Source organism: Yoonia sp. SS1-5, assembly GCF_038443705.2.
In the GTDB taxonomy this organism is placed as follows: Bacteria; Pseudomonadota; Alphaproteobacteria; order Rhodobacterales; family Rhodobacteraceae; genus Yoonia; species Yoonia rhodophyticola.
Genome location: NZ_CP151767.2, coordinates 1,199,033 through 1,255,377 on the forward strand (window position 1 = coordinate 1,199,033; position 56,345 = coordinate 1,255,377).

Annotated in this window: 59 protein-coding genes, 1 tRNA gene and 1 riboswitch (2 of these 61 running past the window's edge); of the genes, 24 read left to right on the forward strand and 36 right to left on the reverse strand. The window is 58.6% G+C overall.

The window, feature by feature from the left end; all coding sequences use genetic code 11:
* From folP to AABB31_RS07580, 7 genes are all read right to left on the reverse strand, one after another.
* Positions 1–541, reverse strand: partial view of a dihydropteroate synthase gene (gene folP / locus AABB31_RS07550; RefSeq protein ID WP_373635588.1) — the 5' portion only. It extends 473 nt beyond the left edge of the window; 541 of the gene's 1,014 nt are visible here — the first part of the coding sequence; its start codon is at positions 539–541; its stop codon lies beyond the left edge, outside the window.
* Entirely contained in the window at positions 538–1,458 is a 921-nt protein-coding gene (locus tag AABB31_RS07555; protein ID WP_373635589.1) for a dihydroneopterin aldolase, read from the reverse strand. Before AABB31_RS07555 ends, folP begins: the two co-directional genes overlap by 4 nt.
* A 96-nt stretch (positions 1,459–1,554) precedes the next feature.
* Positions 1,555–2,226 (reverse strand): cell wall hydrolase, encoded by a 672-nt coding sequence (locus AABB31_RS07560; protein ID WP_342078722.1) that lies wholly within the window; start codon positions 2,224–2,226, stop codon positions 1,555–1,557.
* 186 nt (positions 2,227–2,412) lie between these two features.
* Positions 2,413–4,911, reverse strand: coding sequence for a putative PEP-binding protein (locus tag AABB31_RS07565; RefSeq protein WP_342078721.1), 2,499 nt, complete (start codon positions 4,909–4,911; stop codon positions 2,413–2,415).
* A gap of 131 nt (positions 4,912–5,042) precedes the next feature.
* Positions 5,043–7,289, reverse strand: a complete 2,247-nt coding sequence (gene glyS / locus AABB31_RS07570) for a glycine--tRNA ligase subunit beta (RefSeq protein WP_373635590.1) — start codon at positions 7,287–7,289, stop codon at positions 5,043–5,045.
* Positions 7,289–7,810, reverse strand: a complete 522-nt coding sequence (locus AABB31_RS07575; RefSeq protein WP_342078720.1) for a DUF6446 family protein — start codon at positions 7,808–7,810, stop codon at positions 7,289–7,291. The genes glyS and AABB31_RS07575 overlap by 1 nt, the downstream gene beginning before the upstream one ends.
* Entirely contained in the window at positions 7,810–8,730 is a 921-nt protein-coding gene (locus AABB31_RS07580) for a glycine--tRNA ligase subunit alpha (RefSeq protein WP_342078719.1), read from the reverse strand. The genes AABB31_RS07575 and AABB31_RS07580 overlap by 1 nt, the downstream gene beginning before the upstream one ends.
* Positions 8,731–8,905: 175 nt before the next feature.
* On the opposite strand from AABB31_RS07580, the gene AABB31_RS07585 reads away from it, so the two are divergent.
* Complete coding sequence (locus AABB31_RS07585) at positions 8,906–10,624, forward strand: trypsin-like peptidase domain-containing protein (RefSeq protein WP_342078718.1); 1,719 nt, start codon at positions 8,906–8,908, stop codon at positions 10,622–10,624.
* On the opposite strand, the gene AABB31_RS07590 is transcribed toward AABB31_RS07585, so the two are convergent.
* Entirely contained in the window at positions 10,611–12,167 is a 1,557-nt protein-coding gene (locus AABB31_RS07590) for a 5-guanidino-2-oxopentanoate decarboxylase (RefSeq protein WP_373635792.1), read from the reverse strand. The two genes, AABB31_RS07585 and AABB31_RS07590, sit on opposite strands and share 14 nt — an antisense overlap.
* A 35-nt stretch (positions 12,168–12,202) precedes the next feature.
* A complete protein-coding gene (locus AABB31_RS07595; RefSeq protein WP_342078716.1) occupies positions 12,203–13,651 on the reverse strand; it encodes a TrkH family potassium uptake protein in 1,449 nt (482 codons plus the stop codon).
* A 156-nt stretch (positions 13,652–13,807) separates the two neighbouring features.
* Here AABB31_RS07595 and AABB31_RS07600 point away from each other — a divergent pair, with 156 nt between their 5' ends.
* Entirely contained in the window at positions 13,808–14,845 is a 1,038-nt protein-coding gene (locus AABB31_RS07600) for a GSCFA domain-containing protein (protein ID WP_342078715.1), read from the forward strand.
* Entirely contained in the window at positions 14,842–15,651 is an 810-nt protein-coding gene (locus AABB31_RS07605) for a hypothetical protein (protein WP_342078714.1), read from the forward strand. Before AABB31_RS07600 ends, AABB31_RS07605 begins: the two co-directional genes overlap by 4 nt.
* Here the strand turns inward: AABB31_RS07605 and folE2 are convergent.
* Together folE2 and metZ are read right to left on the reverse strand one after the other, a co-directional pair.
* On the reverse strand, positions 15,631–16,734 hold the full coding sequence (gene folE2, locus AABB31_RS07610; RefSeq protein ID WP_342078713.1) for a GTP cyclohydrolase FolE2: 1,104 nt from the start codon (positions 16,732–16,734) through the stop codon (positions 15,631–15,633). The two genes, AABB31_RS07605 and folE2, sit on opposite strands and share 21 nt — an antisense overlap.
* Before the next feature lie 217 nt (positions 16,735–16,951).
* The gene (gene metZ, locus AABB31_RS07615; protein ID WP_342078712.1) at positions 16,952–18,121 is read right to left on the reverse strand and encodes an O-succinylhomoserine sulfhydrylase; all 1,170 of its coding nucleotides are present in this window, start codon (positions 18,119–18,121) and stop codon (positions 16,952–16,954) included.
* A 60-nt stretch (positions 18,122–18,181) separates the two neighbouring features.
* A riboswitch (SAM riboswitch) is annotated at positions 18,182–18,259 on the reverse strand.
* Between the two features lie 94 nt (positions 18,260–18,353).
* On the opposite strand from metZ, the gene AABB31_RS07620 reads away from it, so the two are divergent.
* Complete coding sequence (locus tag AABB31_RS07620) at positions 18,354–19,061, forward strand: glutathione S-transferase N-terminal domain-containing protein (protein WP_342078711.1); 708 nt, start codon at positions 18,354–18,356, stop codon at positions 19,059–19,061.
* Positions 19,062–19,116: 55 nt separating this feature from the next.
* Positions 19,117–19,440, forward strand: coding sequence for a PilZ domain-containing protein (locus tag AABB31_RS07625; protein ID WP_342078710.1), 324 nt, complete (start codon positions 19,117–19,119; stop codon positions 19,438–19,440).
* 72 nt (positions 19,441–19,512) lie between these two features.
* Here the strand turns inward: AABB31_RS07625 and AABB31_RS07630 are convergent, their stop codons facing one another.
* From AABB31_RS07630 to ftsY, 3 genes are read right to left on the reverse strand one after another with little or no spacing between them, the layout of a single operon-like run.
* Positions 19,513–20,124, reverse strand: coding sequence for an inner membrane-spanning protein YciB (locus tag AABB31_RS07630; RefSeq protein ID WP_342078709.1), 612 nt, complete (start codon positions 20,122–20,124; stop codon positions 19,513–19,515).
* Positions 20,125–20,136: 12 nt separating this feature from the next.
* Complete coding sequence (locus tag AABB31_RS07635; protein WP_342078708.1) at positions 20,137–21,039, reverse strand: DMT family transporter; 903 nt, start codon at positions 21,037–21,039, stop codon at positions 20,137–20,139.
* 41 nt (positions 21,040–21,080) lie between these two features.
* A complete protein-coding gene (gene ftsY, locus AABB31_RS07640; protein WP_342078707.1) occupies positions 21,081–22,301 on the reverse strand; it encodes a signal recognition particle-docking protein FtsY in 1,221 nt (406 codons plus the stop codon).
* A gap of 72 nt (positions 22,302–22,373) precedes the next feature.
* Here ftsY and AABB31_RS07645 point away from each other — a divergent pair, with 72 nt between their 5' ends.
* Positions 22,374–23,477, forward strand: a complete 1,104-nt coding sequence (locus tag AABB31_RS07645) for a hypothetical protein (protein WP_373635591.1) — start codon at positions 22,374–22,376, stop codon at positions 23,475–23,477.
* On the opposite strand, the gene AABB31_RS07650 is transcribed toward AABB31_RS07645, so the two are convergent.
* On the reverse strand, positions 23,474–25,159 hold the full coding sequence (locus tag AABB31_RS07650; RefSeq protein ID WP_342078704.1) for an NAD(P)H-dependent oxidoreductase subunit E: 1,686 nt from the start codon (positions 25,157–25,159) through the stop codon (positions 23,474–23,476). The two genes, AABB31_RS07645 and AABB31_RS07650, sit on opposite strands and share 4 nt — an antisense overlap.
* A 143-nt stretch (positions 25,160–25,302) precedes the next feature.
* Between AABB31_RS07650 and AABB31_RS07655 the strand changes: the two genes are divergently transcribed.
* From AABB31_RS07655 to AABB31_RS07665, 3 genes are read left to right on the forward strand one after another with little or no spacing between them, the layout of a single operon-like run.
* Positions 25,303–26,319: an alkane 1-monooxygenase gene (locus AABB31_RS07655; protein ID WP_373635592.1), complete on the forward strand. Its 1,017-nt coding sequence runs from the start codon at positions 25,303–25,305 to the stop codon at positions 26,317–26,319.
* Positions 26,312–26,698, forward strand: coding sequence for a hypothetical protein (locus AABB31_RS07660; protein WP_342078702.1), 387 nt, complete (start codon positions 26,312–26,314; stop codon positions 26,696–26,698). The genes AABB31_RS07655 and AABB31_RS07660 overlap by 8 nt, the downstream gene beginning before the upstream one ends.
* The gene (locus AABB31_RS07665) at positions 26,682–27,527 is read left to right on the forward strand and encodes an aminoglycoside phosphotransferase family protein (RefSeq protein ID WP_342078701.1); all 846 of its coding nucleotides are present in this window, start codon (positions 26,682–26,684) and stop codon (positions 27,525–27,527) included. Before AABB31_RS07660 ends, AABB31_RS07665 begins: the two co-directional genes overlap by 17 nt.
* A 10-nt stretch (positions 27,528–27,537) precedes the next feature.
* Here AABB31_RS07665 and xseA read toward each other — a convergent pair whose 3' ends face one another.
* On the reverse strand, positions 27,538–29,040 hold the full coding sequence (xseA, locus tag AABB31_RS07670; protein ID WP_342078700.1) for an exodeoxyribonuclease VII large subunit: 1,503 nt from the start codon (positions 29,038–29,040) through the stop codon (positions 27,538–27,540).
* Positions 29,041–29,044: 4 nt separating this feature from the next.
* The gene (locus tag AABB31_RS07675; RefSeq protein ID WP_373635593.1) at positions 29,045–29,632 is read right to left on the reverse strand and encodes a hypothetical protein; all 588 of its coding nucleotides are present in this window, start codon (positions 29,630–29,632) and stop codon (positions 29,045–29,047) included.
* A 252-nt stretch (positions 29,633–29,884) separates the two neighbouring features.
* Between AABB31_RS07675 and purD the strand changes: the two genes are divergently transcribed.
* Positions 29,885–31,147: a phosphoribosylamine--glycine ligase gene (gene purD, locus AABB31_RS07680; RefSeq protein WP_342078698.1), complete on the forward strand. Its 1,263-nt coding sequence runs from the start codon at positions 29,885–29,887 to the stop codon at positions 31,145–31,147.
* An 86-nt stretch (positions 31,148–31,233) separates the two neighbouring features.
* Here purD and AABB31_RS07685 read toward each other — a convergent pair whose 3' ends face one another.
* Positions 31,234–31,626, reverse strand: coding sequence for a LuxR C-terminal-related transcriptional regulator (locus AABB31_RS07685; RefSeq protein WP_342078697.1), 393 nt, complete (start codon positions 31,624–31,626; stop codon positions 31,234–31,236).
* Positions 31,627–31,640: 14 nt separating this feature from the next.
* Between AABB31_RS07685 and AABB31_RS07690 the strand changes: the two genes are divergently transcribed.
* The gene (locus AABB31_RS07690) at positions 31,641–32,012 is read left to right on the forward strand and encodes a nuclear transport factor 2 family protein (protein ID WP_342078696.1); all 372 of its coding nucleotides are present in this window, start codon (positions 31,641–31,643) and stop codon (positions 32,010–32,012) included.
* Complete coding sequence (locus AABB31_RS07695) at positions 32,009–32,368, forward strand: DUF1801 domain-containing protein (protein WP_373635594.1); 360 nt, start codon at positions 32,009–32,011, stop codon at positions 32,366–32,368. Before AABB31_RS07690 ends, AABB31_RS07695 begins: the two co-directional genes overlap by 4 nt.
* A 64-nt stretch (positions 32,369–32,432) precedes the next feature.
* On the opposite strand, the gene AABB31_RS07700 is transcribed toward AABB31_RS07695, so the two are convergent.
* Positions 32,433–32,942, reverse strand: coding sequence for a CarD family transcriptional regulator (locus tag AABB31_RS07700; RefSeq protein ID WP_342078871.1), 510 nt, complete (start codon positions 32,940–32,942; stop codon positions 32,433–32,435).
* A gap of 203 nt (positions 32,943–33,145) precedes the next feature.
* Positions 33,146–33,481 carry a ferredoxin FdxA gene (fdxA, locus tag AABB31_RS07705; RefSeq protein ID WP_342078692.1) on the reverse strand — a complete coding sequence of 112 codons (336 nt, stop codon included), beginning with the start codon at positions 33,479–33,481 and terminating at the stop codon, positions 33,146–33,148.
* Between the two features lie 341 nt (positions 33,482–33,822).
* Between fdxA and AABB31_RS07710 the strand changes: the two genes are divergently transcribed.
* Entirely contained in the window at positions 33,823–35,112 is a 1,290-nt protein-coding gene (locus tag AABB31_RS07710) for an ammonium transporter (RefSeq protein ID WP_342078691.1), read from the forward strand.
* 121 nt (positions 35,113–35,233) lie between these two features.
* Positions 35,234–35,935, forward strand: coding sequence for a hypothetical protein (locus AABB31_RS07715; RefSeq protein WP_373635595.1), 702 nt, complete (start codon positions 35,234–35,236; stop codon positions 35,933–35,935).
* 124 nt (positions 35,936–36,059) lie between these two features.
* Here AABB31_RS07715 and AABB31_RS07720 read toward each other — a convergent pair whose 3' ends face one another.
* From AABB31_RS07720 to AABB31_RS07730, 3 genes are read right to left on the reverse strand one after another with little or no spacing between them, the layout of a single operon-like run.
* Positions 36,060–36,434: an RNA-binding S4 domain-containing protein gene (locus AABB31_RS07720; protein WP_342078688.1), complete on the reverse strand. Its 375-nt coding sequence runs from the start codon at positions 36,432–36,434 to the stop codon at positions 36,060–36,062.
* Positions 36,431–39,181 carry a helicase-related protein gene (locus AABB31_RS07725; protein ID WP_373635596.1) on the reverse strand — a complete coding sequence of 917 codons (2,751 nt, stop codon included), beginning with the start codon at positions 39,179–39,181 and terminating at the stop codon, positions 36,431–36,433. The genes AABB31_RS07720 and AABB31_RS07725 overlap by 4 nt, the downstream gene beginning before the upstream one ends.
* 27 nt (positions 39,182–39,208) lie before the next feature.
* Positions 39,209–39,769, reverse strand: coding sequence for a tetratricopeptide repeat protein (locus AABB31_RS07730; protein ID WP_373635597.1), 561 nt, complete (start codon positions 39,767–39,769; stop codon positions 39,209–39,211).
* Between the two features lie 78 nt (positions 39,770–39,847).
* Between AABB31_RS07730 and AABB31_RS07735 the strand changes: the two genes are divergently transcribed.
* The 6 genes from AABB31_RS07735 (at position 39,848) to AABB31_RS07760 (ending at position 46,145) form a co-directional block, all read left to right on the forward strand.
* Complete coding sequence (locus AABB31_RS07735) at positions 39,848–40,138, forward strand: SCP2 sterol-binding domain-containing protein (RefSeq protein ID WP_342078686.1); 291 nt, start codon at positions 39,848–39,850, stop codon at positions 40,136–40,138.
* A 2-nt stretch (positions 40,139–40,140) separates the two neighbouring features.
* On the forward strand, positions 40,141–41,076 hold the full coding sequence (locus AABB31_RS07740) for an alpha/beta hydrolase (RefSeq protein WP_342078685.1): 936 nt from the start codon (positions 40,141–40,143) through the stop codon (positions 41,074–41,076).
* 110 nt (positions 41,077–41,186) lie between these two features.
* Entirely contained in the window at positions 41,187–42,206 is a 1,020-nt protein-coding gene (locus AABB31_RS07745; RefSeq protein WP_373635598.1) for a ligase-associated DNA damage response exonuclease, read from the forward strand.
* Positions 42,203–43,792: an ATP-dependent DNA ligase gene (locus AABB31_RS07750; protein WP_373635599.1), complete on the forward strand. Its 1,590-nt coding sequence runs from the start codon at positions 42,203–42,205 to the stop codon at positions 43,790–43,792. The genes AABB31_RS07745 and AABB31_RS07750 overlap by 4 nt, the downstream gene beginning before the upstream one ends.
* A 62-nt stretch (positions 43,793–43,854) precedes the next feature.
* The gene (locus AABB31_RS07755) at positions 43,855–45,672 is read left to right on the forward strand and encodes a M3 family oligoendopeptidase (RefSeq protein ID WP_373635600.1); all 1,818 of its coding nucleotides are present in this window, start codon (positions 43,855–43,857) and stop codon (positions 45,670–45,672) included.
* Between the two features lie 14 nt (positions 45,673–45,686).
* Positions 45,687–46,145 (forward strand): GNAT family N-acetyltransferase, encoded by a 459-nt coding sequence (locus tag AABB31_RS07760; protein ID WP_373635601.1) that lies wholly within the window; start codon positions 45,687–45,689, stop codon positions 46,143–46,145.
* Between the two features lie 134 nt (positions 46,146–46,279).
* Here the strand turns inward: AABB31_RS07760 and AABB31_RS07765 are convergent, their stop codons facing one another.
* From AABB31_RS07765 to AABB31_RS07790, 6 genes are all read right to left on the reverse strand, one after another.
* Positions 46,280–46,567 (reverse strand): DUF4389 domain-containing protein, encoded by a 288-nt coding sequence (locus AABB31_RS07765; RefSeq protein ID WP_373635602.1) that lies wholly within the window; start codon positions 46,565–46,567, stop codon positions 46,280–46,282.
* Between the two features lie 9 nt (positions 46,568–46,576).
* Positions 46,577–47,554 carry a Gfo/Idh/MocA family oxidoreductase gene (locus AABB31_RS07770; RefSeq protein ID WP_342078680.1) on the reverse strand — a complete coding sequence of 326 codons (978 nt, stop codon included), beginning with the start codon at positions 47,552–47,554 and terminating at the stop codon, positions 46,577–46,579.
* Between the two features lie 127 nt (positions 47,555–47,681).
* Positions 47,682–48,578, reverse strand: a complete 897-nt coding sequence (gene rpoH, locus AABB31_RS07775; protein ID WP_342078679.1) for an RNA polymerase sigma factor RpoH — start codon at positions 48,576–48,578, stop codon at positions 47,682–47,684.
* Positions 48,579–48,741: 163 nt separating this feature from the next.
* Complete coding sequence (locus tag AABB31_RS07780; RefSeq protein WP_342078870.1) at positions 48,742–49,767, reverse strand: RluA family pseudouridine synthase; 1,026 nt, start codon at positions 49,765–49,767, stop codon at positions 48,742–48,744.
* A 96-nt stretch (positions 49,768–49,863) separates the two neighbouring features.
* Positions 49,864–49,940 (reverse strand) — tRNA-His (locus AABB31_RS07785).
* A gap of 156 nt (positions 49,941–50,096) precedes the next feature.
* Positions 50,097–50,576 (reverse strand): GNAT family N-acetyltransferase, encoded by a 480-nt coding sequence (locus AABB31_RS07790; protein ID WP_342078678.1) that lies wholly within the window; start codon positions 50,574–50,576, stop codon positions 50,097–50,099.
* Between the two features lie 80 nt (positions 50,577–50,656).
* On the opposite strand from AABB31_RS07790, the gene AABB31_RS07795 reads away from it, so the two are divergent.
* Positions 50,657–50,848 (forward strand): DUF6324 family protein, encoded by a 192-nt coding sequence (locus tag AABB31_RS07795; RefSeq protein ID WP_342078677.1) that lies wholly within the window; start codon positions 50,657–50,659, stop codon positions 50,846–50,848.
* 23 nt (positions 50,849–50,871) lie between these two features.
* Here the strand turns inward: AABB31_RS07795 and AABB31_RS07800 are convergent, their stop codons facing one another.
* The gene (locus AABB31_RS07800) at positions 50,872–51,333 is read right to left on the reverse strand and encodes an MmcB family DNA repair protein (RefSeq protein ID WP_342078676.1); all 462 of its coding nucleotides are present in this window, start codon (positions 51,331–51,333) and stop codon (positions 50,872–50,874) included.
* Positions 51,334–51,439: 106 nt separating this feature from the next.
* Here AABB31_RS07800 and AABB31_RS07805 point away from each other — a divergent pair, with 106 nt between their 5' ends.
* The 3 genes from AABB31_RS07805 to AABB31_RS07815 all read left to right on the forward strand — a co-directional run bounded on the left by AABB31_RS07805 (position 51,440) and on the right by AABB31_RS07815 (position 52,600).
* The gene (locus AABB31_RS07805) at positions 51,440–51,754 is read left to right on the forward strand and encodes a metalloregulator ArsR/SmtB family transcription factor (protein ID WP_342078675.1); all 315 of its coding nucleotides are present in this window, start codon (positions 51,440–51,442) and stop codon (positions 51,752–51,754) included.
* On the forward strand, positions 51,751–52,167 hold the full coding sequence (locus tag AABB31_RS07810) for an SRPBCC domain-containing protein (RefSeq protein ID WP_342078674.1): 417 nt from the start codon (positions 51,751–51,753) through the stop codon (positions 52,165–52,167). Before AABB31_RS07805 ends, AABB31_RS07810 begins: the two co-directional genes overlap by 4 nt.
* A gap of 286 nt (positions 52,168–52,453) precedes the next feature.
* The gene (locus tag AABB31_RS07815; protein WP_373635603.1) at positions 52,454–52,600 is read left to right on the forward strand and encodes a hypothetical protein; all 147 of its coding nucleotides are present in this window, start codon (positions 52,454–52,456) and stop codon (positions 52,598–52,600) included.
* 236 nt (positions 52,601–52,836) lie between these two features.
* Here AABB31_RS07815 and AABB31_RS07820 read toward each other — a convergent pair whose 3' ends face one another.
* From AABB31_RS07820 to AABB31_RS07845, 6 genes are all read right to left on the reverse strand, one after another.
* Positions 52,837–53,046: a hypothetical protein gene (locus AABB31_RS07820; RefSeq protein ID WP_342078673.1), complete on the reverse strand. Its 210-nt coding sequence runs from the start codon at positions 53,044–53,046 to the stop codon at positions 52,837–52,839.
* A 259-nt stretch (positions 53,047–53,305) separates the two neighbouring features.
* Positions 53,306–53,779, reverse strand: coding sequence for a transcription antitermination factor NusB (gene nusB, locus AABB31_RS07825; protein WP_342078672.1), 474 nt, complete (start codon positions 53,777–53,779; stop codon positions 53,306–53,308).
* Positions 53,776–54,315: a 6,7-dimethyl-8-ribityllumazine synthase gene (locus tag AABB31_RS07830; RefSeq protein ID WP_342078671.1), complete on the reverse strand. Its 540-nt coding sequence runs from the start codon at positions 54,313–54,315 to the stop codon at positions 53,776–53,778. The genes nusB and AABB31_RS07830 overlap by 4 nt, the downstream gene beginning before the upstream one ends.
* On the reverse strand, positions 54,315–55,445 hold the full coding sequence (gene ribB / locus AABB31_RS07835; RefSeq protein WP_342078670.1) for a 3,4-dihydroxy-2-butanone-4-phosphate synthase: 1,131 nt from the start codon (positions 55,443–55,445) through the stop codon (positions 54,315–54,317). Before ribB ends, AABB31_RS07830 begins: the two co-directional genes overlap by 1 nt.
* Before the next feature lie 98 nt (positions 55,446–55,543).
* Positions 55,544–56,131, reverse strand: coding sequence for a hypothetical protein (locus AABB31_RS07840; protein WP_342078669.1), 588 nt, complete (start codon positions 56,129–56,131; stop codon positions 55,544–55,546).
* 93 nt (positions 56,132–56,224) lie between these two features.
* A protein-coding gene (locus tag AABB31_RS07845; protein WP_342078668.1) for a riboflavin synthase crosses the window boundary here: on the reverse strand, positions 56,225–56,345 show its final stretch. 479 nt of this gene lie beyond the right edge of the window; 121 of the gene's 600 nt are visible here — the last part of the coding sequence; its start codon lies beyond the right edge, outside the window; its stop codon occupies positions 56,225–56,227.

The following is a 56,345-nucleotide window of genomic DNA, read 5'->3' on the forward strand; positions in this document are numbered from 1 at the left end:
GATCAAAGCTGAGTGCTGCGACATCGTTGATCATCGCCGCACCAGCGCTGACCGCCTGTGCTGCAACGGTAGATTTGCGGGTATCAATCGAGATGGGAATGTCCGCAGCACCGGTGATGCCAGCGATCACGGGGGCCGTTCGGGCAATTTCCTCTGCCGCGGGGACTTCATCCGCGCCCGGCCGGGTGCTTTCCCCGCCGATATCAATCAGCGTTGCGCCATCGCGGATCATGTCGCCCGCATGCCCGACCGCCAGGGCAGGATCCAGATAGCGCCCGCCGTCAGAAAAGCTGTCAGGCGTCACATTCAGGATACCCATCAATTGCGGCGCATCCATCTGCAATCCGGCAATCGGCCCCCTGGGCGTCGTAAGCCGTTCCAGCGCATCTGACGGAATATTGGACGCCGCGATCATCCGCTGGGCGGCCCCGCGTTGATGCACGGCCACATCCCGAAACCAACCCCAGCCCCCGGCGAGGGTTAGGGCGTCGGCAGGCCGATCCGGGCCAGATTGCACAATCGGCCGAAAATAGGTTTTCATCGCAGGTTCCGCGCGCTTTGGTCCAACACCCGCACGGGTACATCTGTCTGCGGTGCCTCGGCCCCGACAACAACAAGCTCCGTCGCGCTCAACTCGGCTGCAAACCAGGCCACAAGCGCGGCCGCGTCCCGCGGGCTGGCGGATGGGCCATCAACCGCATCAAGAACGATCTTCGAGGGCGCCCAGATGCAGAGTTGGCCGTTTTTCATCGCCCAGTCCAGCTCTGTCCGGGTGCCAACAACCTTGCAGCGCGGATCCCGGGCGGCCAGCGTCCAGGCATTTTGCTCGATCGCCAACAGATCAATCCGGCGCTGCGCCAAGGCATGCGCGGCCTGCGGAGCGGCGACATCTGCGGCCCCCACGCAGATGATGGCCGGGGTATCCATCTGGGACAACTGATCAACCCATTCCGTCAGATGGGGGGATGCAATCGCTTCATTTGACAGGAAAACAACACATGGATGGGGGTCAGCCACGTGATCCTGTGCCTGTCCGCCCGCGCCATCCTTGGTGCGGACAATCTCTACCCCAAGCGCAAACGGACCGCGATCCAGCTTTTCCACCCGCACAAAGACCCGCTCTGCCTGTGGTTCCAGCAAGATACGTTCGGCCACACGGGCGGCGAGTGTTTCAAGCAGGTTGATCCGCTCGGCGTCCAGCTCGATCCCGATGGCCTCAGTCACCTTGTCATAGGACAATATCCGGTCGACATCATCATCAATCGGACCTGTCAGCGGCGAAACCTCGACCACAATGTTAAAGCGCACCCGCTGCAACGTGCCACGTTCTTGCTGAAAGGCGCCGATCTCTACTTCGACAACGTAGTCGCGCACGGAAATCCGGTCACAGGGTATATCACTGCTGGCCTCTGCCCGCGCACTTGGATGGGCAAAGGCAAGGCGGATATCGTCAGTCATGATCCGGTCCCGTGACGGTTATCAATGCCCGCTCGATACATCCGCACAGGCAGGTGGACAAGGCCGCAGCGCGACCCCTGCCCCGCCAGACGCGACCTAGTTGGATGCGGTGCGCGTCGGCTTGCGATAAAAGTAATGCGATCCGATAGATGCGGTCCGGGGATATACCCGCGCCCATGACGGATTAACCGCCTTGGTATGGTAATGGGTCGCACCATCCGTCAGGTCACGTGGCGCGCCGTCAATCAGCATACGGGCCACTTTGCCGACCCGTTCCCACGCGCGGGGCTCGGCAATGGTTTCGGCCAGACCGTCACAGGTATAGGTGAACTGGCAGGCATATTTCCGGCCGGTACCCTGATTGATCACGCTGCAGAGCGTATCAGGGAAAATCCGGCTATCGACGCGGTTCAGGATAACCTCACCCACGGCAAACATACCGCGCACGGTCTCACCACGTGCTTCGAAATAGAGCGCCTCGGCCAGGCAACGCCATTGATCGCCGCCACGTGCGGCAGGCTGTTTGGCCAGAAAGGCGCGATCATAGGTCACGCCGCGCGGGCTTGTGGCAACACCACGCTCGGGCGCTGGCGGCACGTTGGTCAACGCAGCCAGCCGGCGATCAGGCACAACCGCCAAAGCCTGGCGTTCTTGTCCCAACAGGGCGCTCAACCGGCTTGCCAAAAGTTCATCGGCAGCTGCGTTGGACGCAAAAAAAGATGCAAGCGCCACAGCGAAAGTGGCGCGCAAGGCCGTCTTAAAGTTCATTTGTCCCACCCAGGAAACAACGCAGGAATGCCCCTGCGCAGGCGCCGGTGTCTTAGGCGAAGTTGACCCAAACGTCCACCCCGCCCACAGGACTGTCATATCTGGCGCAACAACGGCTGGCTAAGCTGCGGGGATTGTTACGGTATCTCGCGCGGTGTGACACATTCTTGCCACAATCAGCCGAATTCAGCGGCGTTCAAAACCCTCACGCAGCGCCAATTGCGCCGCGGTGAGTCGCGCCACAGGGACGCGGAAAGGCGAACAAGAGACATAGTCGAACCCATGCTCGCGGCAGAATTCAATCGCAACCCGGCTACCGCCATGTTCGCCGCAAATCGAAATGATCACATCCTTGCGGCCCTGTCGGCCACGTTCGGCCCCAAGGGCCACCAATTCGCCAACACCATCCACATCAAATGTATGAAACGGGTCTTCTGCATAGACGCCCTGCTGCACATAGGCAGACATGAACCGCCCCGCATCATCGCGGGACAACCCATATGTCATCTGGGTCAAGTCATTGGTACCGAAAGATAAAAACTGCGCATGCGCGGCAATATCATGCGCCCGCAGGGCCGCACGTGGGGTTTCGACCATCACACCCAAGCGGTATGTGAACCGGCTTTTTGTCTCGGCCATCACCGCATTGGCAACGCCGTCAACACGGGCTTTGACAAGCTCAACCTCGCGCATGGCGCTGACGAGGGGCACCATGATTTCAACCACAACGTCGATCCCCTTGGCCCGGACGGCGGCCAGGGCTTCGAAAATGGCCCGGGCCTGCATGTCGTAGATTTCGGGGATCGCGATTCCCAGGCGCACGCCGCGCATACCCAGCATGGGGTTATACTCGCGCAAGGCATTTACGCGGGCTGTGACCTCGGACAGCGGTTCGGCCAGCTGGGCGGCCAGATCGCGCAGCCCGGCCTTATCGGATGGCAGGAATTCATGCAGGGGCGGGTCGAAAAGTCGCACGCAGACAGGCTGCCCTTCCATGATCTCGAACAGGGCCCGAAAATCAGCCCGCTGCATCGGCAGAAGACGATCCAGCACAGCAGCCCTGTCATCGCCACCCTCGGCGAAAATCATCTCGCGCATAACGCCAAGCCTGTCGCCCTCAAAAAACATATGTTCGGTGCGGCACAAGCCGATGCCCTCGGCGGCAAAATTGCGGGCGGTCTGGGCGTCGGCAGGCGTGTCTGCATTTGCACGCACACCAATGTCGCGCGCATCATCTGCCCATTCCAGCAGCGTGCGAAAGGCATCGTCCAATGCAGCCTCGCGCATAGGCGGCTCGCCCACCAATATCTGCCCTGTTGTTCCATCAACCGTGATCACATCGCCCACGGAAAATATGCGCCCGTCCGGGGCGGTGATCTGCCCGGCCTTGCGATCAATGACCAGATCGGATGCGCCGACGACACACGGCACGCCCAGACCACGGCCGATCACGGCGGCATGACTGGTGACCCCGCCACGCATGGTCAAGACCGCCTGTGCGGCATGCATACCGCGAATATCTTCGGGAGTCGTTTCGCGGCGGACCAGAACGCAGGCCTCTCCACGGGCGGCGCTGGCCTGCGCCTCGGCAGCGGTCAAGACGATCCGGCCCGCTGCAGCACCGGGGCTTGCGGCAATGCCGCGCACGATCAGATCACGGGCGGCGCTGGGATCAATCTGGCGGTGCAACAATTCCGACAGGGCCGCGGGTTCGACCCGCATCACGGCCTCTTCACGCGGGATGATTTGATCCTGCGCGAGTGCTACGGCAATCTGAACCGACGCGCGCGAGGATCGCTGAATGCGCACCGCATCAAGAATATGCAGCGCGCCATTTTCCAATGTGAACTCGACCTGCATTTCCTCGCGCAGTTTGCGGCGGCACAGATCGCCACAGGCGACCAGTTCGGCAAAAACGGCGGGATAGGTCTCTTCCAGCGACGCGCCGCGGCTGTCCTTGGTCAGATAGATCGCGTCCTTCTGGGCGCGCAATGCCTCGCGGCCCTGACTTTGCCGCAGATAACGCCCGGTGATTTGCGGCAGTCCAGTCACGCTATCGGCGTATTGGATCACGCCCGATCCGCATTCGCCCACGCCAACGCCCATGGCCATCGCCTGCACAACCAGGCCCAGCCCCGCATCTTTGGGGGCGCCTTTCGCCTCGCGCAGCAGCCGGGCAGTTGTTCCGTCCCATGCCCGTGCCATGGATCGCAGCACATCGCCCAGCTGCTTGGCCGGGTCCTGCGGGAAGGGTTCGTCGGTTTCAACCTCGTAGGTTTCGCGCATCGCCTTCAGGCTGGCGGCGTCGGGCGTATCGGGCAGATAGAATTCGTCCGGGTCCAGCCGGGCGACATGGACCGCATAGGCCTGAATAAACCGCAGATAGATCGTCGTTGCGGCAGCCTCGCCAATCTGGTCGATCATTTCGGCGTGCCGGGCATCATTCATGCCGATATTCAGGATCGCGCCCGGGCCGCCCCAATCCGGGTCCTGACTAGAGGGGCGCACGGATAAAAGCTGCTTTTGATCAAAAGGGGCCATGACCTTGGCCATATCCGGCAAATGGCCACGGGCAATATCGCGGACCGTATCAAATGACAGCGCGATTGTGGTTGGCACAGGCAATTCCAGCCGCACCAACCGCTGCAGGCACTTGGCCCGCCCACCATAGACGGCGGCGGTCATTTGTGCGGTCGGCGTGATCCGGACCAAAGGTAGATATCGCGTCTGTTGCTGCACTGCGGCGCTTTCTTTGCTGTTTGTGCAGCATAGGCCAGAAAACCGCCATCTGTATACAAAAGTTTACAGTTTTATGACTAACCTTCAATTTTCGTCAGGTCGGCGACGCTTTGACAAATATTTCTGATGCGAGACAATAGGTTAAGCCTGTTTCGGCGCAGCAGCGCACTATCGGCGTTTACTTGCACATCGGTGAAAAATTGGTCAATTGGCCCGCGAAGTGCTGCCATGGCGGTCATCGCCGTGCTGAAATCCTCTGCCTTCATCGCCGGTCCGATCTTTGCATCTGCAGCATCGAGTGCCGCGAAAAGCGCCTTTTCGGCGGGCTCTTCGGCATATTTGATGTCGGCCCCGTATGAGTATTCAACCCCATCCGCCGCTTCGGCCTGCGTCAGGATGTTGTTGGCCCGTTTGAACCCCTGGATCAGGTTTTCGCCGTCATCCGTGGCGAGGGTCGCCGCCAGCGCCTCGGCCCGTTTGACGAGCAAGGTCAGATCGTCATTGCCGGGCATCGCGATGCAGGCGTCGATGATATCGTGACGGATGCCTTTGTCTTTGAGGAAGACTTTCAGACGGTCGTGGAAGAAGGAGAGGAGGTGGGCACTCGGATGCTGGACGTCGGACCAGTCAATATCGAGGTCGATCAAACTCGTATTGACGCGGCCTGCAGCCTTTCTGGCTTGGTAGACCTCCCAATAGACTTTGTCGGCTTCATTCGGAGATACGCCTAGCCATCGGGCAGCCGCAGCTTTTGCATCAAGTTCGTCTTTTTCAATTTCCCAACGGAGTGCGGCATCAAATGGCTCATAGCCGATCAGGATGAGATCGCTTAGTTTAATGCTCAAATCGTTAGAAAGTACCAGACGGATAGCGCCCAATGCTGCTCTCCTAAGGGCAAACGGGTCCTTGCTTCCGGTAGGTTTCTCATCAATCCACCAAAAACCGGTCAGCGTGTCGATCTTGTCGGCCAGTGCCACGGCCACAGAAACAGGTGCCGTTGGTACATCATCCGACGGCCCCAGCGGCGAATAGTGTTCCTCGCAGGCCGCGGCGACCTCGGCAGGCAGCCCTGCGGCCTTTGCATAGTACCGGCCCATCAGCCCTTGCAATTCGGGAAATTCATAGACCATTTCGGATGACAGATCGGCCTTGGCAACCTTCGCTGCCTTCTCTGCCAGATCAGGATCAGCGCCCACGCTCGGCGCAATCTCGCGCGCGAGTTCGGCAATCCGTTCAATCCGGTCTTTCTGACTGCCCAGCTTATTGTGGAAGGTCACATTGCCAAGGCTGTCCAACCAAGGCTGCATCCCTGCCTTGGCCACGCGCAGATCATTCTCCCAAAAGAACTTGGCGTCGGCCAACCTGGCCGACAGCACCTTTTGGTTCCCCGCCAGAATGGTCGCCCCGTTATCCGCCGTTTCCATATTGGCCACGGTGACAAAGCGTTCGATGCGGCCCGTCTTGGGATTGCGGACGGAAAAGAACTTCTGATGCTCTTTCATGGATGTCTGCAGCACCTCTGGCGGCAGTTCCAGAAAAGCGTCGTCAATCTTGCCCATCAGAACAACCGGCCATTCGACCAGCCCGGCAACCTCGGCCAGCAAACCGCGATCCTCGACCACCTCCAGCCCTTGGGCAAAGGCCTGATTTGTCGCCTCCTGCCAGATCAGTTCGGCCCGTTCATCGGCGCGCAAGATCACGTTCGCCCGTTTTAACTTTGCCTCGTAATCATCAAAAGAGGTGACAGAAAATGCATCCGGCGCCATGAACCGATGCCCGCGCGTGCCATTCCCGGCTGCGATCCCGTCAATATCAAGCGGCACGGTTACAGACCCGCTTTCATCACTCAGGATGCACAGAATGGAATGCAGCGGGCGCACCCATTTCAGGCCGCCTGCGCCCCAGCGCATGGATTTTGGCCAGGGGAAATTGCGGATCGTCTTTTCCAGCACCTCGGCAATGATGTCGGCGGCCATCCGCCCCGGCTTTTCGATCACGGCGAAATAGACCTGACCTTTTTTGTCGTCGCGTATCTCAAGATCTTCGCGGGCGACGCCTGCGCCGCGCAGAAATCCATCAATCGCCTTGTCAGGGGCGCCCACCTTGGGACCCTTGCGTTCCTCGCGCACAGGTTTGCTTTCGGCCAGCAGCCCATCCAGTGCCAGCGTCAACCGGCGGGGCGTGGCAAAAGCGGCAGCACCTGCATAGGTCAGTCCGGCCTCGACCAGCCCGTCCGTGACCAGCTTTTGCAGGTCCTCAGCCGCGCGTTTTTGCATCCGGGCGGGGATTTCCTCGGAAAAGAGTTCAATCAGAAGATCAGGCATCAATCAGCGCTTTCAGGTTGCGGACAGTCTTCGGGAACGGGATTGCCATCAAAGACAACCTCGCCACATTCATTGATCTGGTGCCAAGCAAAGGCCCGGCCATCGGGATAGACGGCAACCAGCCGGTCAATCCCGTAGACGATGTTTGCGACACCCAGAAACGCAATCGCATCGCCGGTTTCCAGGTCGGCCCCGATCTGGGCGGCATCAAAGCAGTCAAACCAGCCCGGCGCGTTCAGCGGCTCCGCATCATCGCGGATGATGAAGGTCTCGGTCAGGGTCGCCTGACTGATCGGCGTGGTAAAGCAGGCCCGATACCGGATCGGGCTGCTATCGGCGTCAATCGCGTCGAAATTGTCAAACAGGATCGGTTCCGGTTGTTCGGTGACCAGATTTGTCAGCTGCACCTCTGCCGCGTCGGCCTGAACCGGCGTGTAATAGGCATAGACCTGTTGGTAATACAGAAACGCCCCCGCGATGAATGCCGCCACAACCAGCCCCACAATTGCAATCCGTGCCATCAGGCCGCAGCCCCGCCCGCCTCGGTCTGGACAAACGCGTCGGCACACATCTTTGCCAGCGCCCGCACCCGCCCGATATAGGCCTGTCGTTCAGTGACCGAGATCACCCCCCGTGCGTCCAGCAGGTTGAACACGTGGCTGGCCTTGATGCATTGATCGTAGGCCGGGTGCGCCATGATGATTTTCATGTCCTTTTTGGGATCATCAGCGGGCATGTCCAGAATGCGCTGACATTCAGCCTCTGCATCCTTAAAATGCTGCAACAGCGTCGCTGTGTCAGCCACGTCGAAATTCCATCGCGCATATTCCTGCTCTGTCTGCCGGAAGATGTCCCCATATGTCAGGGCAATCGGTGTCTGCGGGTCGTTGAATGGCATGTCCATCACGTGGTCGACGCCCAGCACATACATGGCCAGCCGCTCTAACCCGTAGGTCAGTTCGCCCGAGACCGGCTTGCAATCATGCCCGCCGACCTGCTGAAAATAGGTAAACTGGCTGACTTCCATCCCGTCACACCAGACCTCCCATCCCAGCCCCCAGGCGCCAAGCGTCGGGCTTTCCCAGTCATCTTCGACAAAGCGGATATCATGCAGCGACGCGTCAATCCCGATCGCGGCGAGCGAGCCGAGATAGAGCTCCTGCAGGTCCGGCGGCGAGGGTTTGATGATGACCTGATACTGGTAGTAGTGCTGCAGCCGGTTGGGGTTTTCACCATAGCGCCCATCTGTCGGCCGCCGCGACGGCTGTACATAGGCCGCCGCCCAGGGTTTGTCGCCCAGCGCGCGCAATGTCGTGGCGGGGTGAAACGTGCCTGCGCCCACCTCCATATCATATGGCTGCAGGATCGCGCAGCCCCGCGCAGCCCAATATGTCTGCAAGCGCAGGATGATCTCCTGAAAACTGCGTGGTTTTTCCGCCATCTTAAGCCTCTTATGCGTTTGGTGGTTGCATAGGCCGCCGCGCGCTGGGGGTCAATTGGACAACGGGTTGCGGGCAATCGACAGTTTTGCAAAAAATCACGCGGGAGTTGCTTTGCATCTTGTGATGCTGGCAGCCCGTCGGCTAGCCAGCAGAAAACATGTGACCGGGGCCCTTATGATCAGACGACTGATAGTCATTCTTTTGACCTGCCTGCTGGCGGGCAAGGCCCTCGCGCAGGACAATTTCTGGGTTCAAATCGAGGCCCGTCAGACGTTGAGCAGCGCACAGGAACGGGCCAGCGCATATGCGCGCAGGCTTGAGAACGTGAATGGCTTTTATCTTGGCGATGGCTTTTACGGTATCGTCATCGGCCCCTTCACCGAAGCGGCGGCCACGGTCGCCCTGCGCAATCTGCTGGCCCAACGCGCCATTCCGCCGGACAGCTTTGTCAAAAACGGGCAGTTCTTCAAACAGCAATATTGGCCAATCGGCGGCGGCAACGCTCAGGCGATCCGCCCCCCGCAGGATCCGGTGCCTGCCTTGCCGGTTGATCCCGTGGCCGCACCCGATGAAACAGTTGCAGAGGCCCGCACCTCCGAAGCCACCCTGACCCGTCCAGAGCGGGAGGCGCTTCAGGTCGCCCTGAAATGGGCCGGTTTCTATGATGCGGCGATTGATGGATCATTCGGGCGCGGTACAAGACGTGCGATGGAGGCCTGGCAATTTGCAAACGCCCAAGAGGCCACCGGCATCCTGACGACCCGCCAGCGGGCCATATTGATGGATCAGTATAACAGCGTTCTGGATGGCATGAATATGCGGCTGGTCCGCGATGATGCATCCGGCATCCAGATGATCATTCCCACCGATGTGGTTGCGTTTGACGAATATCAGCCACCGTTCGTCAAATTCGGCCCCAGCGGCGACATCCCCCAGGCGCAGGTTCTGTTTATCAGCCAGGCGGGTGACGAAGGCAAAATGGTCGGCCTTTATGAAGTGTTCCAGATCCTTGATATCGTCCCCCCCGAAGGTCCGCGTAGCCGAAATCGCAACAGCTTTGTGATTGAAGGGATCGGTGATGGCATTCATTCCTACACCACCGCGACGTTGCGCGATGGTGCGATCAAGGGATTTACGCTGGTCTGGCCAGAAGGCGACGAAGGGCGCAGATCCCGCATTTTGGAAGAAATGCAGGCCAGTTTTGAGGTTCTGGACGGCACATTGGACCCGGCCATCGTTCCCCCGGGCGAGGATCAGGCGATTGATCTGGTGTCCGGCCTTGCGGTCAGGCAGCCGGAATTTTCGCAATCGGGCTTTTACGTCGCATCTGACGGCACTGTCGTGACCACTGCCAAGGCCGTCGCCGAATGCACCCGCATCACCTATGACCGCGACAACGAGGCAGCGCTACTGTTTGCCGATCCCGCGCTGGATATCGCGATCCTGCGCCCTGTCGATCCGATTGCCCCGATCAGCGTCGCGCAGTTCGATGTGAATGTGCCCCGCCTGCAAGACCGGGTCGCCGTGGCGGGTTATCCCTATAATGGCGCATTGGGCGCCCCGACCCTGACCTTTGGTCAGGTCGAGGATATCCGCAGCCTGACGGGCGATAACCGCTTCAAGCGCTTGTCCATTCTGCCCCAACCCGGTGATGTCGGCGGGCCCGTCTTTGACGATGCCGGTGCCGTTCTGGGCATGTTGGCGCCACGGGTGGATGGCGACGCGCAAGTGCTTCCGGCGGATGTGAATTTCTCGCTGGACGCGCAGCAGATCGTTGATGTCCTGGCAGCCCAAGGTGTCACCGCCGAGGTGACCGAGACCGGCAGCCCGATTTCGCCCGTTGCACTGACCCGCAAGGCCGCCGATATCACTGTTCTGGTCAGCTGCTGGTAAACGCGATATCGGATTTCACATGGATGATGGTCGGCCTGTTGGCCGCCAGCGCATCCTTGATCGCGTTTTGAAATGCGACCAGATCGCGCGGCGCGGTGGCCGCGGCCCCATATGCCTCTGCCAGCTTGCAAAAATCCGGATTGCGTTGGACGACCGCATTCGGCGCAATCTGGGCGCGCACCATGCTGTCCTCAATCTCGCCCAGCTTGCCATTGTCCCAGATGATAATGGGCAAGCTTAGCCCCAGCTCTACCGCCACAGCCAGTTCCTGCACCGTATATTGAAACCCATAGTCGCCCAGAATCGCGATCACAGGCGCGTCACCGACCCCGACCTTGCCGCCAATTGCTGCAGGCAGCGCATAGCCCAACGTGCCGAAGCCATAAGGATGATGCCAATGGCCGGGGCGATCCATCGGGTAGACCTCTTTCGCCGCATAGGCGAATTGGGTCATGTCGGAATAGATCATCGTCTCGGCAGGCAGCGCATTTTTCAAAGCATCGGCAACAGGAAGGATACCGGGGCGCTCGGCGTCGATTTCAGCACGCCATTTTGCGCGCTGGCTGGCAACCTCTGTGGCCGTCCAGGTGGTTTCGCCACCCTCGATCTGGGTCAGACATTCGGTCAAATGCGCCGATGCGTCTGCAAGGATGCGGATATCCGCATCGTGACGGTCTGTCAGGCATTCCGGGTCAATGTCGATCCGCACCAATGGGGCGGTGTGACCAAGATGTTCACGCCAAAGATCCACTTCTGACAGGCGCGTCCCGACCGCCACAACCAGATCGGCAGAGCCGATTACATCCGCACTTCCCGGGCGGGCGAGCGTTGCGCCAAAATGCAACGGGCTCTCATCCGGAATAATACCGCGCCCTGCATATGTCGTGAACGACGCCGCATTCAGGCGCAGAAAATGCGGGAGCCATTGGTCAACACCGTGCCGCGCCCCGCCGCCAAAAATGAACAAGGGTCGCCGCGAGGCCTTGATCCGATCAATCAGGGCAATCCGCTGCAGCGACGCGGCCTCCATGCGGTGGGGCCATTCATCCGCGCGGGCTGGCACAGCAGGGGCCTGCGCCTCCAGTTGCGCGATTGGCACTTGAATATGTTTCGGCAGCGGAACGCCTGTTTGCATTTCCGTCAACGCCCGATCAATCAGCCCATAGGCGGCCGCCGGTGTTTGCGCCGTCTCGGACCAGTCACAGACGGTCGTTGCCGCCCCCTCCTGATCCTTCATCTGATGCAACTGACCGCGTGTCGCTGCGGTCTCATCCAAGCAAGAAGATATCACCAGCATCGGCACACTGTCCGAATAGGCCTGCCCCATCGGTGTCATGATATTGCACAGCCCCGGCCCGGTGATCACATAAGCCACCCCCGGCTTACCCGTCGCACGGGCATAACCGTCGGCCATGAACCCCGCGCCCTGTTCGTGCCGTGCCAGCACATGGCGCAACCCGGCCTCTTCGATTCCGCGATACATCTCTTGGTTATGCACGCCGGGAATGCCAAAAATAACATCAACCCCGCGATCTTTCAGCATATGCGAGATTTGCGCACCCAAAGGCCGTGTCGTCATCAGGTTCTCCAGAATTTGACGGATAGAATGGTGATCACAACCATGATCTCAAGCCGCCCCACCAGCATTGCCAGCGCCAAAATCCATTTGGCCGTATCGTTGATATTGGCATAGTTGCCTGCTGGGCCGATCTCCAGCCCCAGTCCCGGCCCGATATTGGCCAATGCCGATGCAGCCCCCGAAATCGAGGTGATGAAATCGAGCCCGGTCAGACTTAACAGCACCGCCACGCCGCCCAATGAGAGCACGAAGGCCACAAAGAAGGCCACAACCGAGTTCAGAACATCGTCACCAATCGGCCGCCCCTCGTAGCGGGGGGTGAACAGGCCATGGGGCGAATGGATCTGGCGGATCTGGCTTTTGATCGAGGCAAACAGCAACTGATAGCGGAAAATCTTGACCGAACAGGCCGTTGACCCCGCGCAGCCACCGACCAGCCCGATAAAAAAGAACATCACAACAGGGAATGTACCCCAGGCCATATAATCGGCGTTGGCATATCCTGTGCCGGTGATGATTGACGTGACGTTGAACAATGTCCGCCGAAAGGCCTGTTCGGTAACTGCGCCGTCCCGTCCCCACAGCCATGATGCAATCAACAGAACGCAAAAACCGATCACGAGGAAAAAGACCCTGATCTGGCTGTCGCGCAAGAGCGGTTGCGCGGTGCCTGCCAAAAACTGGACGTAGCGCACAAATGGCAAAGCCGCGAGGATCATGAAAACCACGGCAGCGTAATGCACCCCCGGTCCGAACGCCCCAAAAGAGCTGTCGTAATTTGCCATGCCGCCAGTTGATACGGTGGTCATCGCATGGGTGATGGCATCAAAGGAGGACATCCCCAACGCCGAATAGGACAGCATGCAGGCGATGGTCAGACTGACATAGATCACCGAGATATTGCTGGCGATCTCACCCGCGCGCGGCAGAATTTTTCCCATTGTATCAAAGGCTTCTGACCTAAAAATCTGCATCCCCCCAACCCGCAATTCGGGTAGGAACACCATTGCGACAACGATAATGCCGACCCCGCCCAGCCATTGCAGGATCCCGCGCCACAGCTTCAGACCGTCGGGCAGCGCCTCCAGCCCGCTGATGGCCGTCGCACCGGTTGTGGTCAGGCCCGACATCGCCTCGAAAAAGGCATCCGTCAGCGTCGATTCCGTGGCGCCCAACACAAACGGGATCGCCCCGAAGAAAGGCAGCATAAGCCACACCAGCGAGGTCAGCAGGAATGTCTGTCGCAGTGACAGACCCGCAGATACCCCATTGGCGCAGGCAATCGCCATCAAGCCACCGATCAGGATCGTAATCACGGCGCTTTCAAAAAAGACGAACCAATGCCCGTTCTCTGCCATCAGGTCAGCAACCATCGGGGCAAACATGGTAATCCCAAGCGCCGCCACAAGCAGACCAATGACATATCCCACAGGGCGCAAATCAAGCATGGCGCAGGGTTGGCTTGCCTGTCGGGTCGTGTCAAGAACCGGTGCAACTGCAGTGATGTCCGTTTGTGTCCGAATAGGCCCTTATTGGGGCGCTTTACTTGGTGGCAAGGAATGTTTCCAATGGACGGGCACCACCGTCACCGGAGCTTGAGCCTGATGCCCCACCCCTACCAATCCATGCCACCCCGCGCCTTTTGGCGCAGCGGGACACGGCCCGATGATAGCGGGCTGCTGACAGGTCTCTATCAACCCCGGTTTACGATCACGCCCGAGACGGCCATTGCCACCGCAGGCAGTTGCTTTGCCCAGCATATCGGTCGCGCCCTGCGTGCCGCCGACTGCAACCTGCTTGATATAGAACCACCCATCCGCCGCATGCCCGCCGAGATTGCGCGCCAGTTCGGCTACGAGATGTTCAGCGCCCGTTACGGCAACATCTACACACCCCGCCAATTGCGCGAACTGCTGCAGGACGTGCAAAACGGGGCGGTTGATCCGGGCCTCGTATGGCAAAAGGATGGGCGATTTTTTGATGCATTGCGTCCGGGCGTCGAACCGATCGGGCTGGAAACGGCCGACGATGTGCTTGTACACCGCCACTACCATCTTGAAAGAGTGGGCCAGATGCTGCGGCAGGCCGACCTGTTCATCTTTACCCTTGGCCTGGCCGAGGCATGGGTTGATCAAGCAACAGGCCGCACCCTGCCCGTCTGTCCTGGCGTGATTGCGGGAACGTTTGACGACACACAGCACCGGCTGCATTGCTTTAAACATGCCGAGGTTCTGGCGGATCTCACGGCGATCCGGGACCTTTTGCACCACTTCCAGCCAACCATGAAAATCCTGCTGACCTTGTCACCCGTGCCGCTGACCGCGACCGCCCGCGCCGCACATGTTTTGACGGCCACCAGCGCCGCCAAGTCCACATTGCGCGCGGCTGTTGATGAAAACGTGCAGGAACACGCGGACGCGGACTATTTTCCAGCCTATGAAATCGTCACATCCAGCAGTTGCGGCGGCCCTTGGTTCGGCGCCACCGGGCGTCATGTGCGCCCCGAGGGGGTCGAACATGTGATGCGATATTTTTTCACCGCCCATGGCCTTCCCAACCTCAGCGCGCCTCAAACCGATGCCGATACGGACGAAGATGACCTGGCCTGCGAAGACATCCTGCTGCAGGCCTTCGCCCCGTGACACGTCTCTGTATCTTTGGCACCTCGCATATCGCGGCCCCCCGTCTGGCGTATCAGTCGGAACCCGGACGCTGGCCTGATCTGGATGTGACCTTTGTCGGGGCGACCGGGCAGCATTTGCTGGCGCATCGGATTGTGGATGGGGTCATGCATCCGGCGACGTCCAAGCTGGCTGGCTATTTTCAGATGACCGCGGGAGCCGATACGCTTGACCTGCACAGCTTTGACGCCTTTGCATTGATCGGCTGCCATATCGGCCCCCATATGATCGGGCATATCTATGGACAGGCCCGCTGGTGCGCGCTGCGGTCGGTCAAGCGCAAGAAACCCGGACCCGATGCCGGATACGCGCTGATCTCCGAGGCGATGCTGGATGCGCTGCTGCAATATCGCGTGGCAAATGCTGTCGGGGGCGAATTGGCCCGTGCCCTGCGGGCGGTCAGTGATAAGCCAATCATGCTCTCCAGCGCGCCGCGCCCCAGCAGCGAATTGATGGAAATGCGCCGTCACAAGTTGATCGCGCAGAAATGGGCTATTCGAAAGGCGGACGCACAGCACCTGTCGCGCCGGTTCGAGACATTGACCAGATCATATTTTGCTGAACACGACGTGGCCTATCTGCCCCAGCCAAGCCAAACAATCGAACGACATCTGCTGACCCGCGAGGCATATGTGTTGGGTGCAATCAGGCTGACCGCCGACGGGAAGACACCGCAGCCCGATGGCGATATCATGCATGGTAACCGGCTTTATGGCGAGGCTGTGCTGGACCAGATCAGCGCGGCCCTAGCCCACGTGGAAGAGTGACGCAAACAGACGCGGGTCCATGCTTTCGGATGCGAATGTGTCACCTTCGGTCAGGACGGAAACGGCGTCATGGCTGTGCAGGCTTTCCTGATGGCTTGCAATAACCCGGAAATCAGAGACGCGCGGATCAAGCTGCAATTGTTCGGTGAACAGACGCGCAGCATCTTCCACAAAGATCGGGTTGGCTGCGTTAAGCTCGGCAAATGCCTGCTCGTCCTCGCGTTTGACCATCACTTGCGTTTCGGTTGGCACTGCGGATCTTGCCCGGTCAATCAGGTCCTCGAACCACATCAGACCTGCGTTATCATCCAGCACTACCGATATCCGCGCAACCGATCGCTGCGAATGCGGCGTTGCCAGCTGGCCGCGGAACTGGCGGGCATGTTCAGACAATTCAAGCGAGCATGGGCAGGTCGAGGAATAGACATAATCCAGATGCACGATTTTCTTGCGCACGCCTGCGCTTTCAACCAGTTCCAGTGCGATGTCGTAATATTGATAGCCCGACAACCCCGACCGCAGGCTGTCCACCTTCATCGGGAAACTGAACCGCATCTGGATGCGCGCATCAAAGCTTTCCAGATCGGTCTTGTACGCGTCGAGCGCCTGCGCGATCACTTCAAAGCTGAATGTCTCTTCGGCATGCTTGTAAAATGTCCGCATGATGCGGGACATGTTGATGCCCTTCTTTTCCGCCTCAAGCGATACGGTGCCGGTCACGGATGTCTCCAGCGTCAGATCGCCGTTGTCACGGGTGTGAAAGCGGATCGGCAGGCGGAAATTCGAGATACCCACATGCTGGATTTGCTGTTTCGCGCCCTTGATCAGGCTGGACGGTCCATTTTGAAGGTCAGGCATCGACGCGCGATAGGCCTCATCCACCTCGAACGCATCCGGGTAGGCACGCGCCAGCGCAGGGTAATTGGACACCTCTTGTCCGGGGATCAGACGCGACACCAGCGGATCAAGCGTCGCAACCTCTTCGGGGCTGACATCGTCCGCCCAGCGCCGCAGCAGGGCGAGCGCCGCCTCAGCCTCTTGCCGGGTAGGCTCGCGGTCCATATCGGGTGAGTGAATATTCATGTCGGTGCGCCCCTCTGGTGCCTCAGAACTCCCAAGATGGGGCGCGCCCGCGGTTTTTCCAACAATATCTTGGTAAACACGCAACAAATTGCCGGGAGGTTTTGTCATAAAGAGTGTATCCGCATGGTCTAACTTTCTGAATGATAAAACATTTTCTGGCTTTCGCCAAACCGGGTGATCTAGCCGATCCGCGCGCCACAGGGCGCGCGACAATTCGTTATCCGATGGCCCCCCGCAAATCAGCCAACAGATCATCTGCATCTTCCAGACCAATGCTCAATCGGATCAGACCGGGCGTGATCCCCAGTGATGCACGTGTTTCCACCGGCAGTCGTTGATGGGTCGTGGTTGCCGGATGGGTGGCGATTGATTTCGCATCACCCAGATTGTTGGAAATCACGAAAACCTCCAGCTTGTTCAATAGCTTGAACGCCGCGTCCTGACTGCCTGCATCAATCGCAATCACGGTCCCGCCCGCACCCATTTGTGCTGCAACCAACGCATGTTGCGAGTGGCTCGCCAGACCCGGGTAGATCACATTGCCAAGCGTGCCGTCAGCCTCAAGCGCCTCGGCCAGCCGCTGCGCCGTCGCGGCCTGCGCACGCACGCGCAATTCGATGGTCTCAAGCCCCTTAAGCATCAACCACGCGGTGAACGGCGACATCGAACCGCCGGTATGTTTCATATAGGGTTCAACGGTGCCGCGAATAAAGTCGCGCGCTCCCAAAATGACCCCGCCCAGCGCCCGGCCCTGTCCGTCAATATGTTTGGTGGCCGAATAGACAACCACATCAGCCCCTTGCGCAATTGCATCGGAAAAGACCGGCGTCGCAAACACATTATCCACAATCACGGTGGCATCCACGGCATGCGCGAGTTTTGAAACGGATTTGATATCAACCACATCAAGGGTCGGGTTCGCGATGCTTTCGAAAAAGACCGCCTTGGTCTCGGGCTTGATCGCGGCCTTCCATGCATCCAGATCAGTGCCGTCAACGAATGTCACATGGACACCGAAACGGGGCAGGATTTCCTCAAGAATATACAGGCAGGACCCAAAGAGCGCCCGCGCCGACACAACGTGATCGCCCGCCCGCAACATAGCGGTCAACGCGCCATTGACCGCCGCCATGCCAGATGCGGTGGCAAACGCATCCTCGGCCCCCTCAAGGGCCGCGATCCGGTCTTCGAACATCGCAACGGTCGGATTGCCGTAGCGGGCATAGATAAATTCGTCATCGCCCGCCTGAATAAACCGCGCCTCGGCTGCTTCGGCCGTCTCGTAAACGAAACCTTGGGTCAGGTAGATCGCCTCACTGACCTCGTTATACTGGCTACGGCGGATGCCTGCATGGACCGCCTTGGTCCGCTTTTTCCACGTCTTCATATCTTATCCCTCGCGCCGCTTGTGGCGCATTAAAAAACCCCGACACCGGGAAAAGGTATCGGGGTCAATCCCGCATCCTCTTTAGCAGCATATTTAACGTGGCCTGCAATCCGGTAACAAATCACCACGACGTGAGCCATACGCCCAGCCAATCACGCAGTCAATCCTGACGCGGGCTTGTTCTTTGCGCGAACGCTGCCATTCTGCGGCCAGACTTCACAAAGGACAGCCCATGCAACAGCCCATTGATCTCTATTTCTGGCCCACACCCAATGGCTGGAAAATCTCTATCGCATTGGAAGAGATGGGCCTGCCCTATAAGTTGCACCTTGTGGATATTGGCGCTGGCGACCAGTTCAAACCGGATTTCCTTAAGATTGCGCCAAACAACAGAATGCCTGCAATTGTGGACCATGACGGGCCGGGTGGTGACCCTGTCTCCATTTTCGAATCCGGTGCCATCCTGCAATATCTGGCCCGCAAGACCGGTCAGTTCTACGGCAAATCGGAGCGGGATGGATTGTTGGTGGATCAGTGGCTGATGTGGCAGATGGGCGGTCTGGGGCCGATGGCCGGCCAGGCCCATCACTTTCTGAAATATGCCCCGGCGATGGACCCACCCAATGATCTGCCCTACGCCAAGGATCGCTACCGGAACGAGACAGCCCGGCTTTATGGCGTTCTGGATCGGCAGCTTGCGGATAATCGGTTTGTTGCGGGTGATTTCTTTTCCATCGCGGACATGTCGATCTGGGGCTGGGCCTCGTTGTGGGAAGGTCAGCAACAAACGCTGGATGACAAACCGCATATGGCTCGCTGGCTGGAAGAGGTCAGCGCCCGCCCAGGGGTGCAGCGGGGACGCGCGCTGGCGGCCGAAAAACGCGGTGATTTCCGCAAGGACGCGAACGCACAAAAAACGCTTTTTCAGCCCAAAACGTAACGAATTGTTAGCGCTGGCTGGGTAAAACTGACTTCGATCAAATGTGAGATTGAAGATGCAGTACCGCCCACATCGCTATAATACGCAATTCCCGCTGACGCTGCTGACCCCTGCCGGCGAACAATCGGCCCGTGTCGTGGACATCAACAATGACGGCGCACGATTGGAAGGGCCCAAGGCCTTGCGCCGGGGTGACAAGGTGCAACTCAACGTTCTCAGCCACCGGGTGGAAGCGGTTGTGCAATGGGCATTTGGTGGGCGCGCAGGCATCAGTTTTCGCCCCAAGCTAAGCGACGATCATGTCGACACGCTCCGTTTCAGGCGTGATGGGCGATCGGGCTACCGGCGCGGCAGCGTTGGGTTTGTCGAGATGCGGTAATCCGGTTGATTGCGGGCGCTTGCCACGTTACGCAACGCAAAAATGCACCGCTTTCCGCTGGCTTGCCATCAGTCATTCTTCAGAGGTTGCGGGATCCTCGATCAGGTATTTCTGCAAACCGATTATCTGGACCCACAGGAAAACAAACAAAACGGCGGGAAAGGCGAATGTTTCCAACTTGACCCATAGATCGGTTGATTGGGTTCGCCAGATCAGCTCATTTGCAACGGCAAGCGCGATGAACATGAATGTCAGGCGACGGGTGAAAATCATCCAGCCTTCTGGTTTCATGGGCAGAAATTCGTCCATGACATATTGCAGATAGCTTTGTCCGCGCAGCAGACCAATGCCCAATATGGTGGCCATGAACCCGTAGACAATCGTGGTTTTCATCTTGAAGAACCGCTCGTCATTGAACCAGGCGGTCAGCCCCCCGAAAAAAATGACCATGAAGGCCGTAAAGATTTGCATCCGGCTCAACTTACCGGTCAAGAACCACAATGCCGCCATCGCAGCCAGCAGGATGGGCACAAAGATCAGTGCGGCCACGATAAAGCCGGTATATTCGGTGCCGCCAAAAATGAAGGTATCGTCCTTGATCCGCAGATAAATCAGGAAGAAGGCAACCGTTGGCCCCAGTTCCAGAACCTGTTTCAAAACCGGATTGATCGTTTTCTCTGCCATCGGATCCTCTTGCTATCCTCCCATTTCAACGATCACGGCGCCCAGTGCAATAAGCGCCATCAAAAACAATCGGCGGGGCCCCACTTTTTCGCCCAGAACGAACCAGCCAATCAATGCAGCAAACACAGTTGATGTCTCGCGCAGTACGGCAGCCTCGCCCACCTTGTCCAGCCGGGTTGCCAACATGATCCCACCAAAGCTGACCCATGCGATCAGCGCACCTGCCAACCCGCGCCACAAAAGTGGCCCCAATACCGGCGGGCGGGCCATGCGCCGGTAGCGCCAGGTTGCAAGCAATGGAAAGTCCAGTGCGGTCACAAAAAAGAACCAGGCCAGGAAGGTGAAAGGGTCCGGTGTCTGCCGGATGCCATACGCGTCATATGTTGTGTAGACGGCTGTCAGGAACCCGCAGACAAGCGCCCAGATCAATCCAATCCGCAATGCATGCGGGTCGATCACCTCGTCCTTGAGGTTACGCAATGCCAATAGCAGGATGCCCCCCGACAAACAGCCGACCCCAACCCATTGTACCCCCGTGAAAATCTCGCCAAAAATTGCACTGGCAGCGATCACCGTAACCAGCGGCCCGGTGCCACGCACCACGGGGTAGACCACCGTATAGGCCGCCCGATCATAGGCCAGCGCCATCGTCACCTTATAGGCAAAATGGACCACGATCGCCCCCAGCAGGATCAAGCCGGTCGTCAAGTTTGGCCAGGGGACCACAAACAGCGCAATCGGGGCCGACAGGATCGCAAGCCATCCGTCGATGGCCCCGCGCGTCAGCCACGGATCATGCCGCCCCTTTTGCAACGCACCAAACACCGCATGTGCCAGCGCTGACATCAGGGCAAGACCCGTTGCAAGGCGCGCACCCTCGGGTGTCCCCGCAAGCGCCACGATCCAGTCGCCCATCAGGGTGTCACACGTTCAAATGGGTCAAGGATCACGACACCCTATTCCAGCCCGACAAGCGCTGCGGCAAACTCTTCGGGGTCGAATGGTGCCAGATCGTCGATTTGCTCGCCCACCCCGATGGCATGTATCGGCAGCCCGAACTTGTCAGCCAGCGCAACCAGAACACCACCCTTGGCGGTCCCATCGAGCTTGGTCATCACAAGGCCGGACACATCGGCCAGTTCCTGAAAAACCTTGACCTGCTGGACCGCATTCTGTCCGGTCGTCGCATCCAGCACCAGCAAGGTATTATGCGGCGCGTCGGGGTCTTTCTTGCGAATGACCCGGACGATTTTCGACAGTTCCTCCATCAGGTCGGCCCGGTTTTGCAACCGGCCGGCGGTGTCAATCATCAACAGATCCGCGCCATCCGCCTGTGCCTGGGTCATCGCATCAAAGGCAAGGCTGGCAGGGTCCGACCCTTCGGGTGCGGTCAAAACCGGCACACCGGCCCGGTCACCCCAGACCTGCAATTGTTCAACGGCTGCAGCCCTGAACGTATCACCCGCCGCAATCACAACTTTCTTGCCCGCGGCCCGGAACTGACTAGCCAGTTTTCCAATCGTCGTGGTCTTGCCCGATCCGTTGACCCCAACCACCAGCACCACTTGCGGCGTTTTCGCATAAAGCGGCAGAGGCCGGGCAACTGGGTCCATGATCCGGCTGACTTCCTGCGCCATCAACTGCTTGATCTCGGGCACTGACAGTTTCTTGCCAAGCCGTCCTTCGGCCATATTGGCCGTCACGCGCAAGGCCGTATCCACGCCCATATCAGCCGTAATCAGCAATTCCTCAAGCTGTTCGAGCATGTCGTCATCCAGCGTCCGGCGCACGACTGTTTCGGTCTCACCTCGCCCGAACATCCGGCCAAGAATGCCCGACTTTTCAACCGGTGCAGGCGCCGTATCCTCGGAGAGGGGTGCCGTGATATCCACATTCAACGCAATCGGTGCCGGTGCGGGGGCCTCTTCCACCACATCGGGCACCACCTCCGGGATGTCGTTGTCAACACTTTCAGGCGGCGTGACATCCGGCACGGGGTCCGCAAAAGGCGTTTCGTCGGGCGCGGGCGTCGGTTCGACCTCTGCGACAGGCGGCGCAGGGTCGGCCTGTCCCACTTCTTCTTCCTCGCCACCGTCGCTGACAATCGCATCAAGCCCTTCGTCGATCTTCGACGATGACTTGAACATCCGGTTCTTGAGTTTCTTGAAAAACGACATTGTGAGACCGCCCTTTCGTCCTTAGCCTTTGATCTAGCGATGATCGGGGCGATTTGAAAGATGACATCGAAAATGCGCGTATTGACGGGAATTGTGACTGGTTGGCTGTGCATGGGCGCCGCCCTGCCCGCTGCGGGGCAGACCGGCCCTGTCTGCGAACCGGAACAGCCCGTGCAGTTTCAGACCCATCAGCTGTTCGATCACGACGCCGTCAACCTCTACGCCTCTGCGTTCACGGCTGCTGATATCCTGCCCATCATCGACCAATCGGCGAGCCCGGCGCAGGAATATGGGTTTGGCGTTGCAATCCGCGCGATGCTGACCGAGCAGCTGGAGGCATACCCCGCCGCCGCGCGCGATATTCAGATCCTTGGCCTGCTCGACCGTGAAAGTCGCGGCAATTACGGGCTGTTGCGGATGCTGACAATGCCAAGTGCCGGTTATTTGCCGCTTTACCGCGACGGCCTGTCCGCCTTTGATCAAAGTGACCGCCTGCGCCTGATTGATGCGGCCATCGCGATATTGGGCGGCCCCGACAAATCCCCGATGGAGCGCAGGGCGATATGGCAACCCAAAGACGCAGACATGCCTGACCCCCGGATTGATGATGCCATCAAGGCGCTGTCTGACGAATGGCAGGCGCTCCCCCCGTTATGGGAGGTCATGTTGGACCAGATTGCGGCAGATCCTAACTTGCGCAGCTACTATGCGGATCGCCGGGCGGATGCGGGGGATGATCAACGCCGGGGGCAGATGCTGCAAAATGCATGGGCCTGTTTTGGGGCCCCATGGCAAACGCCGCAGCAGGCGGACGCAGTGTTTGATGCAGGTCCCGCCGCCCAGCGCGACATGGTCTTGCTCAGCATGCTGCTGGGCGAAATCTACAATGGCGGCGCAGGACAACTGGTCGACAATTACGCGGGTACAATGATCCCGCAAATGCGCCAGATTTTGCTGGATGGCGGTCTACGGCAAGAGGGCGCCGCGCTGACCACCATCATGGCCCTGTTTGATACCCCCTACCCGCGCGATACGGTCATGCGCCGGATGCAGATGTCCCGGTGGACGGCTGACCCGGATTGGGACGCGCTGACCACACAGCTACCCGATACCAACATCAACGAATTGATTGACCAGATCGGCAAGGCCGCCGGTCTTTGGCCGCTATCGCCTTAGATTTCGTCCTTGAAATGCGCCATCACCAGTTTGATCGGATTTGGGGCCGCCTGCCCCAGACCGCAGATTGATGCATCCGCCATCGCGGTGCAAAGCTCGTCCAACAAGGGTTGGTCCCACGCATCCGCCTGCATCAGTTTCACCGCCTTTTCGCAACCAACCCGGCACGGGGTGCATTGCCCGCAACTTTCATCCTCGAAAAAGCGCAACATGTTCAGAGCCGCATCGCGTGCCTTGTCCTTGTCGGACAGAACAACAACAGCAGCCGAGCCGATGAATGTTCCCAAAGGCTGCAACGTGTCGAAATCCAGCGGCACATCGTTGATGGAGGCAGGCAACAGCCCCGAGGACGGCCCACCCGGCTGATAAGCCTTGAACACATGCCCCTCCGCCATGCCCCCGGCCGCATCAATGATATCGGTGATGGTGGATCCTGCTGGCAAAAGATAGACGCCCGGCTTGGCCACCCGGCCAGAAACCGAATAGGACCGCAGGCCCTTGCGCCCGTTCTTTTCGGTTCCGCCCAGCACATCAGGGCCTTCCCGGCAAACGCGCGCGACCCAAAGCAGGGTTTCAACATTGTGGACAAGCGTCGGGCGGTTAAAGACCCCTACTTGCGCAACAAAAGGGGGCCTATGCCGGGGAATACCGCGCTTGCCTTCGATGCTTTCGATCATCGCGCTTTCTTCGCCGCAGATATATGCCCCCGCGCCACGGCGCAGATCAATATACCCCTCGGCGACAATGCCGGCAGCCTCCAGCGCCGCGATTTCCGCGCGCAGAATTGCAAGCACTGCGGGATATTCATCGCGCATGTAGATAAAACAGGTCTCGGCCTCGACCGCCCACGCGGCGATCAGCATGCCTTCGAGAAAAAGATGCGGCGTCCGTTCCAGATAATAGCGGTCCTTGAACGTGCCGGGCTCGCCCTCATCCCCGTTCACGGCCAGATAGCGGGGGCCGTCATTGGCGCGCACAAAGCCCCATTTCTTACCCGAGGGGAAGCCCGCGCCGCCCAACCCACGCAGGCCAGACGCCAGAACCTGATCTTGCACTGCCTCCCAATTGCCGGTCTCACGCAACTGTTGCAGCACCTGATAGCCGCCATCGGCCATATAGGCATCATAGGTCTGATAGTCCGGAATATGCGCATGCGTGTCACCTGTGGCAATCGCAGCCTCGACCTTGGCGACGGTTGCGTGGTCCACGTGATTGTGCCCAAGTTCCAGAACCGGCGCTGTGTCGCAGCGGCCCATGCATGGCGCGCGCAGGACGCGCACCTGTGATGCATCCAGCCCATCCTGAAGGGCCGACATCAGTTGCTGCGCCCCGGCCAGTTCGCATGACAGGCTGTCACAAACCCTGATGGTCAGTTGCGGTGGCGGCGCTTCGTCTTCCTTGACCACGTCAAAATGGGCGTAAAAGGTCGCGACCTCGTAAACTTCGGCCTGCGACATGCGCATTTCTTCGGCCAGCGCCCGTAGATGGGCGGCGGACAGATGCCCGTAAGCATCCTGGATAAGGTGCAGAAACTCGATCAGCAGGTCGCTCCGACGGGGGTGATCACCCAGCAATGTCCTGACCTCGGCCCAGGCGGCATCGTCCAGCTGCCGCCCCTTTGGGGTGTGCCGTCCCTTGCCCTTGCCCGATTTCCAGACGCCTTCGCGTTGATCAAGTGCCATTGCGCGTTCCTTTTTCTATTGCTCAGCAACATAGACGGCGGTCGGGACCCAAACCATTTAAAAACGACACCGCAAGCGGCCAATACGCGCAAGAGACGGGTTTCTGCTGACGAAAGAAGAAACCCGTGTTAACGATCCGAAACATGAAATCGCCGCTTGCCCTTTTTGCTGTCGCCACGCTGACACCTGCTGTCCTTATCCTGACGGGGGCTGTACGTGGTGGGGCGTGGATTCTGCTGGCAATCCTGTTTCAAACGGCCCTGACCAGCATTCTTGACCGCTGGGTGCACTATGTCAGCCCCGCGCGCGCGACGCCGACCGGCGGTGGATTGTCGATCATGCTTGCATTGGTGCATTTTGCGGTCCTGCCGATCACGGTGATGGCATTGGCGGCGGACCATTTGCTGTCACTTGAAAAGGTGGGGTTGTTCTTTGCCGCCGGGTTGTTTCTGGGCCAGGTCAGCCATGCAAACGCGCATGAGTTGATCCACAGACCCACAAAGCTGGCGCATCGGCTTGGCATGTGGGTCTATATCTCGATCCTGTTTGGCCATCACACATCGGCCCATGTGCTGGTGCATCACCAGCATGTCGCAACCAGCGATGACCCCAACACGTCGCGCCGTGGCGAAGGGTTTTACCGGTTCATGATCCGGGCCTGGATCGGCTCTTTCAAGCAGGGATTTGCGGCAGAGCAGGCGCGGCTGGCCCGGATCGGTGCGCCGTTCTGGCGCAATCCGTATCTGGTTTATGTTGGCGGCGCTGTGCTGTTTATCGCCATTGCCGCCCAATTTGCGGGCCGCGGTGGCGTGGTCGCCTATATCGGCCTTGCAGCCTATGCGCAGACCCAGCTGCTGATGTCGGACTATGTTCAGCACTATGCGCTGCACCGGGCCAGGCGCGATGATGGCAAGCCCGTCCCCGTCAACGCAACACATAGCTGGAACAGCCCGCATTGGTTTTCCTCGGCCCTGCTTTTGAATGGCACACGGCATTCCGATCACCACGCGCATCCAGCGCGCCCCTATCCTGCACTTGATCTGCCAGAGGATGCCCCCATGCTTCCCAAACCCCTGCCACTGATGGCCGCCATCGCCCTTGTTCCGCCGCTTTGGCGACGGGTCATGGACCCGCTGGCCGAAAGGTGGGCGCATGCGTAGCCTGATCATCTGCCTGTTTTTGACCACACCGGTCGCGGCACAGGATCGTATGGATGCTGCGGCCTTTGACGCCCATGTGACCGGCCGCACCATCACCTTTCGCACAGCCCAGAACCCCAGTTTCGGGGTCGAGCGTTACCTGCCCGGTCGCCGGGTGATGTGGTCAACCTTTGACGGAACCTGCGCCTATGGCGTCTGGTTCGAAAGCAAGGGCGACATTTGTTTTCGTTACGAGGATGACCCCGAGCATAAGTGCTGGGCCATCTATGACGAGCCGGGCGGCATTCGCGGTGTCTTTACCAATGTTCCAAACGGCACAGAGATTTTCGAGATCCCCGATCGTGAAGATCCGCTGATCTGCAATGATCTCTCCTCCTGACCCCGCACCTGCGCTATTGGCGGATTTTGGGGTATCTGATCCTGTCTTTGTCGCAAAGTCGGGGATCGCCACCGTGTGGAAGGTCCGTCACGGCGATGGTTTTGCAGCTCTCAAACGATACGACGATGGGGATATCAAGGATGAAGGCCCCGGGTTTGCGCTGGCGCAGGCGCTGGACGGCGTGGGCATGGCGCGCGTCTTTGCCTTCCGCGCTGGCGCAGCACTGCTGGAATGGCTGGACGGCCCCTCGCTGGGGGATATGGCCCGAGTTGGCCGCGATCTGGACGCCGCGCAGATCATTGCCGATGTAGCAGCACGCGTTCATGCAGGAACGCGCGATTTGGCGATCAGCTTTGGCACTGTCGCAGACAGTTTTGTGCCGCTGCTGCAGCTAAAGCCCGCCGATGACCTTGACCCGGTGCTGCGGCATGATCTGGCGCGCTGCATCACCCTCGCCACGCATTTGCAAGAGACCCAAGGCCCGCAAATCCCCCTGCATGGCGACTTGCATCATGACAATATCATGCGGGGGCCGCGCGGTTATCTGGCCTTTGACGCCAAAGGGATTCTGGGCGAGCCTGCATTCGAATTCGCCAACACGTTTCCCAATCCCGTTGGCATCGGTGACGTCGCCTATGATCCTGCCCGCGCCTTGGCGCTTGCCGATATCTGGGGGCGCAGCACAGGTGCCGCGCCATTGCGCCTGCTGCAATGGGGCGCTGCCCGGTCCGCGCTGTCATATGCGTGGGGGTCCGATTTTGGTATTGTGTCAGAGCCGCGAATGATCCGGACATTGCTGATGGCCATCGACATCAAAAGCGCTGGATAAAGACCTGTTACTAAATCAGCTTTCCCTGCGAATCATCACGCACCACGACGCGCCCATCGGCAAATTCGACCTCCAGATGTGTTGCTGCATTGGCCGCCGCCTTGTCGGTGACAACGGCACCGTCGCCGCGAACAACAGCATAGCCGCGCTTTAGCGTTTCGACATATCCAAGAGTTTCGCGCAGCCGATCAAGCGCATCCAGCCGCGCCCGGCGTTCCGCCTGCTGGCGACTGGCGCGATCTGACAAGCGCCGCGACAGCGTCTCTAGCCGCTCTGCCTGATGAGCCACGCGTTGGTCGAGCAGTGCAACCCGCAAACCGCGTAAAGCTGTCTCGAATGCCTGCCGCTTGTCGCGGGATTTGCGGGTCAGCGCAGGGGTCAGACGATTGGCCAACCCGTCCAGCCGACGGCGATCTTCGGCAACGCGACGCGACAGGATAGACGGGCGCAACGATGCTTCGGACAATTTCAACCGCTTTTGCGCAGCCGCCCCACGCAGTGCGGCTGGCAGCCTGTCGGACAGATAGTCCAGCCGCTGGCGCGGTCCTTCGACCAGGCTATCAACCTGCGGCAATGCGCGCGCCAGATCGCGCAGACGCTGCTGGCGTTGTTGCAGCCCGTTGGTCAATGCCCGCGACAGGCGCGCGCCCTGCTGTTCCGACCAGGCCAACAACTCCAGCCGGACAGGAACAGCCAGTTCCGCAGCCGCCGTCGGCGTCGGCGCCCGCTGATCCGAGACAAAGTCAATCAGGGTCGTGTCCGTCTCGTGGCCTACAGCAGAAATCAGCGGGATATCGGACGCCGCCGCCGCGCGGGCAACAATCTCTTCGTTAAACCCCCACAAATCCTCCAAGGATCCGCCGCCGCGAGCCACGATCAGAAGGTCAGGCCGCGGCAAGGCCCCGCCAGGGGTCAGATCATTGAAACCCTTGATGGCGGCGGCCACTTCGGGCGCACATTTCTGCCCCTGTACAGCGACCGGCCAGACCAGCACCTTGCGCGGGAACCGGTCCCGCAACCGGTGCAGAATGTCCCGGATTACCGCGCCAGATGGCGATGTGACGACCCCGATAATCTCGGGCAGGAACGGCAGGGGCTTCTTGCGTTCGGGCGCAAATAATCCTTCGGCCTGCAATTGCGCCTTGCGCTTTTCAAGCATGGCCATCAATGCGCCAGCCCCGGCTGGCGCCACATCCTCGATCACCATCTGGTATTTGGATTGGCCAGGAAAGGTGGTCAATTTGCCGGTGGCAACAACTTCCATCCCTTCCTCGGGGCGGTGGGCCAGGGCCTGCGCCCTGCCCTTCCAGATCACGCCGGCCAGCACGGCCCGGTCATCTTTCAAATCCAGATAGATATGTCCGGAGGCCGGGCGCGACACACGCCCGATTTCGCCCCGCACGCGAACATGTGAAAACCCGCCCTCAATCGCCTTTTTGACGGCCCCCGAGATTTCAGCAACGGAAAACTCCGGGGTGTTGTCCGCCGGTCCGTCGTCAAAAAGATCGTTCAATCAGTCACCCCCCGGCATTGAGGTTCTGCAAGGGAAGCGATGAGAACTTCCATTTCAGAAACATACTGCCGGTGATAACAAAAGCGCCGAAAGCCGCAAACAAAAATGACCCGATCAGAACCGCAAGGGCAAATGCAGTCACGCCAACCGACCACATCAGAAAACTGGACAGATTGACAGCGCCCACATCTGGATCTGGCCAATACTGGACCTGGGCCCGACCAAAGGCCAAGGCGTAATATTCCAGCGTCCGCTCGTAGGCGGGATCTTCTTCGACGGGGGGTTGATCAGGAAGCCGGTACAATGTCCGGCCAATGATACGCGGGCAGAAATCCTCGAAATAGGCCTTCTCGTCTTCCATATGCAGGCGCCAGACGACGCTGACGATGGGTGACGGGGCCAGCGTTTCGCCGGTGCTGCCCAGCAAATACATAAAACGGCGGTATTCCTCGACCAATGTGTAGCACACATCAACCGAGTGGCCGGTTTCCTCGCCCAGCCGGTCAACCAGTGAGCGTGAAAGAGGGCGTTCGTGGAAACTGTACCCCTCCAGCCGGTGCCAGAGTGCACGATCACCAATATCGTATCGCATTTGTCTTACCTGCCGCGCCAAAAGCGCCCCCAGTGCTAGCGTTAATCCCTATCGCCGCCGCGACCAAGCCGGGTGATCAAAAACAACGCTTGCGTGTTCAAGTCGTCACACAAGCCTGCAGACAATCCATCAGCTGACCATGTCCCCCAACAGTCAGCATCCGTGATGGTTGTCCCTTTGATCCGCATCGTCTATCCGCGTGGCGTAATGCACAGTTTACTGCAGATCTTGGCAATTTGAGGGCAAGCGGCGATGAATATTCTGATCCTGGGCGGCGGCGGGCGTGAACATGCGTTGGCTTGGGCGATCAAGCAGAACCCGAAATGCGACCGGCTGATCGTGGCGCCGGGCAATGCCGGTATCGCCGCAATCGCGGATTGCGCAGATCTCGATATTCTTGACGGCGATGCGGTCGCAACCTTCGCCGAGGAAAACGCCATTGATTTCGTCGTTGTAGGCCCCGAGGCCCCGCTGGCCGCAGGTGTCGCCGACAGGCTACGTGACGCGGGCCTGCTTGTCTTTGGCCCATCCGGTGCCGCAGCGCAGCTAGAGGCGTCAAAGTCCTTTACCAAGTCGATTTGCGATGCGGCAGGCGCCCCCACGGCAGCCTACGCACATTTTACCGACGCGGATGCCGCCCGGGCCTATATCACGGCACAGGGCGCGCCTATTGTCGTGAAGGCTGACGGGCTTGCCGCAGGCAAGGGCGTGATTGTCGCCATGACCGAAGCCGAGGCATTGGCTGCCATCGACGACATGTTTGACGGCAGCTTTGGCAGCGCTGGCGCCGAAGTGGTCATTGAAGAATTCATGGATGGCGAAGAAGCCTCGTTCTTTGTGCTATGTGACGGCGATACCATTCTGCCACTGGGGACGGCCCAGGATCACAAACGGGCCTATGACGGCGATACCGGGCCAAATACTGGCGGGATGGGGGCCTATACCCCTGCGCCGGTGATGAGTGATGAGATCACGCAAAAGGCGCTCGATGAGATTGTCCGCCCCACCATGGCCGAAATGGCCAAACGCGGGACGCCGTTTCAAGGTGTTCTGTTCTGCGGACTGATGATCCAGAACGGGCAGCCGCGACTGGTTGAATATAACGTCCGCTTTGGCGATCCCGAATGCCAATGCCTGATGATGCGGCTTGGCGGGCAGGTTCTGGACCTGTTGCAGGCCTGCGCAGAAAAGCGGCTGGCCGACATCCAGGCCAATTGGGCCGATGATCATGCCATCACCATTGTCATGGCCGCCAAGGGGTATCCGGGCGCTTATGCCAAAGGGACGGTGATTGGCGGGCTTGATAGCCAACCGCAGGACAGTTTTCACATGGTGTTTCATGCAGGCACCGCCGCAAAGGACGGCCAAATCACCGCAAATGGTGGTCGGGTTCTTGGCGTCACAGCCCGGGGTGCGACCCTCGCCGAGGCCCATGAAAAGGCCTATGCAATGGCGCAGGGGATCGACTGGGATGGCGGTTTCTATCGGTCTGACATCGCTTGGCGGGCGCTCTGAAACCCCGTCACCCCTGCTGCCCGCGATAGCCCGATATCCATCTTTGGATGGATTGTCTCGGACGCCCGGGTCGGCATAGCCTTGGCTTAAGCGCGGGCTGCCGCGATCACGGCCGTCCGGGATGGCAGTTCCAATCGTTGCAGTATCGCGTGAACATGATCCTTCACGGTGCCAAGTGAAATGCCCAGAATATCCGCAATCTGTCGATTTGACCTGCCCTCGACAATCAGTTCAGCAACCTGCCGCTGGCGTTTGGTCAGGTTGGCGAATAGCTGCGCCCCCGACTGTGGTGCGGCCAGTGTCACCAAAGGCACACCGATCGCTGCACTTGCCTCCAGATCAATGCGAAGTCGCATGCCGGGCCGCGCGATCTCGGCCAAGGCGGCGATCGTCTTGGGCGGGATCGTCCCGTCAGGAACCGCGCGAAGGTCGCGCAGCGATACCGACAGCGCCTTTAGCGTTTTTTGATCAACTCCCATTCAAGGACACCTCCATGCATTCCATGCCGCTTGAAATCACCAACTTCTTTCTTGCCATGCAGGCCGGGCCGTCCGGCCTGCGCATGTTGCAAGACATGTTTGCACCAGACGCCGAATATAGCGAGCCGTTTTCCGGCCAATCGGCCCCGCATAAAGGCCCCGCCGCGATCATTGCCGCTTTTGAGGCCAGCCGCACGGCCGATTTTGATGATTCCGTCATTCATTTGGGCGCAGTGAATGTCCAAGGCGAGGTCATCACCGTCGACTGGACATGCTATTCCAGGGCCATTCCGGGCGGCCAAGGTAGCGGCAGCAATGTCTTTGTGATCCGCGACGGCAAGATCGCCTCTTTGACCACCACGTTAAAGATGGATGGCCAGCCATGAAAAACCCCGACGTTGATGCATGGCTGGACGCCTACGACAATCCAATGAAACCCGTGGTAGAGGCACTGCGTGAGGTGATCCTGGATGCTGACCCGCGTGTCAGCGAAACGATCAAATGGCAGGCACCGACATTCGTCTACAAGGGCAACATCGCCAGCTTTTTTCCACGATCAAGGAAACATGCGTCGCTGATGTTCCACAAAGGGGCGGACATCCCCGGTGATTTCCAAAACCTGATGGGCGATGGGAAAGACGCGCGCAGCTTCAAGGCTGCCACATTAGAAGAGGTGGATCAGAAATCAGCTGAACTGCGCGCCATCATCAAAGCATGGTGTGCGCTGCAGGACGCAGACTGACCTGAGAAACAAAAAAACCGCGCATATTACATGCGCGGCTTTAACTTTGATCGGATGATACGGCCTAGGCCGCGCGACTAACCAGAACGGAATCGATTTCCGCGGCCGCCGCATTCTCATCATTGCCGGCAACAGCGGCAATTTCGCGGGTCAGACGCTCAAGCGCTGCTTCATAAAGCTGACGTTCCGAATAGCTCTGCTCGCGCTGGTCGTCCTGACGATGCAGGTCGCGCACAACCTCTGCGATGGCGATCAGATCGCCGGAATTGATCTTTTGCTCGTATTCCTGCGCACGACGGGACCACATGGCCTTTTTCACCTTGGCCTTGCCGCGCAGTGTTTTCATCGCATGCGATACGACATCCGGTGTGGCAAGTGCCCGCATGCCCACTTCGGTCGCCTTGTGGGTGGGCACCCGCAGGGTCATCTTGTCTTTCTCAAAGGAGATGACGAAGAGTTCCAGTTCGAAACCGGCCACTTCCTGCGTCTCGACAGAGACGATCTTGCCCACGCCATGTGCCGGATACACGACAAACTGCTCTGGGCTAAACTCGCTTTTCTTACTGCTCATGATCGTCCTTTCTTCGGATCATCGTCACAGACGACAAAAAACCGGCGGCAACGTCACGTTACCGTCGGGTACATCTATCGTCTGGTTGGATCAAATTGTTCGCAACATTGGTAACAGTATATCACAAAAACCGCATGCGCGAAAGTGCCGCTGGTCCAGGCGCTTTACCACTGAAAACAACGGGTTCCGGCGCCGTAGCAGCCGAATCAGCCGCCCTCGCCCGCCGCTTCGGAAAACAGTTCCATCTTGCCCTCTTTGCCGTCCATCTCATCGGCGGTGGGCAGCGGATCTTTCTTGGTGATGATGACCGGCCACATCTCGGAATACTTGCGATTGAACTCGACCCATTTTTCCATATCCGGCTCTGTGTCCGGGCGGATCGCATCTGCGGGGCATTCTGGTTCGCAGACACCGCAATCAATACATTCGTCAGGGTGGATCACCAACATGTTTTCCCCTTCGTAGAAACAGTCTACGGGGCAGACTTCGACGCAGTCCGTATATTTGCAGGCGATACAAGAGTCGTTGACGATATAGGTCATAGAGGCATCCGATTAGCTAACCGGGCCTAGCTAGGACAGACGGCGGCCACGTTCAAGGTCCATTGGAGGATTGATGCCGCTCTGCGGCATCACGTTCACTCGACTGCTGGGCACCCAAGCATCGCGCCACCGCCCCGTGACCATGTGAGCCGATCCAACCGATGACATTCCGCCTAAGTTTTCGGCGCCGCAAGCTGGCACGCAAAATCTCTAGGTCAATAAAATTTTATGAAATTTTTTCCAGAATCTTCAAAATGCCCACAGTTTTGGCATGATTCGCCACATATTTGCCCAAAATTTAAGCGAGGAGAGGATCGAACCATTAATGTAGAGAGTTTCAGATGAGTAAGAAATTTATCGGAGTCGCTTTGCTCGCTGCTCTGGCCGCGGGGCCAGCGCAAGCGCAACAGGCTTCCTCGGGTGTCTCCCCCTTTGTCATGAACACGATGTTCATTGTTTTCTGCGGCGTCCTGGTCATGTGGATGACGGCAGGTTTCGCAATGCTCGAAGCCGGCTTTGTTCGCGAAAAAAATGTCGTCACGCAATGCGCAAAGAACATCGGTCTCTTTGCCATCGCATCAACCGCGTTCGTCCTCAGCGGCTATGGGCTGATGTTCCCGAACGGGAACTGGATGTTGCCGGGCATTATGGGATATGGCGGATCCATCGAGATTGCGAATGTCGTTGAAGGCAGATCCGATTTTGTCGGTCGTGGCCACGCAGCGGCCAGTGACATCTTCTTTCAGTCAATGTTCTGCGTCGCGGTCGCGTCAATCGTGTCCGGCGCGGTTGCCGAACGCGTGAAACTGGCATCATTCTTCATTTTCACAGCCGTTTTGACGGCAATCATCTATCCGATCCAGGCCTCCTGGACCTGGGGCGGTGGTTTCCTTGCATCTGAACTGGGGTTCAGAGATCTGGCTGGCAGTACAGTTGTTCACGTCGTTGGTGGCGTTGCCGCCCTGACCGGCGCGTTGTTCGTCGGCTCGCGTGAGGGGCGCTTTGTTGATGGCAAGAAACTTGCGCTTGGCAACTACTCTTTGCCGCTGGCAACAGTTGGTACACTGATCTTGTGGATGGGGTGGTACGGGTTCAATGCGGGCTCTTACCTGAGCTTCTCAACCGATGGGGACGCTGCCAACGTGGCCCGCATCTTCATGAACACGAACCTGGCTGCCGCAGGCGGGGTCATTGTTGCGGCCTTCGTATCATACCTTCGGAAGTTCCGCTTTGATCTGTCCTACATGCTGAACGGTGCCCTTGGTGGCCTGGTCGCCATCACGGCAGAGCCGCTCTTTCCGGCGCCAATCTGGGCGTTTGCGGTTGGCATGGGCGGCGGTCTGATCGTCTTTTGGGCCAATCAGCTTCTGGACTACTTCAAAATTGATGACGTTGTTGGCGCCATCCCGGTCCACTTGTTCTGTGGCGTCTGGGGCACCATCGCTGCGGGTTTCACCAACCCCGAAGCATCCGTTCTGGGGCAGCTATCCTCGGTCTTGATCGTTATTGCCTATGTTGCAGTAACCACCAGCCTTGTCTGGATCGCACTGAAGGAAACGATTGGTCTGCGCGTCACAGCGGCCAAGGAAGCCTATGGCATCGACAAAAGCGAATTTGTGCAGGATTATTGATCGCTGCAAAAGTTGTTGTGGCCAGGGTTTTTCCTTGGCCACAAATACAGGCCCTCGCCTGTCATTATTAGTCAGTGAGGTTGCTGCCAGAGGCGCGCAATCTTGTTTCGGAGTAAGACAAATGAAAATGCTGACCAGTGGTTTTGCAATATCGCTAGCGATTTTGGCAACCGATGTGAAAGCTGACCAAATGCTGATGGTTGATGGTGAAGAATATTCGCTGTCGTCCCTGACGGAAAATTGCCAAAGCATTACCGACGACCCTGCAGCACAGATCGCCTGTTTCAGCGCACTGTCCAAGCTGATCGAAGAGCAGGCAGCAGACGCCCAGGAAAACCAGGTTTCCGTGCCGCAAGCCCTGGATGCCTTACGGGCGGTGGCCCAGTATCAGGACGCCGATTCAGGTCTGTCGATTGCTGGTTCTGACTGCAATATCCATACCGTCTATTTCAACAACTACTTTCATATCAGCCGCCGCAACGTATCGACCATTGACCTGTTCAGCGCCCAGTTTGACGCCTCAAAGCTGCTCTTTGATCAGACCGTCAAGGCCCAAGGCACACAGGCCCCCTTGTCAAAGGGGTTCATGGATGCCGGCGCAAATGCGGTGGTCCGCGGCGGTGTGGAATTGGATTCGACGCTGGATAACTTTGCCCCCATATCGGCCCGAATGACGCTTGACGTTTACGCAAATGAAGTTGTCGGCCAGTTGCCAGCCGTGCAAGCGCAGGCATTCGACTTTGTTCTGGTCCATCCGCAGCGCAGCCAGTCCAGCGTGGAAATCTGGACCGCTTTCGAGGCCTTCGTGAACGCATGCAAATAGTGGTCGCGGGCTGGCATGTCTGGCATCGACTGCAAAGGGCTGAACCGCCACGCTTTGGATCGTCAAAGCGCATGTTGACCTAAAACGGTGTAAACCTGCCAACAAGATCGTCACGTTAGGGGCTTTATCCCAGCCCCATATCGCGGCGATCTTTTTTTGTGGGGCGCCCGCCCTTTTCGTATTTTGGGTTGGCCCCGCGCGCGCCATCGGGTCGTTCCTTGGGGGCCGGGGTCAGGTCTTCATACAGGGCTTGTGCTTCGGGTGCAGGCCCGCGCCTGTCGCCGCAGGCAAGGATCCGTACCACTTTGGTTTCGCGTGCCTGAATGAATGTCAGCACATCCCCCGGCCCGACAGATCGGGCTGGTTTGCTGACCGGTTGGCTGTCCACCCGGACCTTGCCTGCGGTGACCACCCCTGCCGCAAGGCTGCGCGACTTGAAGAAACGCGCATGCCACAGCCATTTGTCCAGCCGGATCGTCTGCCGGGCGGGGTTGGTCAATCCTTCTTGAACCCTGCCAGCGCCGCGGCAAAGGGATTGTCTGGATCAATCTGCTTTTCGCGCTTTGGCTTGGCCTGATAGCTTTGCGGCTTGTTGCCGCCACCCGGCTTGGGCTTGCCCCGTCCTTTGGGTTTGCCCTTGCCACGCGGTTTGTCGCCTTGCGGACGCCCGCCCTGCCGCGCGGCGCGGCCGCCCCATGTGAAGGTATAAAAGACCTCCATTTCCGGGCCAGTGTCCGGGGCTTCCAACGGCGTCTCAGCGGGGGCCGCATCGGTGGGCGGAACAACTTCCGTAGGCGCCCGGCTTGGGATTTCGGCTGGTGTTTCTGTCGTCTCGGGCGTTGGTGTCGCAACGGCTTCGGTTGCGACGGCCTTGACCTTTTCGCGCTCGTCCTTAGCGGCCTTGTAACCCAGTCCGGTCATCAAATCGGCAAATTGGTCCAGCGTCATGCCAGTGATCGACAACATGTCGGGGTTGGCCTCGAACCCGCCGCGGCTATCCTTGTCGCGCAGCATATCAGCCAGACGTTCGAGCATGTCGATACGGATCGCCCGTTCACCCGCAGCCCGGTAGCCGGACATTGCGTAATAGCCCGGGGTCGCATCCTTGGCCGCCGGGACAGTGACCAAGCCGGGCGGCGGGCTTTCTGGGAACTCTGACAACCCTTTGGACAACGACCACAGCACCAGCCGCAAACGGGTTGGCGCAGGTTTCAGCAGCAATGGCTGAAAAATCGTGAACTGGCCAAATCGGACCCCATGCTTGCGCAGCGCGCCGCGTGCATCCTGATCCAGCGCCTTGACCTCATCAGCGACTTCACCCCGGGGAATGATGCCAAACCCCTCGGCCATGCGGTAGGCAAACCCTTTGGCCGGCCCTTCGAGGGTTTCGTCATTCTTGAGCGCCAGCAATCCCTCAAAGCCCGCAGCCACCTTGCGATCAATGAAATGCTGCAAGCGGCGTTGCACCTTTGTGGCCACGTCGGGGCCAGCCTCGTCATCAACAAAAGCCTCGACACCGGGCTTGAAAGGATCGGAACCGGCGACAAGCTTGCCCACGGCCTGATCACCCCACATCAACCCGCCTTGCTCGGTAAAGTCGATCTCGGGATCGGGCGCGTTGTAAAAGCGATCCGCCAAAAGGTGGAATTGCGGTGCCAATGCCTGAACGGACGCCTGCCGCAGCGTTTTCGCCTCATCCGGGCTGCCAGCCTTGTCCATCCGAAACCGGAACCCTTCGAGCCGCCCAACGAATTCACCTTCGACGGTCACTTCACCTTTGTCGTTCACCTCAGCCACAAGGCTCTCCTTTTGTTTGAGCCGGCGAAGCAGAATGCTGGTCCGCCGGTCCACAAATCTTTGCGTCAATGCGCCATGCAGCGCATCTGATAGTCGATCTTCTACCGCGCGCGTTTCCTCGCGCCAATGAGATTCGTCAACCAACCACCCTTTGCGTTGGGCGACATAGGTCCATGTGCGGATATAAGCCAATCGTTTCGACAAGGCGTCAATGTCACCATCGGGCCGGTCGATACGCCGCACCTGAAGCCCAAACCAATTGGCATCCACATGGCCCAACTGATGCAGGTCATGAAAAATATGCGTCAGCAGGTTAGCGTGTTCCCCCGCCGATATGCCCCGAAAATCCGGCACACGACAGACATCCCAAAGCAATCTGACAGATGGCCCATCAGTGGCCCGCGCCAATACTGCGGCATCCGCCGCCAGGGTCTTGAGTGCGCGCAGGTCGTCACTTTCGCGCACCCGGGTCAGCCATGTGTCGTCTGTTCTGGCTTCGAGATTGGCGATCAGCCGCTTGACCGATCCAAACTGCAGGTCGCTGCTACGCCATTGCAATTTCTTGACGGGCTGGAACCGATGATCGCATATGGCCTCTGCCACCGCATCATCCAGCAGCGGCGCTTCACCTGTCACGCCGAAGGTTCCGTTATCCACATGTCGGCCGGCCCGGCCAGCGATCTGGGCCAGTTCCTGCGGCTGCAAATGCCGCATCTTGCGCCCGTCGAATTTGGTCAGCGAGGAAAAGGCGACATGGCTGATATCCAGGTTCAGCCCCATGCCGATGGCATCTGTGGCAACCAGATAATCCACATCGCCATTCTGGTACATTTCAACCTGCGCGTTGCGGGTACGTGGGCTAAGCGCGCCCATGACAACTGCAGCACCGCCTTTGGTGCGGCGCAACAGCTCTGCGATCGCATATACATTTTCAACAGAAAAACCCACAATTGCGGATCTTGCGGGCATTCTGCTTATCTTTTTCGAACCTGAATAGGAAAGTTGCGACATGCGCTCGCGGCGCATGAATTGCGCATCCGGAACCATCGCAGCAATCGCCCCGCGCATCGTTTCGGCCCCAAGAAACAGCGTCTCGTGCAGGCCGCGGGCATGTAACAGCCGGTCTGTAAAGACATGCCCGCGATCAGGGTCCGCGCAAAGCTGGATTTCATCCACCGCCAGAAAATCGCAGCCCATCCCATCGGGCATCGCCTCGACCGTGCAGACCCAATATGCCGCCCGCGGCGGTACGATCCGCTCTTCCCCTGTGACAAGGGCGACGACAGAGGGGCCGCGCACAGCAACGATCCGGTCATAAACCTCGCGCGCCAATAACCGCAGCGGCAGGCCAATGACGCCCGTCCGGTAGGACAGCATCCGCTCGATCGCGTAATGCGTCTTGCCGGTATTCGTCGGGCCGAGAACGGCCGTGATCCGGGAGGCTAACATGATCTTCCCCGCCAAGAGAGGGTGGGCCTAAAGCGCCTGTCCCTCAAGCTGCACTTGCAAAACGTCGATTGCCTCACGGGTCTGGGCGGATTGCGGGTTGATTTCAAGGATAAGCTGATAAAGTTCCAGCGCATCTGCCGGACGCTCCAGATCCTGCATGATGGTCGCCAACCCGCGCATCGCCTCGAAATGACGCGGGTTCAGGCGCAGAGTGGTGCGGATATCGGCCAGTGCCGGACCAACCAGCCCGCGCAAGTAGTAGGCCGTCGCACGGCCAAAATAGCCGGACGCAAAATCAGGCGCATGATCAACGAGCGCTGAATAATGTTCCAGTGCGGCGTCTGTATCGCCTTCTTCCAGCGCATCACTGCCACGGCGCAGCAGCAGATCCATGGCCGGTGAGCCACTTTTTTCCCATTGCGCGATGATCCGCTGTTCGACCGCCAGATAGCTTTCCGCATCGGCGTCTAACAGCTCTTGATAAAGTTCATCCAACGCGGTTTGTTGCGCGAACGCAGGTAAGGAAAACCCCACTCCCAGAAAAAGTGCCGCAACGATATATTTGAAGCGATGTGTCAACGTCGTCATATGCCTAATGTAGCGCGCTGTGCTCGCAGCACCAGAGGCGTAACGGTCACTTCATCAAGATAAGGACGAAAAACTGATATGAGCGACGTAGTAACCGAGGCGGTCGCCGCCCTGAACGCAAAAATGGACGGTGCCGGTTTTGACGGCAGCGCGAAATTCGTCATCGAGGGCGAAGGCTCTATCGTGATTGACAGCGATGGCGCCCATGCCGGTGACGAAGAAACCGACGTGTCCCTAACCGCCAGCACTGAGACGTTCAAGGCCATCCTTGATGGTGAATTGAACCCGACGACAGCTTTCATGACGGGCAAACTGTCTGTCGATGGCGATATGGGTCAGGCGATGAAGCTTTCCGGCGTTCTCGGCTGACGATGGACATCGCGCCCCTCTTTGCCGATATCGCAGATGGACCCGGCGGGGGTAGCGCCCATTGGCTGCAGACGTCCGATGGCCTGCGCATTCGCGTCGGCCATTGGGCAAAACCCGATGCAAAGGGAACGGTCCTGATCTTTCCGGGACGCACCGAATTTGTCGAAAAATACGGCCACGCAGCCCAGGCATTGGCCGATCGCGGATATGCCAGCCTTGCCATTGACTGGCGCGGGCAAGGGATTGCTGATCGGCTTCTGGATAACCGGGCGATTGGCCATGTGGGCCGGTTCATCGACTACCAAAAAGATGTCGACGCAGTGATTGCCCATGCCAACGCGCTTGACCTGCCCCGCCCCTTCTTTTTGATCGGGCATTCCATGGGCGGCTGTATCGGCCTGCGCGCCCTGATGGATGGGCTGGAGGTCAAAGCCGCGATGTTCTCGGCCCCGATGTGGGGGATCCAGATGTCCATCGCACTCCGCCCGGTGGCGTGGGGGCTGTCATCCATGAGCAAATCCTTCGGCTTTGACGAGGCACTGGCACCCGGTCAGTTTGAACAATCCTATGTGCTGCGCGCCGACTTCCCGACTAATACGCTGACGAACGACAAGGACATGTTTGACATCCTGCGCGGGCAACTTCACGCGCAACCCGATCTGGCTCTCGGCGGACCGTCGCTGCGATGGCTCAACACATCCTTGCGCGAAATGCACAGACTAAGCCTGCGGCCAGCACCAGCGGTGCCCTGCATCACGTTCCTTGGCAGTCAGGAAGCCATTGTTGACCCGGCCCGGATCAAGTCACGCATGCATGATTGGCCGGGTGGTGCGCTACATGTGATTGCGGGCGGACGGCATGAGATGATGATGGATGCACCAAACATCAGGAATACAATGTTCGACCAGACCGCTGCATTATTTGACGCCAACAGGTAGCTTGGATCAAGATCCAAGCGACGCCCAAAGCGCGATGGGCGTAGGATGGATTTCAATCCATCCGCCTTTCAACACATGACCTTGCCGGTCGGTGCGCTATATTCCGCCCCATGGCAGATGTGCTGACATTCACCGATCGCGGGATTTATTGCCCCGCAGGCGATTTCTACATTGATCCGTGGCAACCGGTGCCAAATGCGCTGATCACGCACGCCCATAGCGATCATGCCCGCCCTGGCATGGGCCGCTATCTTGCAACAGCCGACACACTACCCGTCATGCGCCATCGTCTGGGCGATATTGACGCACAGTCGATCAACTACGGCGAAGCTCTTCGGATCGGCGCGGCGGACGTGTCCTTTCATCCCGCCGGACATGTTCCCGGCTCTGCCCAGATCAGGGTGTCGGTCAATGGACAGGTCTGGGTGGCATCCGGTGACTACAAGACGGTCGCCGACGGGCTTTGCACACCGTTTGAACCCCTGCGCTGTCACGCTTTCATCACTGAATCCACATTTGGACTGCCCATTTTCAAATGGACGCCGCAGGATCTTCTGAAAGATCAGATCAATACCTGGTGGGCCGCCAATGTCAGTCAGGGTCGGGTCGCCATTCTTGGGGCCTATGCGCTTGGCAAGGCGCAGCGTGTACTGCGCTATCTGGACCCTTCAATCGGGCCAATCCTGACACATGGGGCGATTGAAAACACAAATGCCGCCCTGCGCCAGCAGGGGATCAGCCTTCCCGACACGATCAGGGTCACGCCCGACACGGTCGCCAAGGATTATCCCGGCGCTTTGGTCCTGGCGACACCCGGCGCCTTGGGAACAAGCTGGGCCAGGCGCTTTGGCCCCGCCTCAACCGCCTTTGCCAGCGGTTGGATGGCCCTGCGGGGCGTCCGTCGCAGACGGGCAGCGGATCGGGGATTTATCATCTCTGACCACGCCGATTGGGATGGCTTGAACGATGCGATCAAGGCGACGGGGGCCGAACGGATTTTCGTCACACATGGCTACACAAATGTGTTCCAACGCTGGCTGACAAGTCAGGGCTACGACGCCCATGTCGCCAGCACCGGCTATCTGGGCGAAAGCCTGGAGCCGGACGACACAGACGTGGTGGATGCATGAAGGCATTTGCGCAGCTTTTCACTCGGATTGACGAAACAACGAAGACAAGCGTCAAGACGGCGGCTCTTGCAGAATATTTTCAGACTGCCCCGCCCCCGGACAGGCTTTGGACCATTGCGCTTTTCACCGGACGGCGCCCCAAGCGGACGATCACAACCGCGCGGTTGCGCATATGGGCCGCCGAGGTGGCAGGGCTTCCTGACTGGCTATTCGATGAAAGCTACAGCATCGTCGGGGATCTGGCCGAAACCATCGCACTTGTTCTGCCTGAACCATCAGGCAGCGCCGACCTATCCCTGAGTGATTGGATCGGGCGGATCAAGGCGTTGTCAGCGATGGATGATGACGCACGCAAGGCAGGTATCCTGCAGGCTTGGGACAGTCTGCCCCATATAGAGCGGTTCTTGTTTACAAAACTTCTTACCGGGGGCTTTCGGATCGGGGTCAGTGCCAAGCTGATCACGCGGGCCCTGGCGCAGGCCACCGGCCAGCCGGAGCCGCAATTGACCCATAAGTTGATGGGCAGTTGGGCAGCCGACACAACGACCTGGGCCGACTTGATTGAGGCAGACGACCCGACTGCCGATCTATCGCGACCCTACCCGTTCTACCTTGCCTATCAGCTTGAGGATCTCGATGCGTTGGGGCCGGCCGCAGATTGGAATGCCGAACGCAAATGGGACGGTATCCGCGGTCAATTGATCCTGCGCGGCTGTGCCCATCATCTTTGGTCACGCGGTGAGGAACTGATGACCGATCGGTTTCCAGAATTTGCACAACTGATTGACTTTCTGCCCGATGGCACGGTGATCGACGGCGAAGTTCTCGCATTTCAGGACGAAAAGCCACTCTCTTTCAACGCGCTGCAAAAGCGGATCGGGCGCAAGACCGTTCCCAAGAAGTTGCTGACCGAGGCGCCGGCGATCCTGATGGCCTATGATCTGCTGGAGGACGCGGGCGAAGACATCCGGTCACTTGCCCTGCGCGACCGGCGGCACCGCCTGAAACGCATCATCGACGATGTTCCGCAAACCCTGCCGATCCGGTTGTCCGCGCCGCTTTCCTTTGATCATTGGGATGCGCTGAAGGCCGTGCGCGACAGCTCGCGTGCTGCCGGGGCCGAAGGGCTGATGCTGAAGAAACTGGATAGCCCCTACCTGTCCGGGCGCAAAAAGGGTGACTGGTGGAAATGGAAAATCGACCCGCTGACCATTGATGCGGTCATGATCTACGCGCAGGCCGGGCATGGCCGACGGGCCAACCTGTTCACCGACTACACGTTTGCGGTGCGCGACGGCGATGACCTGGTACCATTCACAAAAGCGTACTCGGGGCTGACGGATGCAGAGTTTCGCGAAATCACCACCTGGGTGCGCAAGAACACACTTCAACGGTTTGGGCCGGTCCGGCAAGTAAAACCAACCCATGTTTTCGAAATCGCTTTTGAAGGCATCCAGTCCAGCCCACGGCACAAATCTGGCGTTGCACTCAGGTTTCCGCGGATGTTGCGGTGGCGGCGCGACAAGCCACTGGCCGAGGCGAACACCCTCGATGATCTTCAGCAAATGCTCATCACGTTTGGGTAATAGGGTTTTTAAGTACAACCGCTTACCCTATATTACGGCAAATTTGACAAAGAGGTTTTAGAATGCGTTTTCCGATGCCGGTTTTTGATGCGAATTCCCAAGGCAATGAGGGGTTCGGCAATCTGCCTGAATGGGATCTGAGCGATCTCTACCCCGATCCTGACAGCCCCGAGCTGAAGCGTGATCTTGACTGGCTTGCTGGCGAATGCGCTGACTTTGCCAAGACTTACGAAGGCAAGCTGGCCGATCTCGACGCGGCAGCATTGCTGCAAGCGGTCCAGCGTTATGAACAGATTGATGTCATCGCCGGGCGGGTCATGTCCTTTGCCGGTCTGCGCTATTACCAAATCACGACCGACAGTGATCGGGCCAAGTTCATGGCCGATTGCCAGGACAAGATCACCGCGCATACCACGCCGCTGGTCTTCTACAGTCTGGAATTCAACCGGCTGGAGGATGATCATCTCAACCGCCTTCTTGCCGAGAACGCGGATCTTGCACGCTACAAGCCAGTCTTTGACCGCATGCGTGCACTAAAGCCATATCAGCTATCGGATGAGCTGGAAAAATTCCTGCATGATCAATCAACTGTCGGATCAGCAGCCTGGAACCGGCTTTTTGATGAGACGATGGCGGGTCTTGAATTTGACGTCGATGATGAGACGTTGAATTTGGAAGCCACCCTGAACCTGCTGACCGAAAAGGACCGCGCCAAACGCGAGGCCGCGACCCATGCGTTGGCCGCTGTGTTCCGCGACAATATCAAGATCTTCGCCCGTGTTCATAATACCCTCGCCAAGGAAAAAGAGATCGAAGACCGTTGGCGCAAGATGCCCAGCCCACAGACAGGGCGGCATTTGTCCAACCATGTCGAGGCTGAGGTGGTCGAGGCGCTGCGCAATGCGGTGGTTGCGGCCTATCCGCGCCTGTCGCATCGCTATTACGCTCTAAAGGCCAAGTGGTTGGGGCTGGACCGTATGCAGGTCTGGGACCGGAACGCGCCGTTGCCGATGAAAGATGACACCATTGTCGACTGGGATCAGGCACAGGACATCGTCATGTCGGCCTATGCTGATTTCGACCCCAAAATGGCGGATATCGCCCGCCCGTTCTTTACCGATGGCTGGATTGATGCCGGGGTAAAGCCGGGCAAGGCCCCGGGCGCATTTGCCCACCCCACGGTGACGCCCGTGCATCCTTACGTGATGCTGAATTACATGGGCAAGCCGCGCGACGTCATGACACTTGCGCACGAACTGGGGCATGGGGTGCATCAGGTGCTTGCGGCCGAGCAAGGCGAATTGCTGTCCTCGACGCCACTGACCCTTGCGGAAACCGCATCCGTCTTTGGCGAGATGCTGACTTTCCGCAAATTGCTCGACGGTGCGCAGACCCCGCAGGAACGCAAGACGCTGCTCGCCGGCAAGGTCGAGGATATGATCAACACGGTTGTGCGCCAGATCGCGTTCTATGATTTTGAATGCAAGCTGCACGCAGCCCGCGCCGAGGGCGAATTGACGCCCGACGACATCAACGCGCTGTGGATGTCCGTGCAGGCCGAAAGCCTTGGGCCGATCTTTGATTTCGCCGACGGGTACGAAACCTTCTGGGCCTATATTCCGCATTTCGTTCATTCGCCGTTCTACGTCTACGCCTATGCGTTTGGTGATGGCCTGGTGAACGCCCTTTATGCGGTCTACCAAGAAGGTGATCCCGATTTCCGCGAGAAGTATTTCGATATGCTGCGCGCGGGCGGTTCCAAGCATCACAAGGAATTGCTGGCGCCGTTTGGATTGGACGCCTCTGACCCGACCTTCTGGGAAAAAGGGCTGTCGATGATCAGCGGCATGATCGACGAGTTGGAGGCGATGGAAGATTGATTACCCTCAATCCGTTGCCCCGTGCCCAAATCCAGCATGTCGCGCATTTGATCCTGACCGAGCCGCAATATCCATTTGTCGGTGAAATCAAGGAACTTACGGCAGAAAAGGACCCGTTGACGGATTTTCATTGCGGGCGACGGGGTGAAACCTATGTCGGTTTCTTCAAGATTGATCGGGATTTTTCAAGGATCGTGGATCGACTGCCCGAGGGTACGTTTGGGTTTCGTGGGCTGTTGATTGGTGGGCAATATCAAGGCCTTGGTTACGGATCGGCCCTGCTGGCCGCTTTGCCCGTCTATTTGCGCGACACCTACCCCGACATGTCCGACATATGGCTGTTGGTCGACACAGCGAACGCACGCGCGATTCAATGCTACGAGAAGTCCGGCTGGGTCGTTGATGGCCCCGGGCGTGAGGGACGATCAGGCCCGGAACAGGTGATGCGGCTTCAACTGTCTGCGGCATCATAAGCCCGCTGCAGTGCCGCAACATCTATTTTGGTCAGTTTGAACATGACCTTGGGTTGCGCGGGTGGCCCCATCAGTATCCGGCCGCTGCCGCCCCGTTTCCGTCGAACCAAAGGCAAGTAGGTATCCGGGGTGCGTCAGTCAAGTTCAGTCCATGGCCAGGGTTTGACCTCGCTTGCGCCGGTCTGATAGCGCGCGGCCTTGGCCATCCAGACACCCATCGTTGTGCCAAATTCGGCAAGGTTCTCATTTGGTTGCCGGCTGTTCAGCAGCATGATCAGAAACTGGGCAACCGTAATCACACCCAGCAAAGTGCTCGCCATGCTGAGCAGCACGGCGATGATGACCATGTTGACCAGACGCAGCCAGATGCTTTCAAAATCGGTCTCGGCCTCCGTCTCGGGGGCCTCATGCTCGTCTGCCATCATTGTCTCCTAACTGGCGGGCCCGCCCGCGGCGAATACCATATCCATCATTCTTTGCGTCCCGCGCGAAAATTCAAGGGGACAAGCATAGGCCGTACCCTCGGCCACGGATTTTCCAAAATTCTCGACCTGCAACACGTAGTGATTTACGGCTGGCCACCGCTCTGTCGTGACGACATGGCCATCATTCTCAAGCGTGAGTTCGGCGATATCATGCACATTAGCATTAAACGGGCAGGTCAGGGTCAAGACCCCCGCATCACCATGGAACGTGATGTACTGACGCGGATGCAGACGCATCGAAACCACTGCGTTATATGTAAAATCCGGGAATTTTGCGGCCACCTGTGCAAAAACATCGACCTTGTTTTCGTAGCGCAAATGCGCGTGCGAGATTGTATCAACCTCTTGGCCCGTCACGAAACGGGCCGCCCCGAATGTATAAACCCCGATATCGCGCAAGCCGCCACCTGCGGTCTCGGGGCGGTTGCGGATATTGCCGGTATCGCCAGCATTGTTGAAGCTAAAGACGGCATCCACATGCCGCACCGCGCCAATCGCACCTGACGCCACCAGCGCCTTGGCGCGGATGAATTGCGGGTGGTGGACGATCATATATGCCTCGGCGGCGAGTTTGCCGGACGCGTCCCGTGCGGCAATCAACGTGTCAAAATCCGCCTCGGTCAGCGCAATGGGCTTTTCGCACAACACATGCTTTCCTGCCGCCAGTGCCTTGCAGGTCCAGTCCACATGCAGATGATTGGGAAGCGGGATGTAGACCGCATCAATATCAGGATCATCAAGCAGCGCATCATAGTCACTCAGAACACGCAGACCCGGCGCAAATTTCTGAAACGCGGCGGCCTTTTCGGGACTGGAGGTTGCCAGCGCATGCAGCGCTGCCCCGTCTGCCGCGTGGATTGCCCGCGCCATGTAGCGTTGCGCAAAATCGGCCGCGCCCAACACGCCCCAACGTAATGACGTCATGATACCCTCCTGCCGTATTGGTGAATGTTAGCGCCACCATTCCGACAAGGAAATGCACCTGCGCGCAAAAAACACAAAGCCCCATCCGAAATGGACAGGGCCCCGTGCATCGCATTTCAGGCGTATTTTATGCGGTCGCCAACATTCCTTTTTGACGCGCAAGTTCCTGCATCTTCTTTTGCAGCTTTTCGAATGCGCGCACTTCAATCTGCCGAATGCGTTCACGGCTGACATCATATTGACCGCTCAAATCCTCAAGCGTCACGGTCTCTTCGGACAGGCGGCGCTGCACCAGGATATCCTTTTCGCGGTCATTGAGAACCTCAAGCGCTTCAGCCAGAAGCGCCCGACGTGCTTCGAGTTCATCGCTGGCTTCATAATCGGCGGCCGTGTTGGCATCCTCGTCTTCCAGCCAGTCCTGCCATTGCGCCGTGCCTTCGCCGTCAGATCCGACCTGTGCGTTCAACGACGCGTCCCCACCCGACAAGCGCCGGTTCATGGAAATCACTTCATCCTCGGTCACACCCAGATCGGTTGCGATCCGCTTGACGTTTTCGGGGCGCAAGTCGCCATCCTCAAGCGCGCCAATGCGGGATTTCGCCTTGCGCAGATTGAAGAACAGCTTTTTCTGGGCCGACGTCGTGCCAAGCTTTACCAGCGACCAGGACCGCAGGATATATTCCTGGATCGACGCGCGGATCCACCACATGGCATAGGTCGCCAGACGGAACCCTTTCTCGGGGTCAAACCGCTTGACGGCCTGCATCAGGCCGACATTCGCCTCGGAAATAACCTCTGCCTGCGGCAAACCATAGCCGCGATAGCCCATGGCAATCTTTGCAGCCAGTCGCAGGTGAGATGTCACCATCTTGTGGGCTGCATCAGTGTCTTCATGGTCCACCCAGCGCTTGGCCAGCATGTACTCTTCTTCAGGCTCCAACATCGGAAACTTGCGGATTTCCTGCATGTAACGGTTCAGGCCACCTTCCGGCGTTGGGGCTGGTAAATTCTTGTAGTTACTCACGTGTACTGCCCTCCCTTATGTTTAAAGGCTTAACATGGATATGGGGGCGCTTTCGCCGCCTTTCAAGGGACGGCTATGCGAATTTCGTTAAAGGAATATGAACTCAACAGTTCAGTTTAGAAAGAGGTATTTAAGTGCAATCACGCACATGGGATACATTGTTTCAGCCCTCACCCCCGAGATTGCGCACCAAATCGCGCATATCGGGCGGCATATCAACGGCGAACGTGACCGTTTCACCTGTTCTGGGATGCACAAACCCCAATGTGGCGGCGTGTAGCGCTTGCCTGCCAAAATCTGCCGCCGCCTGAACACCTGCCGCACCGATGGCCTTGGCCGACAATTTGCGCCGGCCGCCATAGACCGGATCGCCAATCAGTGCGTGACCGCAATGGGCCAGATGCACGCGTATCTGATGCGTCCGTCCCGTTTCCAGCCAGCATTCAAGCAAGGCCGCAGCCACCGGTTGCCCCAGCGTCTGCACTATCCGCACTCGCGTGACCGCGTGTTTACCCCCAGTAAAGGAGACGGCCTGCCGCTGCCGGTCCGTCTTGTGTCGACCCAGAAAGGTCTGCACTTTCAGAATATTGCCCGGCTCAAAGGATGTTCCCTTTATCCCGCGCAGGCGGGGGTCATTTGCGTCTGGGGCCCCGTAGCTCACCGCCAGATAACGGCGGGCCACGTCATGTGCTGCAAACTGATCTGCCAGATGATGATGCGCATGGTCCGTTTTCGCCGCCACCAACAGGCCGCTCGTGTCCTTGTCGATCCGGTGGACGATACCGGGCCGTTTCAAACCGCCAACGCCGGATAATGTCGCCCCACAGTGAAAGATCAGCGCGTTCACAAGCGTGCCGCCGGGCGTTCCGGGGGCCGGATGTACGACCATGCCCGCCGGTTTGTTCACAACGATCAGATCATCGTCTTCGAACACGATATCCAGCGGGATATCCTCGCCCGTCATATGGCTTTCCTCGGCCGCAGCCACAGACACCACAACGTGCGCCGCTTCGGCAATACGATACCGTGGGTCCGTCACAACCTGCCCATCAACCGTGACCGCGCCACCGGCAATGAGCTTGGCCAACCGGGACCGGCTAAGTGCGGCATCTTCGGGCACATCCCGGCCCAGCGCCTTGTCCAGGCGCGGCGGCGGGTTTGGTCCGATTTCAAAGGTGATCGTGGTCATGGCAGGTCTCACGCTCAATATGCTGTTGAGCGCGGCCACATTCGGTTGCGCCAAATGTTTCCCCGCGCCCCTTCAAAATGCGATCAGTTTGAAAGGTGGTACCACCTCCTGGTCTCGAACCAGGGACCTCTTGATCCACAATCAAGCGCTCTAACCAACTGAGCTAAGGCGGCACTGCCGGAGGATTTAGCGGCGTCAGGGCATGATTGCAAGGCCCCTGCGGCGTTTCGCGAAAAACATCGACGATCAGCTTTCCGACGGCGCGGTGCAGGTATCCGTGCGGCAAGACATCACCGGCAAAACGCCCAATACGCGCGGCTTTGATAGGGTCAAAGGGTGATCGTCCATGTCTCTTCGACCAGATCGACACCAAAGGAATGCGCAGGACGTGCGTCGACGCGGCTGAACCCATTGCGCCGATATATGCAGCCTGCTGCCTTGTGGCTTTCATGGGTCCATAAGGTCATGCCGCGATACCCGGCGTTCCGCGCGAAACCCAGACACTGATCCAGCAGCCCCTGCGCGACACCGCGCCCGCGGGCTGCGGGCACGACAAAGAACAGGCGCAGCTTGGCGGTATGCGCGTCATGTTGGACGCAAAAGATATGGCCCAACCGGGTGCCATCATCATCCGCAACCCAGCCCGCCTCGCGACTTGGGTCGTGATCTGACAGGAAGTCCGTCACAATTTCCGATACCAACACGCCAAAGCTGTCATCGAACCCATCCGATCTGGCATAATGGGCTGCGTTTTCGGCGATCAGCCAGTCCGCATCAGAAGCATCGAAAGGGCGCAGGGCAAATTGCATATATTCACCCTGCCCTGCCAACCCTTGCCAATCAAGCCGCCCGCACGGTAGGACGTTTTGCACGGATCACGAGGATAGTCATGGGTATCAACAGCGAACGCGACATCGAAGCCAATATGCAGATCGGCCCGACAGATCTGGGCATGGTTCGTATTTTCATCGAGGCTGGCGGCACCGAAATCCCGATGGATTTCGACCCGGATGAAGCAGATGAAATCGCAGAAGAGATCAAGGCCGCCGCCCTGGCCGCCCGGGCCGTCGGCAAGCGCTGAACCACCGAAGCAGCCCGGTCTATCTAGAACCGCTCTGTCACCAGGCCCGGGTCACGTGCAATATGCGCCCTGATCGCGGCATGACGCGCGAATTTCTGGATCATGACCTTGCGGCGTGCAGGTGCCAGCCGACGCTCGGGCGCCATGCGAATGATTTCCGCATCATACCCATCAGCAATGATCAGCCCCATATCGTCCGGCAACAGCTCTGTCGGAAAGGCGCTATCGACGGCAAAGAACAACCGGTCGCACCATTCAATATAACCCTGCCATTTGTGATCTGATTGAAAATCGGCACGGCTCGACTTGCATTCGACGATCCAGACCTCGCCCTTTGGGCCAAGCCCCATCACATCGACACGCAAGCCCGATGTCGGCGTCAGTTCTTCGACGCTGACAAAATCATGGCTGCGCAAATGGCGCCCGACCCCACGGGCCAGCTTTTGTCCCGGCAATAACTGGTTGAGTGTGTCACCTTCAAGCATGGCAAGACCCTGAACAATAGGTGAACAAAAATCAAGCAGGAAAGACTTGACGTAATACCATTGGGTTTCATATATATGAAACCCAATGGTATCACAAAGGTCACATATGACAACACAAGCTGCATTCCGGGCGCTGGCGGACCCGACCCGCCGTGACATTCTGATGATGTTGCGCGGGCAGGACATGACCATCGCCGAGGTGGCGCAGAATTTCGACATGACCCGGGCTGCGGTCAAAAAACACCTGACGGTTCTGTCAGATGGCGGCTTGATCACCGTCCGGGCGGCAGGGCGCGAACGGATCAATACGATAAACCCCGCGGGCATGGCACCTGTCCTGGATTGGCTCACTTTCTTTGATGCCTTCTGGGACGATCGCCTGACAGCATTGAAAGCCGCCATTGAAAAGGACAAGACATGACATTGCGAAAATCCATTTACCTGCAGGCCAACAAGGAAGAGGTCTGGGCGTTCCTGACTGATCCCGAAAAACTGGCGTTGTGGTTTCACAAACCGAAAGCGCCCTTGGCCGCCGGGAATGACTACGCGATGTACGGCACCGACAGCGGCAACAAACTCATGTGGGGCCAGATCATTGACGCAACCCCGCATGACCGTCTGTCCTACACATTCACAATCGCCCCCATGGACGGCGCGGTCAGCACAGTCACCTGGACGCTGGATGAGGTCCCCGGCGGAACCCGGCTGTCACTGGTGCATGAGGGCCTGCCCGAAGGCGAGGCGGCATTTGGTTTGACGCTGGCGCTGGACAAGGGATGGGATGACCATTTGGGACGGATGCGTGCCGCACTACATGACGTGGACGCAAAGTGACCTGCCAAGGGGAATCGCCGGTGCCAAAACTGGTTCGGGCGATTCCACGCCAAAAGTCGCCCTCTGTGCCGCCCGAGACGCGCGTTAATCATGCTAGATGAAAGTTATTGAGCAGTTTCAATGCATAAGCGGATTTTCGCCGAAATCCTGGTAATGGAACTGTGCCAGAATATGACGGCAATGGGGCGGGTGACGCTAGGTAACGAACCACAAAACCATGGCAGCGACACGATTTCGTCAGGATTTTCTATCAAAAAGGACATGTACCAAAGTTGAGGACCGTACCATGTCATTGTTTGCCGATATCACCTTCGTAGAAGTTTGCATGGCTCTTTTGACAGTTGGTGTGGCGGAACGCGCTTTGCTTGCCTTTGCCCCTATCGAAATGGTTGGCCCCGACGGTTGGTTGATCAAAGGCGATATTCAGGAATAAATCCACCCTCACCCTTGCCCGCAGCGCCTTGGACACCTACTTGAGCCTTGGCGAGTTTCTGCGCTCTGCGTGTTCAAAGGTACAAATCCAGTGGCCTTAAGCAAATCCGAGGGAGCCGGCTCTGTCTGGATCCTGGTCTAGTTACCTGGCGCCCACCTGTATACACAGGTCCTCGGGGTTAGTTGCCTTACGATTGCCGCGGTTCTCGCCACCCTTGAACCTCTAGGGTCAGGACCCTAGCTTTGTCGTTTTCCAAAGAACATCGGGAATAAGCGCGCCAGAAAACCCGGTGCAGCGCCCAGGTCAACTTGCGGTACGGCAACTTTCTTTTTCTTTTCCTTGCGCGGATCGGCAAAGGGGATGAACGTCGTCTCTTCCTCGCTCAACCCGTCGGCTTTGTCCTGCAGTTTCGCCGCATCAATGGGGAGAAAACGTTTGGTCGTCATATCGGTGGTCCTTTCCACTTGTCGATGACGCCTGCCCGTCCCTCCCTGATAAAATGCGTGGTCCCCCAACCGGTCGCAAACAAGGATGATCGTAGCAGCGATCCTACAAGCGTCTGATCTATCTTATGCCGACCAACGCCGAAGCCAAAGCAACCGATGCCACGTTGCGCGATGTTTTGCCGATCTTCATGCCATTTCCGCCCCTACAGCCGCGAAATGCCAAATATTACACCACTAAAGGGCAGATCGCGCGGCAGTGTCAGCGTGCAAATGCGTCTGGTCTGGCTTCGCGGGCCATGTGATCCAGCACCGCATTCACGAATTTGGGCTCTTTTTCGTCATTCGAGAACGCCTCGGCCAGCCCCACGAATTCGGCAATCACCACCTTTGGCGGTGTTTCTTTTGCGGTCAGCTCGGCACCGGCGGCGCGAAACAAGGCGCGCAAGGTGGGGTCGATGCGGGCGATGGGCCATTTGGCAACAAGGGCCCGATCCGTCATCTGGTCAATCCGCGCCTGATCGTTCACGGCCCCTTCCATCAGCCCCCGGAACGTGTCGATATCGCCTTCGATCATTTCGCCTTCATCATAGGATGCACCAAAACGGTGGTCTTCGAATTCGGCGATGATTGTATCAACGGTCTGTCCAGAGGACTCCATCTGGAACAGTGCCTGAACGGCGTAAAACCGGGCGGCCGATTTCATTTTCCGGCGCTGATTATTCGAAATTGTCATGCTGTGTCGCTGTTATCCATATCGCCCGCCAGCAGTATCTCACGTGTGAAACCAACCGCTTTTTCGGCCTTGCCCCACTTACGGGCGAGTGCAACAAGGTGCAAGGCTGCCGCTGCGGCCCCGCCGCCTTTATTCATTTGCGCAGGATCGGCCCGGACGGCGGCCTGTTCGTAATTCTCAACTGTCAGAATGCCATTACCGATGCAGACCCCCTGCAGGCCAAGCAATTGAACAGCGCGCGAGCTATCATTGCAGACCGTGTCGTAATGGGTGGTTTCACCCCGGATGACGCAGCCAAGGGCGACATAACCGTCAAAATTGCTCATCCTTTCGGCGATCCCGATGGCGGTGGGAATTTCCAACGCACCCGGGACCTGGATGATCTCATGCGCGGCGCCCACCTGATCTAGTTTGGCGACAGCACCGGCGATCTGATGATCGGAAATATCCTTGTAATACGGTGATGCAACAATCAGGATTTTCACCGGTTTGTCGAATTCCGGCAATGCCATGATATGATGTGACGGTCCGGCCATTATCCGATCTCCGATATCTTGCGTGTGCCTGTGATTTCCAGCCCATATGCATCCAGGCCCACGACCTTGGGCCTGGGTGAATTCGTCAAAAGTTCGATCTTGTGCAGCCCAAGCGAACTCAGGATCTGCGCCCCCAAACCATATTGGCGCAGGGTTTGCGGTGTCGTTTCCTCGCCTGTCTCCAGCTTCATATGCACGTCGCGCAGCAGAACCAAGGCGCCCCTGCCCTCGGCCGCGATGAGTTTCATTGCATCGCCAAATTCATCCCGTCGACCGCGCGGGCCAGCGCCGACCACGTCAAGCAAAGGATCCATGGCGTGCATCCGAACCAGCACAGGTTCGGGCGTTGAAATATCGCCTTTCACCAGGGCGATATGTTCCGCGCCCTGTGTCTCGTCGTTATAAATACGCATTTCCCAATCGCCGCCAAACTCGGATTGGATGGTGCGCGTTTCCTGCACGCGCACCAGATTGTCGTGGCGACGGCGATAGGCAATCAGGTCACTGATCGTGCCGATCTTCAGGCCATGCAGCTGCGCAAAAGCGATCAGGTCCGGCAGGCGGGCCATCTCGCCGTCCTCTTTCATGATTTCACAAATAACGCCGGATGGGTTCAGACCAGCGAGGCGACTGATATCAACCGCAGCCTCCGTATGGCCAGCGCGGACAAGGACACCACCATCGCGGGCGCGCAGCGGAAAGACGTGACCGGGTGTGGCTATATCTGCGGCACCTTTGCTGGCATCAATTGCTGTGGCCACGGTCAAGGCGCGGTCGGCGGCGGAGATACCCGTGCTGACCCCCTCGCGGGCTTCGATACTGACGGTAAAGGCGGTCTCGTGTCGTGAGGAGTTGTGAGACGCCATCAGCGGTAGACCGAGTGCGTCGATACGTTCGCCGGGAAGTGTCAGGCAAATCAGGCCGCGACCGTGCTTGGCCATGAAGTTGATTGCGTCAGGCGTGGCCATTTGGGCGGGAATAACCAGATCGCCTTCATTTTCACGATCCTCGTGATCGACAAGGATGAACATGCGCCCGTTGCGGGCATCCTCGATGATATCTTCTGTTTTGCTGATCGCGTCGGAATAATCGCGCTCAACCGGGCCAGCCGTTTCAAAATTGTGGTTCATGCAAATCCCCGGTGATCATTGCAGGCCAGATAGCCCAGCAGCCGGGATTCGGAAAGAGCTGGATGGATCGAGATCCATCTTACGACGTCTCGCCAGAGCTATTCGGCGTAGGATGGATCTCGATCCATCCATCCTTCAAAATAATGCGACGCTGGCAGATAACCCGCCATTTGCCCGGCACTCGCCCATTCCCGCTCAAATGCCGTGTCCCCAATCATCAGAAATCTGTCCGCGGGCGCCCCCGACGTCTTGACCACCATCTTGATACGATCACGCATGACAGACCAGGGATCGTCAAAACTGGGCCCGGCAAAGGCCGCATCAATCCCGGCCAGGCTTGACAGATGCAGGGCAGAAACCGGCTTGTGAACGATCCCGACCCGACGTGTTTGATGCAAGTCGCCAAGCTTGCGGGCGCGATCCGTGGGCAATGCATCCCCGTCGCGCAGTATATGCAACGCGTTACTGGAGAAAAGGAACCCGATCAGGTCATGTCCGGTGCTTGCCCGAATGCCCGCATATGTGCGGTATGGCAGCCCCAGCGCCTTGGCCCGTTTGACCCGCAACCGAACCACTTCGACCGGCAAGTCCGGCAACAAAGCCTTGCGTGCCTTGCGCCACGCGTGGCGGCGCCAACTCTGGCCGGGTTCATTGACGTGTCCCGAGTTATGTCCGATCCCTGTCACGGCATAAGTCCAACTTGTTTCTCGCAGCGCAAGCCTGACCTGCAGACGTATCGAAGTCAAACATCGCATACCGCAACAACGGCAAACATCCAGTCAGCCGTCATAGTCCCGAAGGCGCGCCACATAGCGCGCCATCGTGTCAATCTCGAGGTTGATCAAATCACCCTCGACCACATCACCCCATGTCGTCGCCTGCTTGGTATGCGGGATGAAA

Coding starts and splice junctions, on each gene's coding strand:
- AABB31_RS07555 (WP_373635589.1), bottom strand. CDS start 1,458: ATGACTGACGATATCCGCCTTGCCTTTGCCCATCCAAGTGCGCGGGCA.
- AABB31_RS07560 (WP_342078722.1), bottom strand. CDS start 2,226: ATGAACTTTAAGACGGCCTTGCGCGCCACTTTCGCTGTGGCGCTTGCA.
- AABB31_RS07565 (WP_342078721.1), bottom strand. CDS start 4,911: ATGACCGCCGCCGTCTATGGTGGGCGGGCCAAGTGCCTGCAGCGGTTG.
- glyS (WP_373635590.1), bottom strand. CDS start 7,289: ATGCCTGATCTTCTGATTGAACTCTTTTCCGAGGAAATCCCCGCCCGG.
- AABB31_RS07575 (WP_342078720.1), bottom strand. CDS start 7,810: ATGGCACGGATTGCAATTGTGGGGCTGGTTGTGGCGGCATTCATCGCG.
- AABB31_RS07580 (WP_342078719.1), bottom strand. CDS start 8,730: ATGGCGGAAAAACCACGCAGTTTTCAGGAGATCATCCTGCGCTTGCAG.
- AABB31_RS07585 (WP_342078718.1), top strand. CDS start 8,906: ATGATCAGACGACTGATAGTCATTCTTTTGACCTGCCTGCTGGCGGGC.
- AABB31_RS07590 (WP_373635792.1), bottom strand. CDS start 12,167: ATGCTGAAAGATCGCGGGGTTGATGTTATTTTTGGCATTCCCGGCGTG.
- AABB31_RS07595 (WP_342078716.1), bottom strand. CDS start 13,651: ATGCTTGATTTGCGCCCTGTGGGATATGTCATTGGTCTGCTTGTGGCG.
- AABB31_RS07600 (WP_342078715.1), top strand. CDS start 13,808: ATGCCCCACCCCTACCAATCCATGCCACCCCGCGCCTTTTGGCGCAGC.
- folE2 (WP_342078713.1), bottom strand. CDS start 16,734: ATGAATATTCACTCACCCGATATGGACCGCGAGCCTACCCGGCAAGAG.
- metZ (WP_342078712.1), bottom strand. CDS start 18,121: ATGAAGACGTGGAAAAAGCGGACCAAGGCGGTCCATGCAGGCATCCGC.
- AABB31_RS07620 (WP_342078711.1), top strand. CDS start 18,354: ATGCAACAGCCCATTGATCTCTATTTCTGGCCCACACCCAATGGCTGG.
- AABB31_RS07625 (WP_342078710.1), top strand. CDS start 19,117: ATGCAGTACCGCCCACATCGCTATAATACGCAATTCCCGCTGACGCTG.
- AABB31_RS07630 (WP_342078709.1), bottom strand. CDS start 20,124: ATGGCAGAGAAAACGATCAATCCGGTTTTGAAACAGGTTCTGGAACTG.
- AABB31_RS07635 (WP_342078708.1), bottom strand. CDS start 21,039: ATGGGCGACTGGATCGTGGCGCTTGCGGGGACACCCGAGGGTGCGCGC.
- ftsY (WP_342078707.1), bottom strand. CDS start 22,301: ATGTCGTTTTTCAAGAAACTCAAGAACCGGATGTTCAAGTCATCGTCG.
- AABB31_RS07645 (WP_373635591.1), top strand. CDS start 22,374: ATGCGCGTATTGACGGGAATTGTGACTGGTTGGCTGTGCATGGGCGCC.
- AABB31_RS07650 (WP_342078704.1), bottom strand. CDS start 25,159: ATGGCACTTGATCAACGCGAAGGCGTCTGGAAATCGGGCAAGGGCAAG.
- AABB31_RS07655 (WP_373635592.1), top strand. CDS start 25,303: ATGAAATCGCCGCTTGCCCTTTTTGCTGTCGCCACGCTGACACCTGCT.
- AABB31_RS07660 (WP_342078702.1), top strand. CDS start 26,312: ATGCGTAGCCTGATCATCTGCCTGTTTTTGACCACACCGGTCGCGGCA.
- AABB31_RS07665 (WP_342078701.1), top strand. CDS start 26,682: ATGATCTCTCCTCCTGACCCCGCACCTGCGCTATTGGCGGATTTTGGG.
- AABB31_RS07675 (WP_373635593.1), bottom strand. CDS start 29,632: ATGCGATACGATATTGGTGATCGTGCACTCTGGCACCGGCTGGAGGGG.
- purD (WP_342078698.1), top strand. CDS start 29,885: ATGAATATTCTGATCCTGGGCGGCGGCGGGCGTGAACATGCGTTGGCT.
- AABB31_RS07685 (WP_342078697.1), bottom strand. CDS start 31,626: ATGGGAGTTGATCAAAAAACGCTAAAGGCGCTGTCGGTATCGCTGCGC.
- AABB31_RS07690 (WP_342078696.1), top strand. CDS start 31,641: ATGCATTCCATGCCGCTTGAAATCACCAACTTCTTTCTTGCCATGCAG.
- AABB31_RS07695 (WP_373635594.1), top strand. CDS start 32,009: ATGAAAAACCCCGACGTTGATGCATGGCTGGACGCCTACGACAATCCA.
- fdxA (WP_342078692.1), bottom strand. CDS start 33,481: ATGACCTATATCGTCAACGACTCTTGTATCGCCTGCAAATATACGGAC.
- AABB31_RS07710 (WP_342078691.1), top strand. CDS start 33,823: ATGAGTAAGAAATTTATCGGAGTCGCTTTGCTCGCTGCTCTGGCCGCG.
- AABB31_RS07715 (WP_373635595.1), top strand. CDS start 35,234: ATGAAAATGCTGACCAGTGGTTTTGCAATATCGCTAGCGATTTTGGCA.
- AABB31_RS07725 (WP_373635596.1), bottom strand. CDS start 39,181: ATGTTAGCCTCCCGGATCACGGCCGTTCTCGGCCCGACGAATACCGGC.
- AABB31_RS07730 (WP_373635597.1), bottom strand. CDS start 39,769: ATGACGACGTTGACACATCGCTTCAAATATATCGTTGCGGCACTTTTT.
- AABB31_RS07735 (WP_342078686.1), top strand. CDS start 39,848: ATGAGCGACGTAGTAACCGAGGCGGTCGCCGCCCTGAACGCAAAAATG.
- AABB31_RS07740 (WP_342078685.1), top strand. CDS start 40,141: ATGGACATCGCGCCCCTCTTTGCCGATATCGCAGATGGACCCGGCGGG.
- AABB31_RS07745 (WP_373635598.1), top strand. CDS start 41,187: ATGGCAGATGTGCTGACATTCACCGATCGCGGGATTTATTGCCCCGCA.
- AABB31_RS07750 (WP_373635599.1), top strand. CDS start 42,203: ATGAAGGCATTTGCGCAGCTTTTCACTCGGATTGACGAAACAACGAAG.
- AABB31_RS07755 (WP_373635600.1), top strand. CDS start 43,855: ATGCGTTTTCCGATGCCGGTTTTTGATGCGAATTCCCAAGGCAATGAG.
- AABB31_RS07765 (WP_373635602.1), bottom strand. CDS start 46,567: ATGGCAGACGAGCATGAGGCCCCCGAGACGGAGGCCGAGACCGATTTT.
- AABB31_RS07770 (WP_342078680.1), bottom strand. CDS start 47,554: ATGACGTCATTACGTTGGGGCGTGTTGGGCGCGGCCGATTTTGCGCAA.
- AABB31_RS07780 (WP_342078870.1), bottom strand. CDS start 49,767: ATGACCACGATCACCTTTGAAATCGGACCAAACCCGCCGCCGCGCCTG.
- AABB31_RS07790 (WP_342078678.1), bottom strand. CDS start 50,576: ATGCAATTTGCCCTGCGCCCTTTCGATGCTTCTGATGCGGACTGGCTG.
- AABB31_RS07795 (WP_342078677.1), top strand. CDS start 50,657: ATGGGTATCAACAGCGAACGCGACATCGAAGCCAATATGCAGATCGGC.
- AABB31_RS07800 (WP_342078676.1), bottom strand. CDS start 51,333: ATGCTTGAAGGTGACACACTCAACCAGTTATTGCCGGGACAAAAGCTG.
- AABB31_RS07805 (WP_342078675.1), top strand. CDS start 51,440: ATGACAACACAAGCTGCATTCCGGGCGCTGGCGGACCCGACCCGCCGT.
- AABB31_RS07810 (WP_342078674.1), top strand. CDS start 51,751: ATGACATTGCGAAAATCCATTTACCTGCAGGCCAACAAGGAAGAGGTC.
- AABB31_RS07815 (WP_373635603.1), top strand. CDS start 52,454: ATGTCATTGTTTGCCGATATCACCTTCGTAGAAGTTTGCATGGCTCTT.
- AABB31_RS07820 (WP_342078673.1), bottom strand. CDS start 53,046: ATGACGACCAAACGTTTTCTCCCCATTGATGCGGCGAAACTGCAGGAC.
- nusB (WP_342078672.1), bottom strand. CDS start 53,779: ATGACAATTTCGAATAATCAGCGCCGGAAAATGAAATCGGCCGCCCGG.
- AABB31_RS07830 (WP_342078671.1), bottom strand. CDS start 54,315: ATGGCCGGACCGTCACATCATATCATGGCATTGCCGGAATTCGACAAA.
- ribB (WP_342078670.1), bottom strand. CDS start 55,445: ATGAACCACAATTTTGAAACGGCTGGCCCGGTTGAGCGCGATTATTCC.